The sequence below is a fragment of the Pseudomonas sp. GLN_2 genome (assembly GCF_043106005.1).
Classification (GTDB): domain Bacteria; phylum Pseudomonadota; class Gammaproteobacteria; order Pseudomonadales; family Pseudomonadaceae; genus Aquipseudomonas; species Aquipseudomonas alloputida.
Genome location: NZ_JBICMC010000014.1, coordinates 56,910 through 102,282, shown reverse-complemented (window position 1 = coordinate 102,282; position 45,373 = coordinate 56,910). Strand labels below are relative to the sequence as shown.

General features: G+C 64.6%; 37 protein-coding genes (1 of these 37 running past the window's edge). 18 read left to right on the top strand and 19 right to left on the bottom strand.

The window, feature by feature from the left end; translation table 11 throughout:
• Positions 1-120 precede the first annotated feature (120 nt).
• Together ACF8Q6_RS03975 and ACF8Q6_RS03970 are read right to left on the bottom strand one after the other, a co-directional pair.
• On the bottom strand, positions 121-1,428 hold the full coding sequence (locus tag ACF8Q6_RS03975; RefSeq protein ID WP_104962901.1) for a dicarboxylate/amino acid:cation symporter: 1,308 nt from the start codon (positions 1,426-1,428) through the stop codon (positions 121-123).
• 71 nt (positions 1,429-1,499) lie between these two features.
• Entirely contained in the window at positions 1,500-2,579 is a 1,080-nt protein-coding gene (locus ACF8Q6_RS03970; protein WP_003247270.1) for a 4-oxalomesaconate tautomerase, read from the bottom strand.
• 147 nt (positions 2,580-2,726) lie between these two features.
• Between ACF8Q6_RS03970 and ACF8Q6_RS03965 the strand changes: the two genes are divergently transcribed.
• Entirely contained in the window at positions 2,727-3,620 is an 894-nt protein-coding gene (locus ACF8Q6_RS03965; RefSeq protein ID WP_003247268.1) for a LysR family transcriptional regulator, read from the top strand.
• Positions 3,621-3,638: 18 nt separating this feature from the next.
• Here ACF8Q6_RS03965 and ACF8Q6_RS03960 read toward each other — a convergent pair whose 3' ends face one another.
• Entirely contained in the window at positions 3,639-3,935 is a 297-nt protein-coding gene (locus tag ACF8Q6_RS03960) for a DUF3144 domain-containing protein (protein ID WP_019752160.1), read from the bottom strand.
• 396 nt (positions 3,936-4,331) lie between these two features.
• Here ACF8Q6_RS03960 and mtlD point away from each other — a divergent pair, with 396 nt between their 5' ends.
• Positions 4,332-6,455 (top strand): bifunctional mannitol-1-phosphate dehydrogenase/phosphatase, encoded by a 2,124-nt coding sequence (gene mtlD / locus ACF8Q6_RS03955; RefSeq protein WP_392491460.1) that lies wholly within the window; start codon positions 4,332-4,334, stop codon positions 6,453-6,455.
• 79 nt (positions 6,456-6,534) lie between these two features.
• Here the strand turns inward: mtlD and ACF8Q6_RS03950 are convergent, their stop codons facing one another.
• Genes ACF8Q6_RS03950 through ACF8Q6_RS03930 form a run of 5 tightly spaced genes read right to left on the bottom strand, consistent with a single transcriptional unit; the run spans position 6,535 to position 12,375 of the window.
• Entirely contained in the window at positions 6,535-7,719 is a 1,185-nt protein-coding gene (locus ACF8Q6_RS03950; RefSeq protein ID WP_392491462.1) for an acetyl-CoA C-acyltransferase, read from the bottom strand.
• Complete coding sequence (locus ACF8Q6_RS03945) at positions 7,716-8,168, bottom strand: thioesterase family protein (RefSeq protein ID WP_003247263.1); 453 nt, start codon at positions 8,166-8,168, stop codon at positions 7,716-7,718. Before ACF8Q6_RS03945 ends, ACF8Q6_RS03950 begins: the two co-directional genes overlap by 4 nt.
• Complete coding sequence (locus tag ACF8Q6_RS03940; protein ID WP_012053216.1) at positions 8,168-9,331, bottom strand: iron-containing alcohol dehydrogenase; 1,164 nt, start codon at positions 9,329-9,331, stop codon at positions 8,168-8,170. The genes ACF8Q6_RS03945 and ACF8Q6_RS03940 overlap by 1 nt, the downstream gene beginning before the upstream one ends.
• Before the next feature lie 33 nt (positions 9,332-9,364).
• Positions 9,365-11,140: an acyl-CoA dehydrogenase C-terminal domain-containing protein gene (locus ACF8Q6_RS03935; RefSeq protein WP_392491465.1), complete on the bottom strand. Its 1,776-nt coding sequence runs from the start codon at positions 11,138-11,140 to the stop codon at positions 9,365-9,367.
• Positions 11,137-12,375: a 3-hydroxyacyl-CoA dehydrogenase gene (locus ACF8Q6_RS03930; RefSeq protein WP_012053217.1), complete on the bottom strand. Its 1,239-nt coding sequence runs from the start codon at positions 12,373-12,375 to the stop codon at positions 11,137-11,139. The genes ACF8Q6_RS03935 and ACF8Q6_RS03930 overlap by 4 nt, the downstream gene beginning before the upstream one ends.
• A gap of 84 nt (positions 12,376-12,459) precedes the next feature.
• Between ACF8Q6_RS03930 and ACF8Q6_RS03925 the strand changes: the two genes are divergently transcribed.
• Both ACF8Q6_RS03925 and ACF8Q6_RS03920 read left to right on the top strand, forming a co-directional pair.
• Positions 12,460-13,383, top strand: a complete 924-nt coding sequence (locus ACF8Q6_RS03925; RefSeq protein ID WP_019437992.1) for a LysR family transcriptional regulator — start codon at positions 12,460-12,462, stop codon at positions 13,381-13,383.
• A gap of 101 nt (positions 13,384-13,484) precedes the next feature.
• Positions 13,485-15,446: an alkyl/aryl-sulfatase gene (locus ACF8Q6_RS03920; protein WP_392491466.1), complete on the top strand. Its 1,962-nt coding sequence runs from the start codon at positions 13,485-13,487 to the stop codon at positions 15,444-15,446.
• Between the two features lie 28 nt (positions 15,447-15,474).
• Here the strand turns inward: ACF8Q6_RS03920 and ACF8Q6_RS03915 are convergent, their stop codons facing one another.
• The 4 genes from ACF8Q6_RS03915 to ACF8Q6_RS03900 are packed head-to-tail and all read right to left on the bottom strand — an operon-like array spanning position 15,475 to position 19,333.
• On the bottom strand, positions 15,475-15,768 hold the full coding sequence (locus tag ACF8Q6_RS03915) for a DUF202 domain-containing protein (RefSeq protein WP_003247257.1): 294 nt from the start codon (positions 15,766-15,768) through the stop codon (positions 15,475-15,477).
• Positions 15,761-16,147: a YidH family protein gene (locus ACF8Q6_RS03910; RefSeq protein ID WP_003247256.1), complete on the bottom strand. Its 387-nt coding sequence runs from the start codon at positions 16,145-16,147 to the stop codon at positions 15,761-15,763. The genes ACF8Q6_RS03915 and ACF8Q6_RS03910 overlap by 8 nt, the downstream gene beginning before the upstream one ends.
• The gene (locus tag ACF8Q6_RS03905; RefSeq protein ID WP_392491487.1) at positions 16,147-17,457 is read right to left on the bottom strand and encodes a DUF1329 domain-containing protein; all 1,311 of its coding nucleotides are present in this window, start codon (positions 17,455-17,457) and stop codon (positions 16,147-16,149) included. The genes ACF8Q6_RS03910 and ACF8Q6_RS03905 overlap by 1 nt, the downstream gene beginning before the upstream one ends.
• Before the next feature lie 22 nt (positions 17,458-17,479).
• Positions 17,480-19,333 carry a DUF1302 domain-containing protein gene (locus ACF8Q6_RS03900; protein ID WP_392491468.1) on the bottom strand — a complete coding sequence of 618 codons (1,854 nt, stop codon included), beginning with the start codon at positions 19,331-19,333 and terminating at the stop codon, positions 17,480-17,482.
• Between the two features lie 214 nt (positions 19,334-19,547).
• On the opposite strand from ACF8Q6_RS03900, the gene ACF8Q6_RS03895 reads away from it, so the two are divergent.
• The gene (locus tag ACF8Q6_RS03895; protein WP_392491469.1) at positions 19,548-20,492 is read left to right on the top strand and encodes a LysR family transcriptional regulator; all 945 of its coding nucleotides are present in this window, start codon (positions 19,548-19,550) and stop codon (positions 20,490-20,492) included.
• A gap of 12 nt (positions 20,493-20,504) precedes the next feature.
• Here ACF8Q6_RS03895 and ACF8Q6_RS03890 read toward each other — a convergent pair whose 3' ends face one another.
• From ACF8Q6_RS03890 to ACF8Q6_RS03880, 3 genes are all read right to left on the bottom strand, one after another.
• Complete coding sequence (locus ACF8Q6_RS03890) at positions 20,505-21,758, bottom strand: MFS transporter (RefSeq protein WP_014754005.1); 1,254 nt, start codon at positions 21,756-21,758, stop codon at positions 20,505-20,507.
• Between the two features lie 104 nt (positions 21,759-21,862).
• A complete protein-coding gene (locus ACF8Q6_RS03885) occupies positions 21,863-23,029 on the bottom strand; it encodes an acyl-CoA dehydrogenase family protein (RefSeq protein WP_392491470.1) in 1,167 nt (388 codons plus the stop codon).
• A 14-nt stretch (positions 23,030-23,043) separates the two neighbouring features.
• Positions 23,044-24,591 (bottom strand): AMP-binding protein, encoded by a 1,548-nt coding sequence (locus ACF8Q6_RS03880; protein WP_392491471.1) that lies wholly within the window; start codon positions 24,589-24,591, stop codon positions 23,044-23,046.
• A gap of 244 nt (positions 24,592-24,835) precedes the next feature.
• On the opposite strand from ACF8Q6_RS03880, the gene ACF8Q6_RS03875 reads away from it, so the two are divergent.
• The 4 genes from ACF8Q6_RS03875 (at position 24,836) to ACF8Q6_RS03860 (ending at position 29,203) form a co-directional block, all read left to right on the top strand.
• Complete coding sequence (locus tag ACF8Q6_RS03875; protein WP_392491472.1) at positions 24,836-25,618, top strand: aldolase; 783 nt, start codon at positions 24,836-24,838, stop codon at positions 25,616-25,618.
• Positions 25,619-25,662: 44 nt separating this feature from the next.
• Positions 25,663-26,550: a dihydrodipicolinate synthase family protein gene (locus ACF8Q6_RS03870; RefSeq protein WP_392491473.1), complete on the top strand. Its 888-nt coding sequence runs from the start codon at positions 25,663-25,665 to the stop codon at positions 26,548-26,550.
• Positions 26,551-26,711: 161 nt separating this feature from the next.
• Complete coding sequence (locus ACF8Q6_RS03865; RefSeq protein WP_392491475.1) at positions 26,712-27,926, top strand: benzoate/H(+) symporter BenE family transporter; 1,215 nt, start codon at positions 26,712-26,714, stop codon at positions 27,924-27,926.
• A 59-nt stretch (positions 27,927-27,985) separates the two neighbouring features.
• Positions 27,986-29,203, top strand: coding sequence for an MFS transporter (locus ACF8Q6_RS03860; protein ID WP_392491477.1), 1,218 nt, complete (start codon positions 27,986-27,988; stop codon positions 29,201-29,203).
• Between the two features lie 35 nt (positions 29,204-29,238).
• Here ACF8Q6_RS03860 and ACF8Q6_RS03855 read toward each other — a convergent pair whose 3' ends face one another.
• The gene (locus tag ACF8Q6_RS03855) at positions 29,239-30,549 is read right to left on the bottom strand and encodes a phospholipase effector Tle1 domain-containing protein (protein ID WP_392491478.1); all 1,311 of its coding nucleotides are present in this window, start codon (positions 30,547-30,549) and stop codon (positions 29,239-29,241) included.
• Positions 30,550-30,777: 228 nt separating this feature from the next.
• On the opposite strand from ACF8Q6_RS03855, the gene ACF8Q6_RS03850 reads away from it, so the two are divergent.
• From ACF8Q6_RS03850 to ACF8Q6_RS03825, 6 genes are read left to right on the top strand one after another with little or no spacing between them, the layout of a single operon-like run.
• Positions 30,778-31,737 carry a MoxR family ATPase gene (locus tag ACF8Q6_RS03850; RefSeq protein WP_003247242.1) on the top strand — a complete coding sequence of 320 codons (960 nt, stop codon included), beginning with the start codon at positions 30,778-30,780 and terminating at the stop codon, positions 31,735-31,737.
• Between the two features lie 4 nt (positions 31,738-31,741).
• Positions 31,742-32,686, top strand: a complete 945-nt coding sequence (locus ACF8Q6_RS03845; RefSeq protein ID WP_004577431.1) for a DUF58 domain-containing protein — start codon at positions 31,742-31,744, stop codon at positions 32,684-32,686.
• Positions 32,683-33,177 (top strand): DUF4381 domain-containing protein, encoded by a 495-nt coding sequence (locus ACF8Q6_RS03840; protein ID WP_010953039.1) that lies wholly within the window; start codon positions 32,683-32,685, stop codon positions 33,175-33,177. Before ACF8Q6_RS03845 ends, ACF8Q6_RS03840 begins: the two co-directional genes overlap by 4 nt.
• Positions 33,170-34,246 (top strand): vWA domain-containing protein, encoded by a 1,077-nt coding sequence (locus ACF8Q6_RS03835; protein WP_392491479.1) that lies wholly within the window; start codon positions 33,170-33,172, stop codon positions 34,244-34,246. Before ACF8Q6_RS03840 ends, ACF8Q6_RS03835 begins: the two co-directional genes overlap by 8 nt.
• Entirely contained in the window at positions 34,243-35,961 is a 1,719-nt protein-coding gene (locus tag ACF8Q6_RS03830) for a tetratricopeptide repeat protein (RefSeq protein WP_392491481.1), read from the top strand. Before ACF8Q6_RS03835 ends, ACF8Q6_RS03830 begins: the two co-directional genes overlap by 4 nt.
• The gene (locus ACF8Q6_RS03825; RefSeq protein ID WP_392491482.1) at positions 35,958-37,589 is read left to right on the top strand and encodes a BatD family protein; all 1,632 of its coding nucleotides are present in this window, start codon (positions 35,958-35,960) and stop codon (positions 37,587-37,589) included. The genes ACF8Q6_RS03830 and ACF8Q6_RS03825 overlap by 4 nt, the downstream gene beginning before the upstream one ends.
• 72 nt (positions 37,590-37,661) lie before the next feature.
• On the opposite strand, the gene ACF8Q6_RS03820 is transcribed toward ACF8Q6_RS03825, so the two are convergent.
• Complete coding sequence (locus ACF8Q6_RS03820) at positions 37,662-38,093, bottom strand: DUF2628 domain-containing protein (protein ID WP_392491483.1); 432 nt, start codon at positions 38,091-38,093, stop codon at positions 37,662-37,664.
• 489 nt (positions 38,094-38,582) lie between these two features.
• On the opposite strand from ACF8Q6_RS03820, the gene ACF8Q6_RS03815 reads away from it, so the two are divergent.
• From ACF8Q6_RS03815 to ACF8Q6_RS03805, 3 genes are read left to right on the top strand one after another with little or no spacing between them, the layout of a single operon-like run.
• On the top strand, positions 38,583-39,821 hold the full coding sequence (locus tag ACF8Q6_RS03815; protein WP_012053234.1) for an exonuclease SbcCD subunit D C-terminal domain-containing protein: 1,239 nt from the start codon (positions 38,583-38,585) through the stop codon (positions 39,819-39,821).
• Positions 39,818-43,462 carry an AAA family ATPase gene (locus tag ACF8Q6_RS03810; RefSeq protein WP_392491485.1) on the top strand — a complete coding sequence of 1,215 codons (3,645 nt, stop codon included), beginning with the start codon at positions 39,818-39,820 and terminating at the stop codon, positions 43,460-43,462. Before ACF8Q6_RS03815 ends, ACF8Q6_RS03810 begins: the two co-directional genes overlap by 4 nt.
• The gene (locus tag ACF8Q6_RS03805) at positions 43,459-44,052 is read left to right on the top strand and encodes a glutathione S-transferase (protein WP_392491486.1); all 594 of its coding nucleotides are present in this window, start codon (positions 43,459-43,461) and stop codon (positions 44,050-44,052) included. Before ACF8Q6_RS03810 ends, ACF8Q6_RS03805 begins: the two co-directional genes overlap by 4 nt.
• Positions 44,053-44,184: 132 nt before the next feature.
• On the opposite strand, the gene ACF8Q6_RS03800 is transcribed toward ACF8Q6_RS03805, so the two are convergent.
• Both ACF8Q6_RS03800 and ACF8Q6_RS03795 read right to left on the bottom strand, forming a co-directional pair.
• Entirely contained in the window at positions 44,185-44,361 is a 177-nt protein-coding gene (locus ACF8Q6_RS03800) for a hypothetical protein (RefSeq protein WP_003247232.1), read from the bottom strand.
• Between the two features lie 122 nt (positions 44,362-44,483).
• A protein-coding gene (locus ACF8Q6_RS03795) for a lactonase family protein (RefSeq protein WP_392498322.1) crosses the window boundary here: on the bottom strand, positions 44,484-45,373 show its 3' portion. Its footprint extends 241 nt past the window's final position; only the last 890 of its 1,131 coding nucleotides appear in the window; the start codon falls outside the window, past its right edge; it ends in the stop codon at positions 44,484-44,486.

Here is a 45,373-nt window from a genome sequence, read left to right as displayed (position 1 = left end):
GAGCATGGTTTGTTCTCTTGTTTTTATTGTCTATGTGGCCGCCTGCAGCGCAGACGGCCCCCTGACCCCCACCCGGCAACGCCTGGTGGGGGCCTGCAAAAAGCTTGAGGGTGTCGAGGCTCAGCCGTGGCGGTGTGGTTCGGCGACCCAGTCGGCCGTTTCAGCGACGGGGCTGACCACCGGCTCGCCGTTCAGGCGGCTGTGCAGCGTCTGGCGGTCACAGGCGTTTTCCGAAAGCGATACCACCACCGTCGCCACAGCGTTGCTGGCAAGACTCGTCAGCGCACGGGCTTCCGACATGAAGCGGTCGACCCCGATCAACAGGGCCAGGCCGGCCAGGGGAATGTCATGGATCACGGTAAGGGTCGAGGCCAAGGCCACGAAACCACTGCCGGTGACACCTGCCGCGCCCTTTGAGGACAGCAGCATGATCGCCAGCATGGTGACCACCTGGCCCAGGCTCAGGTCGATGTTGCAGGCCTGTGCGATGAAGACGGCTGCCAACGACAGATAAATCGCAGTACCGTCCAGGTTGAACGAGTAGCCAGTGGGCAGCACCAGGCCAACCACGCCTTTCTTGCACCCAAGCTTCTCGAGTTTCTCGAGCATGCGCGGCAGCACCGGCTCGGTGGAGGAAGTACCCAGCACGACGAGGAACTCTTCGCGGAAATAGCGCAGCAACTTCCACAGGCTGAAGCCATGGGCGCGGCAGATGCCACCGAGCACCACCAGCACGAAGAAGGCGCAGGCGATGTACAACGTCCCCACCAGCTTGGCCAGCGCGCCAAGGGACGTAATGCCGTACTGGCCCACGGTGAATGCCAGTGCGCCGAAAGCGCCGATCGGGGCAAAGCGCATCAGGTAGCCGAAGATGCGGAACACCATGGTCGAGGCCGACTCCAGCACGTCCAGTACCGGCTTGCCCTTTTCGCCCATCGACGAGAGGGCGAAACCGCTGAGTACGGCGATGAACAGCACCGGCAAGACCTCACCCTTGTTGAAGGCACCGATGAAGGTGTCCGGGATGATGTGCATGAAGAAGTCCACCACGCTCAGCTTGGCGGCCGACGCGGTGTACTGGCTCAGGCCCGCTGTGCTCAAGGTAGCAGGATCGATGTTCATGCCGGCACCTGGCTTGAACAGGTAAACCGCCGCCAGTCCGATCACCAGGCTGACCACCGTCAGGCCCAGGAACAGCAGCAGGGTCTTGCTCATCAAGCGCCCCAGGGAACGCTTGTCGGTCATGCCGGCGATGCCGGTGACGATGGTGCAGAACACCACCGGCGCGATCATCATCTTGATCAGCTTGATGAACGCATCACCCAGCGGCTTGAGGGCCACGGCCTGTTGCGCCCAGAAGTGTCCGACCACCACGCCCAGCAGGACGGCGCAGAGAATCTGGAAATACAGCGATTTGGCGAGTCTCATGGCATCACCCATTGTTGAAATTGTGCGGATGCGCTTGTTACGAATGTGCAGGTCTGAATCGGTGCCTGGAGCTACCCGGCCAACCTGCGGAATGTAGGGGCGTAGACGAACCCTGAGAAGAGCCGCCGGGCGGTTCGCACCACCGAAGCCTGGATCGTCTGGCCCTCGGCACCGCTGCGCGTCAGCGCAACATCGATGCCACCACTTGGGTGCTCCAGGCGGACCTCGGCCAGTTGCTGCGCGCCTTCGCCCAACAGGTCGGCAATCACGGTGCCAGGGCTGACGCAGGCAGTCGCCAGCCCCACCGCTCCCGTGATCGCCAAGGCACGATGGCAGTTGTGCGGCATGAAATAGCGAACCTGCAGCGTGCCGTCGTAGCGCGGCTTGGACACCAGCACTGGCTTGGGGATGACCATGCCACTGACATCGCCCAGGCCCATGGCCTTTCCGGCCTTCAGCCGCAACGCTTCCAGGCGTTCGAGCAGCGCGCTGTTGGCGTCCAGCTGAGCCGGGGTTTCCGAGCCGCTGACCCCCAGCTGGCTGGCCTCTACCACCATCATCGGCATGGCCATGTCGATGCAGGTCACCGGCACGCCATCAATCACGTCCTGGGCCTTGCCCGTGGGGAACAGCTTGCCGGTCTTGCTGCCGACCGCATCGAGGAAGGTCAGATGCACCGGGGCGGCAGTGCCCGGTACCCCATCGATCGCCGTGCGGCCTTCGTAGCGCACGATACCGCCGGGCGTTTCGACCAGCGAATTGACGAAGGTGCCGGTGTTGAGGTTGCGAATGCGCACCAAGGTCTTGCCTTCCTGGCCTTTTACCAACCCCTGTTCGATGGCGAACGGCCCAACCGCACACAGCATGTTGCCGCAGTTGGGGGCCGTATCGACCCGGCGCTGTGCGACCATCACCTGCACGAACAGGTAGTCGACGTCGGCGTCGGCATGCAATGACGGGCTGATGATCGCCACCTTGCTGGTCTGCGGGCTGCCGCCACCGATGCCGTCGATTTCCAGCTCATGGCCAGAGCCCATCAGGTTGATCAGCAATTCGTCGCGCTCGACCACATTGGCAGGCAGGTCCCAGGCGTGGAAGAACGGCCCTTTGGAGGTACCGCCGCGCATGAGTACGCAAGGAATTCGTTGCATGATTTCGCACTCTTGTTGATCAATGGACATCATTGATGCTGTGAGCAAAAGAGTGACAGGGATGGATAAATCAATCCAATGCAAATATCGTAGCTATTATTGCGATTCAGACATAAATAAAGCGCCAGGCCAGTCGAAGGTTTTCTTATGGAATATGAGCTGCAAGACATCAGATCTTTCGTGAAAATCGCCGAACTTGGCAGTTTTCATGAGGCCGCCGAAGCGCTTCACCTGTCCCAGCCGGCCCTGAGCCGGCGGATCAAGAAGCTGGAGGAAGGCCTGGGCACCTCCCTACTGGAACGCACCACTCGCCGGGTCAGCCTGACCAGCGTGGGCCGCGACTTCCTGCCCAAGGCCAGGCGCCTGCTGGATGATTTTGAAGACTCGATCCTCAGCATCCGCGAACTGGCCGAGCGCCAGACCGGTCAGGTTACCCTCGCCTGCATCCCTACCGCCGCGTTCTACTTCCTGCCGTCGGTGATCCGCGATTACAACGAGCAATACCCGAAAATCCGCATTCGCCTGCTGGACCTTAGCGCCAACGACGGGCTCGAAGCCGTGCTGCGCGGCGAGGCCGACTTCGGCATCAACATGATGAGCGGCCAGCACCCGGACATCGAGTTTGTCTCGCTGGTGCAGGAGCACTTTGTACTGGCCTGCCGGCGTGACCACCCACTGGCGAACCGCGCCTCCGTTACCTGGACAGAGCTGGCTGATTACCGCCTGATCGGCGTCGGCCGCCTGAGTGGCAACCGCATGCTGCTGGACCATGCGTTGTCCGGGCTCAACCTGCGGCCCAAGTGGTTCTACGAAGTGCAACACCTGTCCACGTCGCTGGGCATGGTCGAGGCCGGGCTGGGCGTGTCCGCCATGCCCAGCCTGGCCATGCCCAATGCCGACCACCCCACGCTGGTGAGCGTGCCGTTGATCGAGCCGCAAGTCACCCGCACGCTAGGGCTGGTGTACCGGCGCGGCGCATCGCTGTCGCCGGCTGCGGAAAAATTCGTTTCGATCCTGCTGCAGAAATGGCCAAATCGCTGAAGGAAGCCGCGCGCGGCCTTAGTCGTTCTTACCCAGCATGTACCGGTCAAAATGCTCGATATGCTCATCGAGGTTGTCCTCGAGCATCATCCGGTACTGATCACAGAAGTACTTCAGAATCTCTTCCCGTGCCGCGCCCAGCTCCGCGCCGCTCTTGAAGCCGCGGGCGCTCATCCAGGCGCTGAAGCGCGCGGCACCGAAGGTCAGCGAGGCGCTTACCTTGCCCAGGTCTTCGAACTTTTCGATCTGCTGGTTCGCCAGTTCGATGTGCGCATCGGCGCGATCGTAAAAGGCCTGGTCGGTAGCTTGGGTCATTGGGGTTCACCTTGTTGCGCAATGCGAGCGGGAGGCCAAGCCTTGCATGTCGCGGCGCATACGTGCAAGGCTGAAAAAGGATCACCCATGACGAAAAGGAAGCAAAGCACCTCATGCTTGGAATCACACGTATCCATCGCTATTTGCGCCCACTGCCTGCAAAACCGACTGCAGCCAGTGGGCGTGACCTCAAGGCCAAACGCGCCACCCGCCTCACCTCAACGGTTGCCAACCTCCTCTGCACGCCCCGCTCCGCCCCGCCTTACCTCTGCGTCACTCCTGAGCGTCCCCCTGTCGAACGTGTGCCCCCGACCTGACTGCCTCCTCTGCAGCTCACACACCGTTCTCGCCTGTTGCAGGCGGGATGCCTGACGCAACGACAAGGGGCAACAGCCAATGCTTTTCTTTCACGGTAAACAGATTTTCAGCGCCATCTTCGATATGGATGGCACCCTCTTCGACACCGAGCGCCTGCGCTTCAGGACACTCAAGCAAGCGTCTCTGGAAATCTTCGGCAAAGCGCTGAGCGAGCACACCCTGATTGGCTCGCTGGGCCTGAGCGCAAAGAAGGCCGAGGCCCTCGCCAAGGCGCATAACGGCGAAGACTTCCCGTACGCACAAATCCGCCAACGCGCGGATGAACTTGAACTGGAGTATGTGCGCAATCACGGCGTACCGATCAAGGCCGGCCTGCTGGAGGTACTGGAGCGCCTGCGCAAATCAGGCCTGACCATGGCGGTGGCCACCTCCAGCCGCCGTGCCATCGCCGAGGAATACCTGATCAACGCCAACGTGCTGAAGTACTTCGACATCACCGTTTGTGGCGATGAAGTCAGCCAAGGCAAACCCCACCCCGAGATTTTCCTGAAAGCCGCCCGCGCGCTCAATTGCGAGCCAGGCCAGTGCTTCATGGTCGAGGACTCGGAAAACGGCATGCTGTCAGCGATGCGCGCCGAAGGGCAGGCGATCCTGATCGAGGACATCAAGCCGCCTGCGCCCGAAATCAAGGCGGGCGCGCTCAAAGCCTACCGCAGCATGCATGAATTTCTCGCCGACCTGAGCGCGTGCGTACCCGACCTGGGCATGCCTGCATTGAGCGAGCCGTTCCCGGCCTCGATGAACCAGTTCAGCGTGGGCATTCATGGTTTCGGCGCCATCGGCGGCGGTTACCTGACACAGGTATTTTCCCATTGGGACGGCTACACCCGACCGCGTGAAATCATTGCCGCAACCCGCTCGCGCATGCTGCGCGAAAGCGTCAGCGCCTTCGGCCGCTACAGCGTGCGCTACGGTGCCACATCGTTCGACCAGACCATCGACAACGTGCGCATGATCGACATGGACGATGACGACGCGGTCATCAGCATGTACACCACTGCCGAAATCATCGGCCTGAGCCTGCCCGAGCAGGCCATCAGAAGCCAGGCCAGGGTGATCGCCCAAGGCCTGCTGCAACGCTTCGAGCGCCGAGGCCGCGAGCTGACCCTGCTGATCGTGCTGAACAAGGTTGGCGGTGCGGCGTTCGTGCAGCGTCATGTGCAAGCCGAGCTGGCGTTACTGTGCCCGCCTGCGATCAGCGAGCAGGTTATGCAAAAGACCCATTTCGCCGAAACGGTGGTCAGCCGCATCGTGTCCAAACTGGGCAATGACGCACTGGTGAGGCAACTGCGCATCAAGTCGCAGATGTTCCAGAACAGCCTGGAAGACGAGCCCGCAAGCACCTGCAAACCTTCAGCGCCGCTACCGGAGTACGAACGGCTGATCGGCCACTTCAGGCCCTTTGCACAGCCCAGCAGCGCCATGAGCCAGCTGCATCTGGTGCTGTTCAACAGTGAAGCCGACATGCCGCTTTACGCGGAGCGCGGCAGCGATCTGCTCGAACGCCTGCGCCAGGTGAAGACAGTGCCAGACATTGCCCAGATCCAGATCATCAAGAACCGCCTGTGGAACGGCCCGCACGCCATCGTGGCCTGGTACGCCAGCCTGCTGGGCCATGCCTGGGTCGGCCAGGGCATGGGTGATGCGCGGGTGAGTGAGTTGGCCGAGCGCCTGATTCGCCAGGAGGTCGCGCCCGCACTGGTGGCCGAATACCCACAGATGGCCGAGGTGGTCAGCCGCTTTGCCGAGGCATTCCTCGAGCGCTGCCAAACCTCGTTCAAAGACCCCTGCGCCCGGGTAGGCCGCGACCCCTTGCGCAAGCTGCAACGCAACGAACGCATCCTCAGCAGCATCGACCTTGCCCGCAAGCACGGTATTGCAACCCCGGCCCTGGCGTTTGGCGCCGGGCTCGCCATTCACCACGCCCTGAACTGCAGCAACAGCAAGGACCTGGAAAGCCAGGCAATCAGGCAGGTTTACCTGGATAACCAGGAAAGCGTCGAAGCCGTGCTCACCCATGCCAACAAACCGTTCCCCGGGTTGTGCCCCGTCAAGGACGCTGAACTGATCGCTGCCATCCGTGAAGGCTTCCGCCAATTGCCACAGCCGGCTTCGCGTCACGCGGTTGCTGTAGGCTCATAACCAGCCCTGGCCGGGACACCGTGGGCGCGGGTTGCGCCTGCGTCCCGGTCAGCGCCATGGGCTGGCCTTGGAGACCGGCCTAAAGCACTTCGAACAGGCCTGCTGCGCCCATGCCGCCGCCCACACACATCGTCACGACCACGTACTTCACCTTACGTCGCTTGCCCTCCAGCAAGGCATGGCCGACCATCCGCGCGCCGCTCATGCCGTAGGGGTGGCCGATAGCAATGGCGCCGCCATTGACGTTCAGTTTCGCCGGGTCGATCTGCAACTGCTGGGCGCAATACAGCACCTGGCAGGCAAACGCCTCGTTCAGCTCCCATAGCCCGATATCGTCTACCGTCAGGCCCTGCTGGCGCAGTAGCTTGGGCACCGCCAATACCGGGCCGATGCCCATTTCCTCGGGGGCAAGGCCAGCCACGGCGATACCGCGGTAAAGCCCCAGGGCTGCGATGCCCGAGCGCGCCGCCAGCGCGCCCTCCATCAGCACGCAGGCACTGGCGCCATCGGACAACTGACTGGCATTGCCGGCCGTGACACAACCGCCTTCGACCACGGGCTTGAGCCCCTGTAGATCGGCCAGGATCGTCGCCGGTCGGTTCCCTTCGTCCTGGATCAGGCGCACCTCTTCATGGCTGACAACACCTGTCAGCTTGTCCACCACCTTCTTGCGTGCGGTGACCGGCACGATTTCAGCGGCGAACAACCCTGCCGCCTGCGCCGCCGCCGTGCGCTGCTGAGACTGCAGGGCGTAGACATCCTGAGCTTCGCGGCTTATGCCATAACGCCGGGCCACCCGTTCGGCCGTTTGCAACATCGGCATGTAGGCGTGCTCGCTCATGCGCAGCACTGCGGGGTCGTAAGCCTCACTGGCCAGCTGGTTGTGCACCTGCTGCACCAGGCTGATCTGCTCCTGGCCTGCGCCAATGGTCACTTGCATGCCATCAACCATGATCTGCTTCGCCGCCGTGGCAATGGCCATAAGGCCTGAAGCGCACTGGCGGTCGACGGTCTGACCGCTGACCGTTTGGGGCAGGCCGGCGGCCAGCGCCGACAGCCGACCCGGGTTGATCGCGGCAGTGCCGCTCTGCATGGCAGTCCCCAGCACCAGGTCATCGACCTGCGCCGGTTCGATACCGGCACGCTCTACCGCGGCGCGGATAGCGACAGCCGTCATGCTGGGGGTTTTCAGGTCGTTGAAGGCGCCACGCATGGCTTTGCCGATAGGGGTGCGAGCAGTGGCGACGATCACGGCGTCTTTCATGATGGCTGTTCCTCAGGGGATAGGGGCTGCAGTTCGCTCAACACGCGCCGCAGGCAGTCAGGTACCGGCACCGGGCGCCGCCCTTCGCGGTCGACGAATACATGGACGAAGCGGCCGGTGGCGCAGGCCAACGGCTGACCGGCAAGGAACACAGCCAACTGATAGTGCACCGAGGTGTTGCCCAACCGGCCCACCACTAGGCCCACTTCGATGTCATGCGGGAAGGCCACCGGCGCCTGGTAGTCGCAGGCGGAGCTGACCACCAGCGCGATCACCCTCCCCTGGTCGATATCCAACCCGCCCTCCCGCACCAGCAGGCGGTTTACGGCGCTGTCGAAAAAGCTGTAATAGACCACATTGTTCACGTGGCCATAGACATCGTTGTCGTGCCACCGGGTGGTTATAGGCGTGAAGTGCCGATAGTGTTCACGTTGCCGGAGGTCGCTCATCAGTAGGCTGCCTCATAGATGGCCAGCGCATCGGCCTGGGTGACTTCACGCGGGTTATTGACCAAAAGGCGCTGCTGTTGCATCGCGTCTTCGGCCAGCTGGCCAAGCCGATGACGCGGTACATCGGCGTCGCGCAGGCGGTCCGGTAACCCGCAGCGGCGACCTAGCGCGGCCAGCTCGGCCACGAATTGTTCTGCCTGCTGGCGCTGATCGCCGGGCTGCAAACGGGCCCCCAGCAGCGGCACGGCCAGTTCGGCGTAGTCCACTGCCGCCACCGGCAGGTTGAAGCGCAGCACATGCGGCAACACCAGCGCGTTGGCCAGGCCATGGGGAACATGAAAGTGCCCACCCAGCGGATAGGCCAGGGCATGCACCGCCGCCACCGGTGCATTGGCAAAGGCCTGGCCGGCCAGGCAAGCCCCCAGCAGCATGGCCTGGCGGGCCTGCAGGTTGCCGCCGTTGTGCACAGCCTGGTCAAGGTTATCCGCCAGCAGCCGCAGCGCCTCACGGGCCAGCAGGCTGGACAGCGGGTTACGTTTGAGGCGGCTGGTATAGGCTTCGATGGCATGCACCATGGCGTCGATACCGGTAGCAGCCGTCACCGCCGATGGCAGGCCGAGGGTACAGACGGCGTCGAGCACTGCCAGGTCTGGCAACAGCAGCGGCGAAACAATGCCCATCTTGGTGGTGGCACCGGTGGTGACGATGGCGATCGGCGTCACCTCCGAACCGGTACCTGCCGTGGTGGGCACCTGGATCAACGGCAGCCGGCGGCCCTTGGCCCTGTCGATGCCGTACAACTCGGCGATGGGCTGCGAACAGTCGCGGTGGGCCAGCAGCGCAACCAGCTTGGCCACATCCATCGAGCTGCCGCCGCCGAACCCCACCACCAGGTCGGCGCCGATATGCCGGGCGCGCTGGGCGGCCGCCAGCACGCATGCCTCGCTAGGGTCGGCCGTAACCTCACTGAAGATCGCCACACCGACCTTGGCTGCCGTGAACCCCGGCAGCAGGTCATCAAGCATGCCAAGGCGGGCGATACCCGGGTCACTGACAATCAAAACACGCTTGGCACCGCGCTCACGGCACAGACCTGCAAGGCGCTGCACCGCGCCGGGTTCGCAGAGGATCTGCGCAGTGGTGGCAAAGCTGAAAGGCTGCATCGCACTCTCCTTGTTCGTGTGGTTTGCCGTGCGCTAGAACGCGAAATCGCTCGCCGGTAGCGCCATCAGGCAGTCCGCGCCACCCAGCAGGGCCTCGCGGTGAGCAGTGGCGCGGGGCAGGAGCCGCCGCCAGTAGAACGTCGCGGCGTCAAGCTTGGCCCTGTAGAAGGCTGTTTCCGCGCTGCCGGCGGCAAGCGTCGCTTCAGCGCACACCGCCGCTTGCAACCACATCGCCGCCAACAGCACGTAGGCCGAGTAGGCAAGAAAATCAACCGACACTGCCCCTGACTCCTGGGGGTCGCGTTGACAGGCCTCGACCACATGGGCGGCCAGGACGCGCCATTCCTCCAGACGTTGCCCCACGGCCGTCGCCATGGCCTGCAGGCCGTCGCGCGCATTGGCAGCCCTGACGTGCAGCGCCATTTCGTCGATCAGCAGATTGAGCTCGGCCCCGCCGTCCCCCAGGACCTTGCGGCGTATCAGGTCGAGGGCCTGTATGCCGTTGGTGCCTTCATAAAGCTGGGTGATGCGGCTATCGCGCATCAACTGCTCCATCCCCCACTCGCGGATGTAGCCGTGACCGCCGTACACCTGCACCCCAAGACTGGCGACTTCCTGACCGACGTCGGTGAAGAACGCCTTGACGATAGGGATCAGCAACGCCGCCCGCCGAGCTGCGGCCTGGCGCGCCGGTGCACTTTTCGCAGCATGCTCCAGGTCCAGTTGCCGAGCGGTGTAGATGCCCAGCATGCGACAGCCCTCGGTAAGGGTCTTCTGGGTCAGCAGCATGCGCCGCACGTCTGGATGGACGATGATCGGATCGGCAGGCTTTTCCGCTGCCACCGGCCCGGCAAGCGAGCGCGACTGCAGACGCTCCCGGGCATAGGCCAGCCCTCCCTGAAAAGCGGCCTCGGCAATACCAAGCCCCTGCAGGCCGACCTGGAAGCGGGCATCGTTCATCATGGTGAACATGCAGGCCAGGCCCTGGTTGGCCTCCCCCACCAGCCAGCCCTGGGCACCGTCGAAGTTCATCACGCAGGTCGATGCCCCCTTGATGCCCATCTTGTGCTCCAGCGCCCCGCAGCCCAGCGCATTGCGCTCGCCACCGGGCAACAGCTTGGGCACCAGGAACAGGCTGATGCCCCTGACACCGGCCGGCGCATCAGGCAGGCGCGCGAGTACCAGATGAACGATGTTGTCAGTCAGGTCCTGCTCGCCACCACTGATGAATATCTTGCTGCCGGTAATGCGATAGCTGTCGTCCGCTTCCGGCTGGGCGCGGGTACGCAGCAACGCCAGGTCGGTGCCGGCCTGCGGCTCGGTCAGGCACATGGTGCCGGCCCACTCGCCACTGACCATCCGGCTCAGGTAGGCCTGCTTGAGTGGCTCGCTGCCATGGCGATGCAACGCCAGGACCGCGCCCTCGGTCAGGCCGGAGTAGATGCGGAACGACAACGACGCTGCCATCAGCATTTCATGGAAGCTGGCCGATGCCATCTGCGGCAAACCCTGGCCACCGTAGGCCTGCGGCCCGGTCATACTGGCCCAGCCATGTTCGACGTATTGCCGATAGGCGTCCCGCATACCGTCCGGGGTGGTGACCTCGCCGCCCACCCACTGGCAGCCCTGTTCGTCACTGTTGCGATTGAGTGGTGCGATGATTTGGCCAGTGAAGCGTGCGGCCTCCTCAAGGATGCCGTCGAGGGTGTCGCGGTCCAGTTCGATACCGAGTTGCTGGCAATGTCCGCTCAGGTCGAACAGTTCATGCAGCACGAAACGCATGTCGCGAAGGGGCGCCTGGTAGTTCATGCCTGAACCTCCCCACGCGGTTCGAAACGCTTGCCACCGGCCACGAGTGAATAGAGCAGCCCTGCCGGGCGCCAATGCTCGCCAAGCACGCCCTGCAGGTATTCCAGCCGGGCCAGGATAAACGGCGCCCCCTGCTCGTCAGCCCAGCGCATGGGCCCGCCAGTGGCAGCCGGGAAGCCATAGCCGTGGAGCCAGACCCGGTCGATGTCGCTGCTGCTGGCGGCGATACCTTCCTGAAGAACCTTCGCCCCTTCGTTGACCAGTGCCAGCAGGCACCGTTCGAGGATTTCCTCGGCACTGATGCCCCGACGTCGGTAGCCAAGGTTCTGGGACACCTGCAGCACCAACGCGTCGACCTGCGGGTCATGCTCGGCCTGCCGGCTGCCGGGGGCATAGCGGTAATAGCCCTGCCCGGTCTTCTGCCCAAGGCGGCCGAGCTCGCACAGCGCATTATCGACCTGCACCAGCGGGTCGTGCATGCCTTGCCCGGCCAACTGCCGGGCGCGCCACTCCAGGTCGATGCCCACCACGTCGTACATGCGGAACGGCCCCATGGCGAAGCCGAACTGCTGCAGTACCGCATCCACCTGATGTGGCAACGCCCCTTCAAGCAGCAACTTGCGCGCTTCGCCCACATAGCTGCGCAACATGCGATTGCCAATGAAACCAGGGCAGTTGCCTGCCACTATCGCCACCTTGCCCATGCGCTCGCCCAGCGCTTTGGCGGCATCGAGCACCTTCTGATCGGTGTGCGTCCCACGCACGATTTCGAGCAGCTTCATGACATGCGCAGGGCTGAAGAAATGCAGCCCCAGGACCTGGGACGGCCGCTGGGTGACGGCGGCAATCGCGTCGATGTCCAGCGCCGAGGTGTTGCTGGCCAGGATCGCACGTGGCTTGAGGTGTGCATCCAGTGCACGGAAGATTTCCTGCTTGAGCGCCAGGTTTTCATACACCGCTTCAATCACCAGGTCGGCCTCCGCCAACGCCGGATAGCCGTCCACTGCCTGCACACGCGCCAGGCAAGCGTCGGCCTGGGCCGGGGTGATGCGCTGCTTGTCCACCTGCTGGGCCCAGGCCTGGCTGACCATGCCCAGCCCGGCTTCGAGCGCTGCCGCGTTGCAGTCCAGCCACAGCACCGACAGCCCGGCGTTGGCCAGGCTGATGACGATGCCGCGGCCCATGGTGCCTGCACCTATCACAGCCACCTGATTGATCGGGAAGGGAGTATTCACGCGCAACGCTCCTGCTTTCTTGTAGGTATGAGGACTGTGATCACCCTAAGCAGGCCGAAGGTATTTTTGAAATTTCCATTTCGTATGCCATATATTTTCAGCATGAATATTTCGAACTTCGACCTGAACCTGCTGCGCGTCTTCGACATGTTGCTGCGTGAACAGAACGTATCGCGGGCAGCCGAGCGTCTGGCCCTCACCCAGCCGACCGTGAGCAATGCCCTGGCGCGCCTGCGTGACCAGCTGGGCGACCCGCTGCTGGTCCGCGTGGGCCGGCGCATGCGCCCGACACCACGGGCCTTGGCACTGGAGGGGCCAATACGTGCGGCGTTACAGCAGATCGAGCAGACGTTGGGCACCGGCGATGGCTTCGAGCCTCAGCGCAGCCATCGCCAGTTGCGCATCGCCCTCACCGATTTCGTCGAACAGCTGTGCATGCCGCCACTCCTGGCGCGGCTGGAGCTGCTGGCACCCAACGTGCGTATCGACGTGGTGCACCTGGCCCCCAACCTGCCGGCCGAGGCGCTGGACCGGGGCGACCTCGACCTGGTACTGGGCCGTTTCGACGAGGTGCCGGCGCGCTTCACCCGCCACCCCTGGCGCCGTGAAACCCTGCAGATCGCGCTGCGCCAGCAGCACCCGCACCTGGTGCCGGGCCAGGCACTGGACCTCGACGCGTTCCTGGGTTTGCGGCACATCTGGGTGCACGGCGGCCAGACCCGGGGCATGGTCGACCAGTGGCTGGCCGAGCAAGGCCTGACCCGGCAAATCGCCTATACCACGCCCAACTACCTGCAGGCCGCCCATCTGGCCGCAGCCACCGACATGTGTGTGGTGCTGCCGCGGCAACTGGCCCAGCAGTTCGCGCATCTGCTGCCTTTGGCGGTGCACGAACTGCCTTTTGCCCTGGAGCCTTTCGAACTGGAACTGGTACACCTGAGCCACCGTCAGCACGACCCCGCCCTGGCCTGGCTGGTCGAACAGATCCTCACGCTGCCCCCCGCCTGAAGCCATCAGGAAACGCGATAGCGGCCATGCCGCTCTGGTATTGGCTGGTGCGCAAGCCCCTCCCCTAGAGTGTTCTGCCCCAAGAACAACAAGGACATTCCATGCGCTTTTCATTGTCGATGCTGGCGCTTGCCCTGCTGGCCCCCCTTCCGAGCCTGGCCGCAACAGCGGCCAAGGATGCCACCCCGGCCACCCAGGCCAGCAACCAGCAGTGGCTGCAACGGTTGCCTTTCGAGGATCGCGTCGATTACGAAACCGCCCGGCGTGGGCTGGTCGAGCGGTTCGACGGGCCAGTCGCGACAGCCGATGGCAAGACCGTGTGGAACCTGGCCCAGTATGCATTTCTGGAACCGGCGCAATCCCCTGCCACGGTAAACCCGAGCTTGTGGCGCATCGCTCAGTTGAACAACATCGCCGGACTGTTCAAGGTCACCGAGGGCATCTACCAGCTTCGCGGCCTGGACCTGGCCAACATGACCATCGTCGAGGGGAAGGACGGGCTGATTGTGCTTGACCCGCTGCTTGCCGTGGAGACCGCCAAGGCGGGCCTCGAACTGTACTTCAAGCACCGCCCGCGCAAGCCGGTGACCACGGTGATCTACACCCACCCGCACGTCGACCATTTCGGCGGCGCTCGCGGCGTGATCAACGAGGCGGACGTCAAGGCTGGCAAAGTCCAGGTCATCGCGCCCGAGGGGTTCTTCGAACATGCCATCGGCGAAAACGTGCTGGCCGGACCGGCCATGAAACGCCGCGCCCAGTACATGTACGGCGCCCCCCTGCCCCGTGGGCCGCGAGGCCAGGTGGATGCCGGACTGGGCAAGGGCGTGCCGGCCAATGCCACCGTCAGCCTCATCGCGCCGACGCTCGAAATCAGCCAACCGCTGCAACGCATGACCCTCAGCGGCGTGGAGGTGGAGTTCCAGCTGACCCCGGGCACCGAGGCGCCGGCGGAAATGAATATTTATTTCCCGGCGCTCAGGGCACTGTGCATGGCCGAGAACGCCACCCATGTGCAGCACAACGTACTGACGCTGCGCGGGGCACTGGTGCGCGATCCGAAAGTGTGGGCCCATTACCTGGACCAATCGCTGGTGCGCTATGGCGACCAGGCCGAGGTGGTGTTCGCCCAGCATCACTGGCCCACTTGGGGCGGTGCGGCCATCCGCGACTACCTGGCCGACCAGCGCGATATGTATGCCTTCATCGACAGCCAGACCTTGCGCCTGATCAATCAGGGCCAGACGCCCATGGAAATTGCCCAGACCTTGGCCAGCCTGCCGCCGCGCCTGGCAAGCAAATGGTACAGCCGCGACTACTACGGCTCGCTCAGCCATAACGTCAGGGCCGTCTATCAACGCTATATGGGGTTCTACGACGGCAACCCGGCCAACCTCGACCCATTGCCACCGCAAGCGGCCGGCAAGCGTTACGTGGCGGCGATGGGAGGTGCCGATCAGGTGCTGACCCAGGCCCGCCAGGCCTTCGCCGAGGGCGACTATCGCTGGGTGGCGCAATTGGTCAACCACCTGGTATTCGCCGAGCCAGACAACACCGAGGCCCGCGAACTGCAGGCCGACGCGCTGGAGCAACTGGGTTACCAGAGTGAGAACGCCACCTGGCGCAATGCCTACCTCAGTGGCGCGCAGGAATTGCGCTCAGGCGTTGCCACCGGTGCGGGTAGCGGCGGCAACGCCGATGACATGGTGCGGGCCCTGACACCCAGCCTGTTTTTCGACTACCTGGGCGTGCGGGTGAATGCCTACAAGGCTGCCGATAGCGACCTGACCATCAACTGGCGGTTTTCCGACCTGGACGAAGACTACGCGCTCACCCTGCGCAACGGCGTCCTCACCCACCGCGACCTGGCGCGCCACGCCAAGGCCGATGTAGAGGTGACCATGCGCAAGCAGACGCTGGACAGCATTGCCTTGAAGCAGACAGGCTTTCTCAAGGAAGCCACAGCAGGGGCAATCGACATCAAAGGCGAGCGGGTAAAGTTCCTGCAATTCATGGGCGGGCTGGAAGAGGCTGATTCACGCTTCAATCTCGTCACGCCCTGAGCGGCAGCGGGCGGCGCCGGCACTGCGCTCAGCCGCCCTTCGCCAACCGGCACAAGCCTGCCAATGCCATGAGCCACACCACGCTACCCAGTGCCAGCACTTCCCACGGCGCAGGCTGGCCGCGTTCGGCCTGCAACATCGCCAGGCCCCGCTCGTAACGTCGCCCCTGGCGGGTCAGCAGCGCCAGCGCGGCCACGCCCGCCAATGCCAGCACGTACACATCGCCCTGACGACAGGCCAACCCCGCCACCGCCATCAGCGCCAGCACAGTGCGCCGCCAGGCCAACTCGGTGCGTTCTGCCTGCAGGCCCGGATCACCCATGCCAGCGTGGCCACAGGACGAGACCTGCCAGCAGTACAGCGACCAGGCAGCCCAGTGCCAACAAGGGCACCAGTGCCGGCAACGGCAATGGACGTCGATGACGCAATGCCCGCTCTACCCGCAGCCAGCGCAGGCAGGCGCCCGCGCTCAGCAATGCGCTCAGCAGCATCAGGCCAGCGACCAGCCACAGCCGCAGGGGTGTCTCGAGGACGTGGCCGGCGAAGGTTTCAATGGCGATAGCGCCACCCAGCAGCGCCAGCGCGGTGCGAATCCAGGCCAGGAAAGTACGTTCGTTGGCCAGGGTGAAGCGCGGATCAGGCGCTTCACCCTGGCCCAACAGCCGCCGCGACCAGTCAGGCCGTGGTTCAGGCACGCCCATCAGCGCACACCAAAGCTGCGCAGGGCGCCGGGCGAGAAGTACGAAAGGCTGGTGCGCACATTGAAGGCAAAGGGCCGACGCTGCTCGTTGATCAAGCCCGATGCATGGTAGCGGCCACTCTTGAGGTCGTAGGTAACCTCCATGGCGTTGACTGCCACCTGGCCGCCGGGGTGAAAGAAACCATGGGCCTGTGAGGTGCGCCACAGCTCGCCACGCGCGTCGTAGCTGTCTGTTTCGAGAATGGCCCAGGTGTCTTCATCCAGGTAGAACCGGCGCTTGGCGTAGATATGCTGCGCCCCGGGCTTCAACGTCGCCTCCACGACCCATACCCGGTGCAGTTCGTAGCGGGTTGGTGCCGGGTCGATGTGACCTGGCTTGATCAGGTCCGCATAGCGCACCTCAGGCGATGCCAAGCGGTAGCTGTTGTAGGGCACGTGCAGCGTCTGCTTGCCCAGCAGCTTCCAGTCGTACCGGTCTGGCGCGCCATTGAACATGTCGCGGCTGTCGGCGGTCCGCAGGCCGGCGGTGCCTGGGCCGGTGGTGTCATAGGCGATGTTCGGCGCCCGCCGTACCCGGCGCTGGCTGGCACTGTACACCCAGGACAAGCGCGGCTCGGCGACCTGGTCCAGTGTCTCATGCACCACCATCGCATCGCCGGCAAGCCGCGAGGGCGCCGTCATGCGGTAGGTGAAGTAATAAAGTACATTGCCCGCCCCCAGGCTGGCCAAGCCTTCAGGCCGGGCCACTTCCTGACGCGCGCTCATCAGCACGAAGCGGCCATTCTTCAGCGGCGTGACGCTGTCGGAGCTCAGGCTGTAGCTCTCGTTGCGATGCCGGGTCAGGTGGTTCCAGATCACCTCCAGGCCGTTGGTTGGCCGCGGAAAGGCGATGACGCCAGTGAAACCTCGCACACCGTTGCCCTGGTCATCCAGCTGCGCCTGCTCGGCGTTGCGGGCGGCCGATGCCGCGACCGCGTCGGGTACCGCAACACTGCGGTGGGTGGGATACACCGGCAAGCTGAGGCTGGCTGGGAAGCGTTTGAGCAAGGCCACCTGGCCGTCGGTAAGCTGACCTCGGTACTGCCGGTAGTTGGCGGCAGTGATCCGGTACAGAGCCTGCTCATCGGCAAACGGATCCAGCGGCGTGCCGTTGTCGCCCAGGCGTTGCTGGGCCGTACTCAACCCACCTTGCCAGGCCGGGATGCGCCCGTCGGGGCTGGCAGCACGCTCAGCTCCCACCGGGGTCAGGTTGTCGGGCAGGCCGGCTGCCGCCAGCGCGCCGCTCGCCCAGAACAGGCCGATCATCACCATGCGCATTTTCATTGTCATGCCCTCAGAAAGTGACGCCCAGGCTCAGCGAGATGAAGTCCCGGTCGCCGCGGGTGCCATAGTCGCCGTCGATAAAGTCGGTGTACGACACACTCAGGCTGTAGGTGCTGGCGAGCGTCGCATCCAACCCGACACTGATGGCCCTGGAGCCTTCGCTGAACGCCGACCCCTCCACCGGGCCGGTGCCGTGCACGTCATGTGCCCAGGACAGGTTCGGCCGCAGGTCGAAGCCGGCAATCACGTTGGGGTAGGCCCAGGTGGCGCGCAGCCGGTAGCCCCAGGAAAACGGGGTCATGAAGCCTTCGTCGTTGCAATGCTCAGGGGTTTTGGAAATGGCCACGCACACGCTGTTGTCCGCCAGTTCGCCGCTGTTGAACGTGCCCGAGCGCCCGTAACGGGGGCCATAGGCGCCCTCCAGACCGCCGACATAGGTGGCGCCCGCCTCGCCTATCAACAGCAACTGGTTGGCCCCCATCACCTGGCTGAAAGCGTGAACAGCGGTTACCTGCAACTGGGTCATCTCTTTACGGCGGTAGCCGTCGAACAGCGTACTGGCGCTGTCTGGCCGCAGGCCGTCGCCGAGCAAGGGCGAGCGGCCATCGACGTTCAACAACGACTGGATGATGTCGGTACCGTTGAGCTGCATGGGCATGTTCGGCCGGTAGCTCAGCTCCCCCTGCAGCGCCGTGCCGGTGCGCAGGGTAGTGGAGAACGAAAGGCCGTAGAGGCGAATGTCCTCGGGGTATTGCACCCGGTACTGCGAGGTGCCCAGGCGTAGCGCGCCGACCAGCGACTGGCCTGCGCTGGAACCCAGAAAAGCGGCACAGTCTGCAAGCCCGATAGCGAGGTTGGCGCACAACTGCGGGGCGAAACGGCGGTTGTCGAAATACGGGCTGCTGACCGTACCCAGGTAAGGCGTGCGGCTGTGGTAGTTCGCCGCGTAAGCACCAAACTCGGTGTCCAGCGCCGCCACGTACCAGCGCAGCGAAACGCCCCACTGCCCGCTGTTGCGGGCATCCTGGTCGCTGCCGCGAGGTATGCGCACGCCTTCGCTGGTGAGGTTCACACCGAACGGCGCAAGCCCGGTCACGGCTGTGGGGTTGCCGAGCAATTTGGCGCCCACGTCCAGGCCATCACACCCATCGGGCAAAAAGTCGTTGTTCGAAAAGAACGTGCCGCAGTTGTCGAGCTGGGTCTGTTCCCAGTCCAGCTGATAGAAACCGTCGACCGACAGCGCTTCGGTGAGGTTCTGGGTGAAGTAGAACAGATTCACCGGCACCAGCGCGTCCTTCACTTCCGAGCCGGGGCGGCGCAAGGCCGCCAGGTTGAAGGGGTTGATGACGTTCAGTCCGCCCTGGATGAAGGTGCTCTCACCCCAGTTGACCACCTGCTTGCCCAGCCTGAGCGAACCCGGCTGGCCGTCGATGTCGTACAGGTAGTAACCGAAGGCATCGAGCAGCTGGCTACCTGCGGTCTTGGCCGAGCGCTTGCGGTTGTTGTCCTCGACCTGCTTGAAGCGCTGATCGTGATCACGCAGGGCCGTGTCGTACCAGTAGCTACCGCGAAGGAACACCCCCAGGTTATCGTGCTTGAGCTCCAGGTCATGGGTGCCTTTGAACACCGCTGAAAACACATCGCCAGAGGCAAAGTTCAGGCGGCCGTCATCGCTGTTGGCGCTGTTGTGCAGGGCCGGGTCAGGGTTGGCAGTCGCAATGCTGGTACCAAAGGAAAGCGCCGAGTCGAATTGCCCCTCAAGTTCACCCCAGTGAAACTGAGCGGCACAGGCAGACGCAGAAAAAAGTACTGATGAGGCAAGTACCGACAACGGTCCCGAGCGACCGAAAATACGAGATGCCATCACTCTTAACCTCTTATTGTGTTTATTAGAGAGTGAATTGCGAGTTAATGCTTAAGTACGGCGCAAAGGCCTGCAGGCAAGGGCTTGGGTAATTATTCGAACGTTTCTGTTATCCTCGTTTTGCTGCTTACCGATACTAAGTAGGCCACCGGGGCTGAACAAATAGCGTCTCCCGATGGTTGCCATATCACTTCGGCATAGCCTGAGAACCACAATGACTTTGAAACAGCTGCGTTATTTGATCGCCATTGTCGAAGCCGGCAGTTTTTCCAATGCCGCACGCCAGGCGTTCATCGCCCAACCGGCCTTGAGCCGACAGATAGGCCTGCTGGAGAGCGAACTGGAAATGCAACTGCTGGCGCGCCAGCATGACGGCATCGAACTGACCGATGCCGGGCGGCAGTTGTACGAAGTGGCCCGATCGGTCGTGCAGCAACTCGATTCGGTGAAGGATGAGCTGAAGTCCAGCCGCGGCAACCCCAAGGGGCACGTGGCCATCTCGATTCCCGCCACGGCCTCGGCACTGTTGTTGCCGGCCATCATTACCCAGGCCCAGGCACGCTTCCCGGGGATCAAGCTCACCGTATGGGATGGCCTGAGCCGCGAAGGTGGTCAGGCGATCGAGCTGGGCAAGGTGGATTTCGGCGTGGTGCCCAACGCCGAAGAACTTGTCCATGTGGTCGCCGAGCCCGTGTTTTCCGAAGACCTGTACTGGGTCGGCCTGCCTGGGCACGGTCCTGACGAGTCGCCCATCACCTTGGCTGAAGCCGCAGCGAGCCGCCTGGTAATGCCACCCCGTAGCCTGCACTTGCGCAGGCGCATCGAGCAGGCTGCCATGGAGACCGGTGTGACACTGGACTCCAGCTACGAACAGCAGTCTGCCCCCGGTATCACCAGCCTGGTCCGTGCTGGCCTGGCGGCCACCATCAGCAACTGGCCACCGCTGCTGGATTTGGCCGCGCCTGCCAGCGCGCGGCTGATAGTGGAGCCGCGCATCACCCGCACCATCGCCTTGGCCCACTCGCAGCACAAGCCGCTGTCGTTCGCCGCCGCCTGCATGCGCGACCTGGTGCGCGCACTGCTGGTGGATGCGGTGCGCAGCGAGCGCTGGAAAGGTACCTTGATCGAGCGCGAGGACCTGGCGGAGCAGAGCCTCTGAGCGCTGTGCACATCACGCTTGGGCAGGCGCAGCCGTGCCCACCTGCACCAGACGTTGCCGGGTTTTCTGCGGGTCCATCCAGGCCAGCCCGATCAGCCCGGCAATCACCAGCACCGCGCCGCACACCAGAAAACCCTGGCCAAACCCTGCCGTGTGCCCGGCCCCGGCGCCCTGCACCAGCAAACCGGTGACCACCGGTGCCGACAGCCCGGCCAACGAGGCGATACCGTTGCCGATCGCCAGAATGCCGCCGCGCTGCCCGCTGGGCGTGAACTCCGCCAGCATGGCAGGCCCCACGGAGTACATCACCAGCGCCAGCCCGCCGCTGAAGGTGAGGCTGACGATCCGCTCGACGTTGCTCAGACCGGGCAGAAACAACGCCGCTGACAGCAGCCCGCTGGCGATCAGGCACACTGAAACGAACGCACCGCGCGACCAGCGTGTGGCAACCCCGGCACGCATCATTCGCTGTGACAGCCAGGCCATGAACAGGCTCAACGGCGTGGTAACCACCACGAACAGAACGAACACCTGGCCGGTCATGATCGGGTCGATCCCCAGCCCGGTTTCCAGGTAGCTCGGTACCCAGGTCAGGGTCAACGCCAGGGACCAGTTGGCGGCGAAGTGGCACAAGTAGTTGCCCAGTACCGTGCGGTCACCGAGCAGCCGACGATAGGGAACAGGGGCCTGCCCTTCTTCACGCTGGCCCGGGCGAATGCGGTCGAGGTTGCCCTCGCTGCCCAGCCACCACCACAGCACACACCACACCGCCCCGATCACCGCCAGCACGATGAAGTTCATGCGCCAGCCGTAGTGCACACTGATCCATGGGATCATGGCACCCGCTACCAATAGCCCCAGCGCACTGCCGGTATGCAACAGCGCCACGGGAAGGTTGCGACGGTCGTTGGGGAACCACTTGTACAAGGCATGTGTAGCCACCGGTGAGGCCGGTCCCTCGCCAATACCCAGCAGCACCCGGCAGGCGACGATCGCCCACAGCGAGCTGACGAACAACATGGGCAACTGGATAAGCGCCCAGAACGCGCCCATCCCCAGCAGCAGGGTGCGGGTTGGCCGGCGATTGGCCATGAAGCCGCCTATCACCGCCGAGATGGCGAAGAACCAGTGCAGTGCGCCCCCTACCAGGCCGAACTCGGCAGGAGACAAGCCCAGTTCCCTGGACATCGGCACCGCCACCAGGCCAATGACCACCTTGTCCAGGAAGTTCACCAGCATCAACAGCGCCAGCAGTACCGCAATCATCCAGGCCGTGCCTGCACGTGCGGGGGTGTCAGTATGAGTCATGATGATCTCTCGTTATTGTTCTTGTCTGGAGAACCCGGCCGCCAGGGGCCGGGCATACCGCGTCATTGCTCAGGCATGAGCACGCCCTTGGCGATGGTGTTGCGCTGGATCTCGCTGGTTCCCGTGAGAATGCGCATCATACGTGTCGCACGGAATATCCACTCCACCGGGTTGCCACGCAGCAGCCCGGCACCGCCGTGTATCTGCACGGCGCGATCGGCGATGCGGAAGGCCGTCTCCGAAACGAACAGCTTGCACATCGGGGCCTGGGTGCGGATATTGCCGCCGGCGTCATTCACCGCTGCCGTGGTGTAGACCATGCTGCGTGCAGCATGCAGCTCGGTGGCCATGTCGGCGATCATGTGGTTGATCGACTGGAACATGGCGATAGGCTGGCCGAACTGCTTGCGCGTGCGGGCATAGTCGATCGAGAGGTTCAGTGCCAGGCCGGCCAGCCCCAGCAAGGTGGGGCAATGCAGCAGGCGGTTGAGGGTGATGCGCCCCATCGCCAACTTGAAGCCCTGCCCTTGCTCACCAATGCGGTTGGCCGCCGGCACCCGTACGTCCTCAAGAATGATGTCGCCATGCGCACCACCGCCGGACATGACCGAATAATCGCTTTCAACCCTTACCCCCGGTGCGCTCAGGTCGACGAAGAACGCCGAAATCCCCTGGGCACCGCGCCCGGGATCCGTCACCGCGAGCAGCACGGCGATGTCGGCATAGGGCGCCCCTGAAATGTAGCGCTTGGCGCCATTGAGCACATAGTGTTCACCTTCCCGCCGTGCGGAGGTCTTGATCGCCGTTGCATCAGAGCCGGCTTCGCTTTCAGTCAGGGCGAAGCACACGGCCTTTTCGGCACGGCACACCGGCTGCAGGAACGCCTCGATCTGGGTCGGGCTCGCCACCTTGAACAGATGGCCGATACGGGGCGGTCCGGAAAGCTCACCGAGAATGTGCGGCGCCAGCATCGAGCCGGTGAGCACCGTGGCTTCCTTGACCGCACATAGGTCTGACACGCTCAACCCGGCGCCACCTATCGCCTCGGGCAGCATGATGTTGTAGAAGCCCTGCTCGCACGAGCGCTGCCATACCTGCTGCAGCACCGCCCGCGGGTGCGGCTCTGCCCAACTGAGACCGGCTTGCTGTTCCAGGGGCAGGATTTCGTTGCGAACGAAGCCACTGATGGCCTCGATGATCTGCTGGGCCTTTTCGCTTGGCTGATACATGGTCGTTCCTCGTGTCAGATACGGCGTTCGCTGTTTTGCCAGTAGGCGTCACGGATCAACCGGCGCACCACCTTGCCGTTGGGGTTTTTCGGCAGCTCGCTGACGAAGTCCACGGCACGTGGTTTCTTGAAACCGGCCAGGACCTGGGCGCAATGTTCGATGACGTCCTGCTCCTGCAGGGCCATGCCCGGCTTGAGCACGATCACCGCCCGCACCGCTTCGCCCCACTGCTCGTCGGGCACCCCCACCACCGCCGCCTCGAACACCTGCGGCATGCTGTAGAGCACCTGCTCGACCTCGCTGGGGTAAATGTTGAAGCCACCGGAAATGATCATTTCTTTCTTGCGGTCGACGATGAACACATACCCCTGCTCATCCACCGTGGCCAGGTCGCCAGTCAGGTAGTAGCCGTCGCGCATCACCTCGGCGGTGAGGTGGGGGGCGCGCCAGTAGCCCTGCATGATGTCCGGGCCCTTGACTACGATTTCGCCCACCTCTCCCGGCTGGACGTCCTGGAAATGGTCGTTCACCACGCGCAGGTCGGTTTCGAAGTAGCAACGCCCGCACGAGGCCAGGCGCCGGTAGTCGCCGCCCTCGCACAGATGGTCCTGTTCGGTCAGGACGGTTACCAGCGAGCAGGTCTCGCCAGCACCGTAACCCTGGGCCAGGATCGGCCCGAATACCTCGATGGCCCGTTTCACCAGCGCTGGTGCCATCGGCGCGGCACCGTACATGACCAGGCGCAAGCTGCTCAGGTCGTAGCGCTCGACATCAGGGAAGTTGACCAGGCGATTGATCATGGCAGGCACCAGGAACAAGCGGGTCACGCCTTCGCGCTGAATGGTCTCGAGCAACAGCTGGTCATCGTAGCGCTCCAGCAGCAGGTTGCAGGCACCGACCGCCAGCAGCGGCATCAGCTGCATGCCGCTGGCATGGGTGATAGGGCCGACGTGAGCCATGACGTCGCCCGGGGCGGCGCGACGGGTCGGGCTGGCGAGGCTCTTGCGGATTAGCGCCTTGCGGTTGCCCACGCTGAGCATCGCAGCCTTGAGCACACCAGAGCTGCCAGAGGTGTAATGCAAAACGGCAAGGGCATCGTCAGGCAGGTCGCAGCTGATTGGCTGGCTACTGCCTTGTGCCAGCAGCGCGGCATAGGTGATGTCACCGCCCCGCTCACCCAAGGTCACGATCAAGCGTAATGAAGGTACCTCCTGCCTGCGGTCCAGCAACGCCTGGGCGAGTTGCGCATCGGCGATCAGCGCGACACTGCAGGCGTCGTTGAGCACCTGAATGACTTCATCCGGTGCCAGACGCGCATTGACCGGTACCTTGACCAGGCCGGCCTTGTAGAAAGCCACCTCTGCTTCCACCAGTTCGGCGCGGTTTGGCGCCAGGATGGCGACATGCTCGCCCGTGGCGATGCCCTGTGCCAGCAAGGCCGAGGCCAGCTGGTTGGCCCGCTGTTCGAGCTGAGCGAAGGTCAGCCGGGTGTGGCGGTCGATTACCGCCAGACGTTCAGGCCAGTATCTGGCACTTCGACTGGATAGGGTTCCAAGGTTCACGTTGTTGTTCTCGTCGACGGTTAAGACCCGATCGATGCTAAACAGCGTGAAGCCGGGGCAAGTAATACCAGTTGCGTATGCACGCCATAGCAGATTGCGCTGGCACTGTTGTGTTGACGCCCTGAGGCAAGGATGACACATTGCTTGCATATGACACCTTGTGTCATCATGATCAACACCGTGTCCTGGCGTCGCCTCCGCGCCGATCAGCCATCCCTAGTCTCCACCCCTGCAGGTACCGCTCATGACGACCACCATGCACACCCCCAAGGACCAGCTTGTCAAACACGCCCAGCAACAGATGCTGACGGCGCTGACCGACAACACGTACACCGTGCGACAAAAGCTCGCCCTCACCTGCCGGATCCTGTTCGACGGCGGCCACGACTCTGGCCTGGCCGGGCAGATCACTGCGCGCGCGCAGGAACCTGGCACCTACTACACCCAACAACTGGGGCTTGGCTTCGACGAAATCGCTGCCTCCAACCTGCTGGTGGTGGACGAAGACCTGACGGTGCTGCAAGGCCGTGGCATGGCCAACCCGGCCAACCGCTTCCACAGCTGGCTGTACCGCGCCCGTCCCGACGTCAACTGCATCATCCACACCCACCCGCTGCACAGCGCCGCCTTGTCGATGCTGGAAGTTCCGCTGGCCATCTCGCACATGGACCTGTGCCCACTGTTCGACGACTGTGCATTCCTCGAGGAATGGCCCGGTGTGCCGGTGGGCAACGAAGAAGGCGAAATCATCGCGAACGCGATTGGCGACAAGCGCGCAATCCTGCTTTCCCATCATGGCCTGCTGATCGCTGGGCGTTCGATCGAGGAAGCCTGCGTGCTCGCCCTGCTGTTCGAGCGCGCAGCAAAGATGCAACTGCTGGCCATGGGCGCCGGTGACATCCGCCCGATCCCCGAAGCACTGGGCAAAGAAGCCCACGACTGGATTTCCACCCCCAAACGTCACGGTGCTGCCTTCAGCTACTACGCGCGCCGTGCCTTGCGTGCCCATGGCGACTGCCTGGGCTGATCGAAGCTGTACTCTTTCCTCAACAACGGCAAAGGTGCCTGGTCATGTCTACACCTGTAATTCGCGGCGTTATCGGCTACACCATCACTCCCTTCACGGCAGACGGCACACTCGACCTGGATGCCTTGGGCACGTCCATCGATAGCCTGATCGCAGACGGCGTGCACGCCATCGCGCCGCTGGGCAGCACCGGCGAAGGGGCTTACCTGTCCGATAGCGAATGGGAAACCGTGGTGCGCTTCAGCCAGGCACGCATTGCCGGGCGCGTACCCAGCGTGGTCAGCGTCTCCGACCTGACCACCGCCCGCACCGTGCAGCGTGCCCGCCTGGCACAGGCCTGCGGTGCTACGGCGGTGATGGTGCTGCCCATCTCTTACTGGAAGCTCACCGAAGCCGAAGTGGTCGCCCACTACAAGGCGGTCGGCGCCGCCATCGACATTCCGATCATGCTCTACAACAACCCAGGCACCAGCGGCACCGACCTGTCGGTGGAGCTGATCCTGCGTATCCTCGGCGAGGTGCCCAATGTGACCATGGTCAAGGAAAGCACCGGTGACATCCAGCGCATGCACCGCCTGTTCACGGCTACGGATGGACAGGTGGCGTTCTACAACGGTTGCAACCCGCTGACCCTGGAAGCCTTGGTGGCCGGCGCCACGGGCTGGTGTACCGCCGCGCCCAACCTGATCCCGGCACTCAACCTGGCGCTGTGGGACGCCGTACAACAAGGCGATCTGGCTGAAGCCCGTGCGCTGTTCTACCGCCAGTACGAGCTGCTGGAGTACATCACCCGCCGTGGCCTGCCGACCACCATCAAGGCCGGCCTGAAAATGCTCGGCCAGGATGTCGGCGCCCCACGCCTGCCCCTCCAGCCGCTGGATGCGCAAGGCAGTAATCACCTGAAAAGCTTGCTGGTGGCGCTGGCCAACTGACGCCCAAACCTGCCCGGCAGCCTGTCGCTGACGGGCAGTCTGTTTCTCCAGGAGCAGCTTTGCGCGGCGAAGGGCCAATGACGCCAACAGATACTGTTGCAGCCGGATTACTCATTCGCAGCACAACGCTGCTCCTCATCTGACCATTACCCGAGGCAACCATGGACGCGCCTGCTCAAAGCTCTGCAACCCCGCTCAGGCTGACAGACATCCTTCACCCGGTGATCGCCGGTATCGTTTCGGTGATCGTCTACTACGGCGGCACGTTCATCCTGGTGTTCCAGGCGGCCAAAGTGGCCGGGCTGAGCCCGGAGCTGACGTCGTCGTGGGTCTGGGCGGTGTCGATCGGCGTCGGCCTCAGCGGCCTGGCACTGTCCTGGTACAGCCGGGAGCCGGTCATCACAGCCTGGTCCACGCCAGCCGCCGCGTTCCTGGTCACCGCCCTGGCCAGCGTGCCCTACAGCGAGGCCATAGGTGCCTACCTGCTGTCGGCCGCCGGCTTCGTGGTGCTGGGGCTGAGCGGGTGCTTCGAGCGCCTGGTGCGCGTCGTGCCCGGCGGCATTGCCGCCGGCCTGCTGGCCGGCATCCTGCTGCAGTTTGGCATCGGTGCCTTTGCCAGCCTGTCGGTCGACCCCACCCTCGCCGGGCTGCTGATTGCAGCCTATGTGGCCTTCAAACGCTTCACCGCCCGTTACGCCGTGGTCGCCATACTGCTGCTGGGCCTGGGGTACCTGTTGCTGCAGGGGCAAGTGGGCCTGACCACGTTGCGGCTGGAATTCGCCTCACCGGTTTTCACCGCGCCCACCTTCTCCCTCAACGCGGCCCTCAGCGTGGCCCTGCCCTTGTTCCTGATCACCCTCACCGGCCAGTACATGCCCGGCATGCTGGTGCTGCGCAACGATGGTTTCAAGACCAGCGCCAACCCGATTGTCGCCGTCACCGGCATCGGCTCGTTGCTGATGGCGCCCTTCGGTTCACACGCGTTCAACATCGCTGCCATCACCGCGGCCATCTGCACCGGCAAGGAAGCCCATGAAAACCCGGACAAGCGCTGGGTGGCGGGCATCGCTGCCGGTGTCTGCTACATCCTCGTCGGGGTGTTCGGGGTCACGCTGGCGAGTGTCTTCATGGCCCTGCCGGGCACCTTTATCACCACCCTGGCGGGCCTTGCCCTGCTGGGCACCATCGGCGCCAGCCTGGCCAGCGCCCTGGCCGATGCCCGTTCACGCGAGTCAGCACTGATCACCTTCCTGGCGGCGGCGGCCAACATCAGCCTGTTGGGCATTGGCGGGGCTTTCTGGGGCCTGGTCATTGGTCTGCTGGCCCATGTTGTCCTGAACGGTCGCTTGCCCGGATTGCGCGGCGCCTCCCGCTAAACGAGCTTTCCACCACCTTGCCGTGCGCCAGGGGCGCACGCTGTTCAACAGGTATCGACATGCCCCACGCTGGCCCCAAGCTGCTGACCCAAATTGCTGCCGTGCACTTCGTCAGCCACGTGCACATCATGCTGATCCCGGCGCTACTGCCCGTGCTGCCCGGCCTGCTGGGCGTGGGCTTCGTAGAGCTGGGCGTAGCCCTGGCGGTGTTCAACATCGTCTCCGCGCTGGTACAGGCCCCGCTGGGTTACGCCGTCGACCACTATGGCGCACGTAAAGTGCTCAAGGCTGGGCTCTTGCTGGGCAGCCTCAGTTTCGTGCTGCTGGCGGCCAGCCCCGGGTATGCGGTATTGCTGGTGGCGATGGCCATGGCGGGCCTGGCCAATGGTGTGTACCACCCGGCCGACTATGCGCTGCTGGCCAACGGCATCGAGCCCGCACGCCTGGGGCGGTCGTTCTCTATTCATACCTTTGCCGGTTTCCTCGGTTCAGCCGTTACCCCAGCCGTATTTCTCGGCATCGCCGCGGCGCTCGGCACGCGGGCAGCCCTGGCGGCGGGCGCGTTATTCGGGGTAGCCGCGCTACTGCTGATATCGATACCAGGCAGTGGCGTTTACCGGGTCGCCAGGCCTGCCAACAAACACGACACAGGCCCGGCCGCAGCAACAGGCCGCGTACGTTTGTTCACCCCCATGATCGGCGTGCTGACGGTGCTGTTCATCCTGCTCAACCTGAGCACCAGTGCCATCGAGAAGTTCTCCGTAGCCGCCCTGGTCCAGGGCCAAGGCCTGACACTGGCCTGGGCCAACGCCGCGCTCACCGCTTTCCTGCTGAGCAGCGCAGCCGGCGTGCTGTGTGGAGGCGCTTTGGCCGACCGTACCCGGCGCCATGGCCTGGTGGCGGCACTGGCCTTCGCGCTGGCGGCTGCGTTGACTGCACTGGTGGCGCTGGGGCTGCTGCAGGGTTGGGCATTGGTGGTCCTACTGGGTGCCATCGGCTTGCTCACCGGGGTCATCGCCCCATCACGGGACATGCTGGTCAAGGCGGCGGCGCCACCCGGGGCCGAGGGCAAAACCTTCGGCCTGGTGTCGACCGGGTTCAACGTCGGCGGTGCCATCGGGCCGGTGGCGTTCGGCTGGATGCTCGATCAGCGCCTGCCCAACGGGATTTTCATCGCATCGGTGGTGTTCATGTTACTGACGGTGCTGCTGACCCTGGCACAGGAGACGTATTCGGCCAGAAGGCGCGCGACTGAACAGCTGGCGCGCGCCCTGTAGGCCCGATGCAGCATTGCCAGGCCAGGATCAGTCATTCATTGCGTCGGGTTGGCATGCGCCACTCGACCGCCTGCCCCCGGCCGATTGACGAACAGCACATCCAGCACACTGTTGCGCAAGCCCTTCAGTGCATTCCAGTTCGCTGATGCATGCACGTATCTGTCGCGCAACAGCCGCTGTTCTTCCTCGCTCAACCCCACCTGGCCAGTTTCCCCCAAGGCAAAGGCATGCAGTTTTCGGCTGATGCCCGACAACTCATCCGGCAGCCGATGCTCAGCCTGCGCCCCCAACGGCGCAAACGGCACACCCGCGCGCACCGCCAACGTCCGCATCACGCTCAAGTACACCCGGGACAAGTGCCCCGCCACTTGCCGCTCCCGGTACACCGCCGCATAGACCTGCTTTTGCGCCTCGTCCCGATGCCCACCGGCAATCGGCTCCTCCCAGGTCATCACGCGCGGCCTGGGTTCGCCCACGTCGGCAAACGTCGAAGCCAGCAAGGCACTCACCTTGGCATGGACGCGGCACTGCTCGACACGCATGCCTGCGGGCACCCGCTGGGACTGAGGTTTACACAGCAGCACCTGCTCCAGGGTGGTTTCCGGGTAACCACCTCCAATGTTCGAGTGCACACCCGGCAGCACGATATCGTGGCCACTGCGCACCAGCGGGAAGTTATGCCGCCGCTCGTCCTCGGCCACCAGTTGCACCACGTGCCGGGCAATACCCGCACCCAGGCCCAGGCGCAGGCCACCGTGGCGGCCGTCTGCCGGGTCAAAGTCGCCCCGTAACGGCGCGATGATCGCCGCCACGGTGTCGAACAGGCCGATAAAGTTGATCGATGTTTCGCACGCCACCGACAACAGCCCGCCCGCGCCCTCGTGCAGCAGGTTGGCCAGATGCCGCACCGCCGCCGCACCGCGGCTGAAACCGAAAAGATCGAACTCGACCCCTTCCAGCGTTGCCTGCGGATGCGCCCGGCGCCACGCCTGCAGTTGCTCGGCCATCGCCTGCAACGCCTCGGCTACCCGCGCCTCGGCCCCCGTGCGCCCATGCCCGGTGGCCGAGGCGTAGACATGGTCGGCTTCACCCGCCAGCGTGCCCACGCCTTCCACATAGTGCTTCAAGAACGCCTGCGGCCCGTCGGCATGGGCCGCATCAGTCGGATACAAAGCATGCAACAGGGCCACATTGCTCAAGGCGTTGCCATAGCTGCCGCCCTTTTCGCCCTGCTCACCCATCGTCATGGCATTGTGCTGGTTGTTACCGGTGCCATCGAAGAACACGCCAAAACGCAAGGTGATCGGCGTAAGGTTTGGCGTGCTGGCGCTGGTCATTTTCATCATCGTGCCTCCTGCTTGTCCGAAAAGCACAAGCAGGCGCCAGCACGCCGTCACGGAACATCAGGCAATGGCCAGCCATACGTGGGACATTTCTTTGCCCGCAGGCCCGGCTGCAACGATAAATTTACCCGCCGACATTGGTCGCCGCCCCCCCGGATAGATTAAAGTATCCCCCCTTGCCAAGGCAGCTGCCTCACGCCGCCTCAGGCCCCCTACCAGGAACCGTCGCCGATGGAACACCGTGAAGCGCTGATCGCGCTGCGCACTTTTCTTTCTACCCAGATCCTAGGCCAGGAGAAACTGGTCGAACGGCTGTTGATCGTGCTGCTGGCCGACGGCCACATGCTGGTCGAAGGGGCACCGGGCCTGGCCAAAACCAAAGCCATCAAAGAACTCGCAGAAGGCATCGAAGCGCAGTTCCATCGCATCCAGTTCACCCCCGACCTGCTCCCGGCCGACATCACCGGCACGGAGATTTACCGCCCGGAAACCGGCAGCTTCGTGTTCCAGCAGGGGCCTATCTTCCATAACCTGGTGCTGGCCGACGAAATCAACCGCGCACCGGCCAAGGTGCAATCGGCGCTGCTCGAAGCCATGGCCGAGCGCCAGGTCAGCGTGGGCCGCAGCACCTACGACCTGTCGCCGCTGTTTCTGGTCATGGCCACGCAGAACCCGATCGAGCAGGAAGGCACCTACCCGCTGCCCGAAGCCCAGCTCGACCGCTTCCTGATGCATGTAAAAATCGGCTTCCCCGACGCCGCCGTAGAGCGGCGCATCCTGGCGCAGGCCCGGGGTGAAGCCCTGGGCGGCGAGACCAAGCCTGAGCGCCGGGTCAGCCAACAGGCCATCTTCGCCGCGCGCAAGGAAATCCTTGGCCTGTACATGGCCGACGCAGTGGAGGAATACCTGGTGCAGCTGGTCATGGCCACCCGCACCCCGGCCAAGTTCGACACCGAGCTGGCCGACTGGATCGCCTACGGCGCCAGCCCGCGTGGTTCCATCTCGCTGGACCGCTGCGCGCGTGCCCACGCCTGGCTGGCCGGGCGCGACTTCGTCAGCCCCGAAGACATCCAGGCCGTGCTGTTCGACGTACTGCGCCACCGCATCATCCTCTCGTTCGAGGCCGAGGCGGCAGGGATCGACCAGGACCGCGTGGTCCAGCGCATCCTCGACGTCGTCGCCGTTGCCTGAACCCATGCCCACTGCGCAGCTGGCCGAACATGGCATCCGCATTGGCCTTGCCGAGCTGATCGACATGCGCCACCGCGTGCGCGAAATCCAGCTGTTTTCCAAGCCCGGCCAGCGCAGCCCGCTGGTCGGCCTGCACCATTCCAGGCTGCGCGGGCGCGGCGTGGACTTCGACCAGGTGCGCGTTTACCAGGCCGGCGATGATGTGCGCAACATCGACTGGCGTGTCACTGCGCGTACCCAGGAGCCGCACACCAAGCTGTTCCACGAAGAACGCGAGCGGCCGATCTTCATCCTCGTCGAACAAAGCCAACGGCTTTTCTTCGGCTCAGGGCTGATGTTCAAGTCCGTGCTGGCGGCCCAGGCTGCGGCGCTGTTCGGCTGGGCAGCGCTGGGCCACAACGACCGCATCGGCGGCTTGGTGTTCGGCGACAACGAACACCACGAGATCAAGCCCCGACGCAGCAAACAGAGCCTGCTGCAACTGCTCAACCGCTTGGCAAAGGTCAACCAGTCACTGCACACCGAAGCCATACCCGGGGCCGACAGCCTCGGCCTGGCCCTGCGCCGCGCCCGCGAAGTGCTGCGCCCCGGCAGCCTGGCCATCGTGATCTGCGATGAGCGCTCGCTCAGCGCCCAGGTGGAACAGCACCTGGCCATGCTCTCACGGCATTGCGACCTGCTGTTGCTGCCGGTATCCGACCCGCTCGACCACGCGTTGCCCGCCGCCGGCCTGCTGCGCTTCGCCCAGCGCAGCGCCCAGCTGGAGCTCGACACCCTCGACGCCAACCTGCGCCAGGCCTACCGCCAGCAGGCCGAGGCCCGCATCGAGCGCTGGGAGCTGATGGCGCAAAAGCTGAGGGTGGTCCTGATGCCACTGAGCACGCAAAGCGAAATGATCGAGCAACTGCGCGAGTACCTGAACGCCCAGCGGCCACGGAGCGCGTCATGAACCCGCTCGACCAGTTGCACCCACTGATCGCCCCGGCACCTGTCAGCCTGTGGCCACCCGCACCGGGTTGGTGGCTGCTGCTGGCCGTCCTGCCACTCCTGGGCTGGGGCCTGTGGCGGCTGCGCCGCTGGCGCCCGGGCAAACGCCGCATCGTGCGCGCCGAACAACCCCTGGACCCGGTGCGCCTGGAGGCCTTGGCCGAGCTGGCCCGCCTGCCACGCCCGTATGACGGCGCCCCGGCCGGCGCCTGGCTGCAACAGATCAACGCCCTGCTCAAGCGCCTGTGCCGCAACCACTACCCAGGCGCCAACAGCCACACCCTCAACGGCCGCGAGTGGCTGGCCTTTCTGGATAACCGCTGCCCGGCCGCCGGCCTGACCCGCTGGATGGTACTGGTAGAAGGCGCCTATAAACCCGAGTGCAAGCTCGACGACAAGGCCATCGCCGGGCTCAGCCAAGCCGTCGAAATCTGGATCCGCAAGCATGTTTGAACTGGCCTGGCCGTGGGTCTTCGCCCTGTTGCCGCTGCCATGGCTGGCGCGCCTGCTGCTGCCCGCTGCCGACAGTGGTGAACCGGTGCTCAAGGTGGGTTTCCTCAACGAGCTGGAAGGCCTGGCCGGGCGCCGCGCACGGCTCAACCTGCCCACCTGGCGCCAGCAGGCACCGTTCGTCGTCATCTGGCTGTTGCTGCTGTGCGCCGCCGCTCGCCCGCAATGGCTGGGCGAACCGGTGCCGATCGCCGCCAGCGGCCGCGACCTGCTGGTGGCGGTGGACGTGTCCGGGTCGATGGACTTCCCCGACATGCAGTGGAAGAACGAGGACATCAGCCGCCTCGACCTGGTCAAGGCGCTGATGGGCGACTTCCTGCAAGACCGTGAAGGCGACCGTGTGGGCCTGATCCTGTTCGGCAGCCAGGCCTACCTGCAGGCGCCGCTCACCTTTGACCGGCGCACCGTGCGCACCTTCCTCATCGAGGCGCAGATCGGCATCGCAGGCAAGAACACCGCCATCGGCGACGCCATTGGCCTGGCGGTCAAACGGCTGCGCGAACGCCCGGCACAAAGCCGGGTGCTGGTGCTGATCACGGACGGTGCCAACAACGGCGGGCAGATTCACCCGCTGACAGCCGCCCGCCTGGCGGCCCAGGAAGGCGTGCGCATCTACACCATCGGTATCGGCGCCAACCCCGAAGCCAGTGGCACACCAGGCCTGCTCGGCCTCAACCCGAGCCTGGACCTGGACGAAGCCGCGCTCAAGGAAATTGCCGACATCACCCACGGCGCCTACTTCCGCGCCCATGACGGCGCCGAACTGGACGCTATCGGCGATACCCTCGACCAACTGGAGCCCGTGGCCCAGCAACCGACCCAGGCGCGCACAGCCCAGGCCCTGTACGCCTGGCCCCTGGCGCTGGCGCTGCTGCTCAGCGTGCTGCTGGTGGTAGCCGTGCAGTGGCCTGACAACCTGTTGCAGCGCCTGCTGCGCAAGCCGCGCTTCCTGCAGCCGCACCCGGAATGGCGCCAGCGCTTGAAGCGCCTGCGTTTAAGGAGGCGGCGATGATCGACTTGTGGCCCCAATGGCTGCGCCCGCTCTGGCTGCTGGCGGTTCCCGTGCTCGGCTGGCTGCTGTACAAGCTGTGGCACCGGCGCAAGCGTGCCGGGCGCTGGCAGATGATTCTGCCGCCCGCCTTCCATGGTGTACTGCTGGGTGGCGGCAGCGGCAGCACCAGCAAACTGCCGTGGGTGGCGCTGGGCCTCGCCTGGTTACTGGTGATCCTGGCGCTGCTCGGGCCCAGCTGGCAGCGACTGGAAGAAAGCCGTCAGCGCCCGGCCGACCCCCTGGTGATCCTGCTCGAACTGACCCCGCAAATGCTCGCCGAGGACAGCCCGCCCAACCGCCTGGAACAGGCCCGGCGCAAGATCCTCGACCTGCTTGAACACCGCCGCGACAGCCAGACGGCGCTGGTGGTGTATGCCGGCTCCGCGCACACCCTGGTGCCGCTGTCTGACGACCTGGCCACCACCCGCAACTTGCTCGAGGCCATCGACCCGTCGATCATGCCAAAACCCGGCCAGCGTGCCGACCTGGCCGTGCAAAAAGGCCTGGCGCTGCTGGCCCAGAGCGGCCTCGGCCAAGGCCGCCTGCTGCTGGTAGGCTCGGCACTCAGCGCCGCCGAGCGCCAGGGCATCACCCAGGCCCTCGGCCGCCAAGGCCCAAGCCTGCTGATGCTGGGCATCGGCAGCCGCGAAGGCGCCCCGGTGCGCCAGGCCAATGGCGAATACCTTAAAGACGACCAAGGCGGCATCCTCTTGCCTCGCCTAGACAGTGCCAGCCTGAAGGGTTTTATCAGCGGCACGGGCGGGCGCTACCGGCACGCCCGCATCGACGACCTCGACCTGCGTGGCCTGGGCCTGTTCGACAACCCGCGGAGCGGGCGCAATGACGGCCAGACCCTGCAACTGGACAGCTGGGCCGACCAAGGTTACTGGCTGCTGATTCCGTTGTTGCTGCTGGCCGCCTGCGCTGGCCGGCGCGGCTGGCTGTTCTGCCTGCCGCTGCTGCTGGCCTTGCCGCAGCCTAGCCAGGCTTTCGAGTTCAACGACCTGTGGCTGCGCCCCGACCAGCAAGGCCAGAGGCTGCTGGAGCAAAACCGCCCGGCCAGCGCTGCGCGTCACTTCCAGAACCCGCAATGGCGCGGCATGGCCCTGTACCAGGCCGGCGACTATGCCGGTGCCGCCGAGGCATTTTCCCAAGGCGACACTGCAGCAGCCCACTACAATCGAGGCAATGCCCTGGCCCACAGTGGCGAGCTGGACGCCGCCCTGGATGCCTACGAGCAAGCCCTGGAGCGCCAGCCCGACCTGCAGGCCGCGCTGGACAACCAGGCGCTGGTGCAGCAACTGCTGCAGCAACGTGAAGCCAAGGCCGAGGAACAACCGCCCGGCAGCGATGCCCAAGACACGCCCGGCAGCGAAACCGAAGGCAACAGCAGCTCGGCCAGCAGCCCGGCCCAAGGCACACCCGGCGACGACCAACAGGCCAGCCCCGAACAACCCGGCGAAAGCAGCAGCAACAGCCAGGCCGCACCCGGCAACCAGGCCGGGGGCGACGACAGTGTCATCCAGCCGCCACAGCGCCCGGTGTCGACCAGCCTCGACGGCGAACAGCGCCAAGCCCTGGAGCAATGGCTGCGGGAAATCCCCGACAACCCGGCAGAGCTGCTGCGACGCAAATTCTGGTATGAACAGCAATTGCATCAGGAAAAATCACGATGAGTCGCTTCGGCGTCTTTCTCCTCACCCTGCTCTGGGCCGTGCTGGCCCAGGCCGAGCCGCTGCTGCAGGCCAGCGTCGACCGCACCCGCCTGGAAGCGGGCGAAAGCCTGGAACTGACCCTGGAAAGCCAGGACGTCACTCAGTTCGGTAAGCCCGACCTGCGCGCCCTGGAAGGTGACTTCGAAGTCCGCGGTACGCGCCAGTTGAATAGCCTGCACACCCTGGACGGCGAAACCCGCGCCAGCACCCGCTGGATCATCACCCTGCTGCCACGGCGCAGCGGTAGCCTGCGCATCCCCGAGCTGCGGCTGGGCCAGTCACACAGCCAGGCCATCGAATTGCAAGTGCTGCAGGCCGTTGCCAGCCGCCAGGACAACGCTCAGGTCTTCATCGAAGCGACCCTCGACAGCCATGACGTCTATGTCCAGGCCCAAGCCGTGCTGACCCTGCGCATCTACCACTCGGTAGCACTGTACGACGACAGCAGCCTCAGCCCCCTGCAACTGGAGAACGCCAAGGTCGAGCCGTTGGGCGAGTCGCGCACGTATGAAAAGGAAATCAACGGCGTGCGTCACGGTGTGATCGAAACCCGCTATGCGGTGTATGCCCAGCAAAGCGGCACCCTCGACATCCCGCCACTGACGTTCACCGCCACGGCAGCCGCCAGCAGCGACGAAGCAGCACAGGCCAATGGCACGGCCCGCGTCGGCCACCAGGTTCAGGTCAGCTCGCTGCCCTTGCGCCTTACGGTACGGCCGATTCCGGCAGCCTGGCCGGCTGGCTTGCCGTGGTTGCCTGCCAGCAGCCTGACCCTGGAAGAGCACTGGAGCCCCGACCCCAGCAGCCAGCAGGTACAGATTGGCGACTCGCTGACGCGCAACATCACCTTGCGTGCCGAAGGCTTGTCCAGCACCCAACTGCCGCCGCTGCCGGCCACAGAAATCATCGGCCTGCGCCGCTACCCTGACCAGCCGCTGCTGCGCAACGAAATCAGCGAACGGGGCATGACCGCCAACCGCGAAGAGCGCGAGGCCCTGGTGCCGACCCACAGCGGCACGCTGGCCTTGCCGGCGCTGGAAGTGGCCTGGTGGAACACCCGCGAAGACCACCTGGAGCACAGCAGCCTGCCGGCGCGCACGCTGAACGTGCAGGACAACCCGGCACTGAGCGCCGACACCCCGGTGGGCGACAACAGCAGCGCCAGCACCCTGCTGTGGCCCTGGCAGCTGTCCACACTGGTGTTCGCCCTGACCACCGTGCTGGGCTTTGCCCTGTGGTGGCGCGCCCGTTCGCGGCCAGCGGTGCTGCGCACGGCACAGAACGGGCCAAGCCCACGCACCTTGCTGGACGACATCAAGCGCGCATGCCAGGCCAACGACCCCCAGGCTACGCGCCAGGCACTGGATGCCTGGGCCCGGCAGCAACCCGAAACCCTGGCCGAGATGGCGGCGCGCTTCGTGCCGTTGTCGGATGCGCTGGATGGGTTGAACGGGGCGTTGTACAGCGAGAGCGGGCAGTATTGGCAGGGGGAGGATTTGTGGCGGGCGATTGGTACCATTCCGCCAGCTGAGCAGGTGTTGCTGCCGGCGGGCGAGAACGGCAGCTTGCCGCCGCTCTATCCCAAGTGATGCGCAGTGGCTGCTTGCGAATTTTCAGCTCATGGCCGCCCCTGACAATACTTGCCGAATGTACCAGCCGAGTCAGATGAACCGCTGCCCCTCGAACGGGTTCCAGCTCTGCTGCCCTTTGGCCTGCTTCAGGTAATAGGCCCGGTTGGTCAGGAAGCTGTACAGAAACGCAAACCCCATGCTGATACCGTTATCCAGAGGACGCGGGGTTTCGCTGCCCGTCGCCACCTCATAGACGCTCAGCAGCAGCCCGATGCCGATGATGATGGCCAGCATGACCAGGTTCTTCTTCCACAGCCCCAGCACGAACCAATAGATCGGGCCGAAGAAAAAGGCTATGAAATTGTTGTTGATCAGCAACTTCTTCCCGAATGGCAAGGCGCGGAATGCGGCTTTGTATGACTCGGAGGTGGGGGCGCCGTACTGATCGAAGAAGGCGAAACGCTCCCGCCATTTTGGCTTGAGGTTATCCGGGGAAGATTGGGTCTGAGGGATGCCTTCCATTGGTGACTCCTGTGATTGTCGTCCGTGGGTTTCGAATAGCCGTGATCATGGCCGTTTCGGAGGGTAGATCAGCCTACTTTTGAGGGCAAGCTTGATCCCTGGTACAAAGCGAGAGCCAGCTCACAGAACGTTCAAGGCGGAAGTGGCCGAGCGTGTGCTCGCTGCTTTGCCGCGACACGTCTTGTGGGGCAAACCGAGATGCGCGACACCCTGCTATCAATGTCAGCTTTTCATGGAACCAACGTGGCAACCCGCGTCAACGCCTGGAGTCGCAGGACGCTACCGCGATAAGCCAATGCCATCCATGAACAAGGGGTTTGATGCGCGGGCTTGCCTGCAGGACAACCAGCACCGTACGCCGATGAGATCAAGCGCTGAACTTTCGGGCCGCACAGCGGCCCCGTGCTTGGGTTACCATACCGCCCTTGCGCAACACCCATCACCCAAGCCAAGCCCTCGCTTGCTCGACTCGACACCAACAGGTCATCCATGCGTCTGTTTCATACCTCCGACTGGCACCTGGGCCAAAGCCTGCACGGCCAGGAACGCGACTTCGAACACGCCTGCTTCCTCGACTGGCTGCTCGGCCAGCTGCGCCTGCGCCAGCCGGATGCGCTGCTGATTGCGGGCGACATCTTCGACACCGTCAACCCGCCCGTCAAAGCCCAGGAACGCCTCTACGACTTCATCGTCCAGGCCCATGAGCAACAGCCCAAGCTGGACATCGTGATGATCGCCGGCAATCACGACTCCGGTTCGCGCATCGAGCTGCCCGCAGCACTCATGCGCCGCCTGCGCACCCATGCCCTGGGCCGTGTGCACTGGCTGGACGAGGGCCAGCTGGATGCCGAGCGCCTGCTGATCCCTCTGACCAACGGCCGGGGCAAGGTCGCTGCCTGGTGCCTTGCCCTGCCGTTCCTGCGCCCGGCCGAAGTGACCGGCCCGCAGCTGGGTGACGACTACCTGCAAGGCATCACCCAGGTGCATCAGCAACTGATCGCCGCCGCCCTGAAGAAACGCAAGAAAGACCAGGCGCTGATCGCCATCAGCCACGCGCACATGGCCGGTGGCGCGGTGTCGGAAGACTCCGAACGCAGCCTGATCATCGGCAACGCCGAGGCGCTGCCGGCCAAGCTGTTCGACAAGGCTATCAGCTACGTCGCCCTGGGCCATCTGCACAAACCGCAGAAGGTCAACCGCGAAGAACGTATCCGCTACAGCGGCTCGCCAATCCCGCTGTCGTTCGCCGAAATCAACTACCCGCACCAGGTCCTGGAAGTGGAGCTGGACGGCAACGGCCTGGTCAGCGTCGAGCCACGCCCCGTACCACGCGCCGTGGCCCTGCAACGGGTGGGCCCGGCACCGCTGGGCGAGCTGTTGCAGCAACTGGCCGACCTGCCCGTGATCGACCTGCTTGAAGACCCCAACCGCCAGCCCTGGCTGGAGGTGCGGGTGATGCTCGACGAGCCGCAACCCGACCTGCGCCAGCAGATCGAAACCGCGCTTGAAGGCAAGGCGGTACGGTTGATCCGCATCAGCGCCGAGTACGCCGGCCGCAACAACGCCGAAGACGATGACCTGGCCTTTGTCGAACTGGCCCAGATGACCCCGCAAGACCTGTTCAGCCGCGCCTGGGAGCAAGCCTACGGCAACCCCGCCGACGAGCAGGCGCTGGCCGACTTCGCCCTGCTGTTGCAGGACGTGCAGCAGGAAGAGGAACAGCCATGAAGATTCTCGCCATCCGCCTGAAGAACCTGGCATCGCTGGCCGGCCCGATCGACATCGATTTCACCGCAGAACCCTTGGCCAGCGCTGGCCTGTTCGCCATCACCGGGCCTACCGGTGCCGGCAAGAGCACCCTGCTTGACGCCCTGTGCCTGGCGCTGTTCGGCACCGTGCCACGCCTCAATGCCATTGGCCGTGAGGCCAAGGTGCCGGACGCCGACGGCGACATCCCCACCTCCGACCCGCGCAACCTGCTGCGCCGTGGCACCGGCAGCGGTTTTGCCGAGGTCGATTTCGTCGGCATCGACGGCCGCCGCTACCGCGCCCGCTGGGAAGCCAACCGCGCCCGCGACAAGGCCAACGGCAAACTGCAACACAGCCGTCAGAGCTTCTACGACCTCGACAGCGAGCAAGTGCTCGGCAGTGGCAAGAACGAATACAAGCAACTGGTCGAAGCCCGCCTGGGCCTGAACTTCGAGCAGTTCACCCGTGCGGTGATGCTGGCCCAGAGCGAGTTCGGCGCGTTCCTCAAGGCCGACGACAAAGACCGCAGCGAGTTGCTGGAAAAGCTCACCAACACCGCGATCTACACCCGCCTGGGCCAGCGTGCCTTCAGCAAGGCGCGCGAAGCCGGCGAGGCACACAACGCCCTGAAAGAGCGCGCCAGCCATCTGCTGCCGATGGCTGCCGAGGCCCGTGCCGAGCTCGACCAGCGCCTGGAGCAGGCGCAGCAGCAGTTCAAGGCCGACCAGGCCGGCGAGCGGCAGCTGGAGCAGCAACGCAACTGGCTGAATGAGCAACGCCAGCTACAGGCCCAACACACCGAAGCCAGCACCACGCTGCAGGCCGCCGAACTGGACTGGCAACAGCTGGCCGAACCACGCCTGGACCTGGCACGCCTGGAGCGCCTGGCCCCAGAGCGTCACCAGTTCCACCGCCGACAGGCCCTGAGCGCACAGCTGGCGCCAGTGGCCGCGAAAATGGCCGAACAGCAACAGCAGCAAGCCGAACTGCAGGTGCGCACCCGCGAACTCGAACAGGCGCTTGACACTGCGCGCCAAGCGCTTGCCGACCGCCAGGCCGAGCACGGCGAGAACGCGCCGCGCCTGCGCCAGGCCTTTGCCGCTCAGGATACGCTGGCACGCCTGGACCAGGAGCTGGCCGCCCAGCGCAGCATCAGCCAGCAGGCGCAACAGCAGGTCGCTGACGGCCAGCAGCAACTGCAGCAGCTGGAAGACAACCAGCAGCGCAGCGTGCAACAACTGGCGCTGATCGACACCGCGCTTGCCGACAGCCAGCACCTGGCGGGCCTGGCCAATGCCTGGCACGCCTACCTGCCGCAACTGAAGCAGGTGATGCTGATCGGTGGCCGGCTGACCAAGGGCCGAGAAGAGCTACCCGGCCTGCAGGCCCAGGCCAGCCAGGCCAATGCGCGCTTGCAGGCCGAGCGCGACGCCTACGACCTGTTGTTCCGTGAAGCCAAGGCCGAACCCCAGGCCCTGGCCGAGCAGATCGACCTGCTCGGCGGCATGTTGCAGGACAACCGCAAACAGCAGCGCGCCGTAGAGGAAATGTCACGCCTGCACGGCCGTGAACAGGAGCTGCGCCAGCAGCTGGATGCCCTGCGCGAACGGCAGCAGCAGGCCATGCTGCAACGCCAGCAACTGATTACCGAAGGCACCGCCGCCAAGGCCGGGCTGGAGGCCGCCGAACAGGCGTTGACGCTCACCCGTCAACTGCTGGAACGCCAACGCCTGGCACGCAACACCAGCGTCGAAGAACTGCGTAACCAACTGCGTGACGGCGAACCCTGCCCGGTCTGTGGCAGCGCCGAACACCCCTTCCATCAGCCAGAAGCGCTGCTGCAGAGCCTGGGCCGCCATGACCAGGCCGAAGAGCACGCCGCCCAGAAGCAGGTCGAGACGCTCAACAGCAAGCTGGTGGAGCTGCGTACCCAGCTGGGTGTGGTCAATGCCCAGCTCAAGGACTTCCAGCAACAGCAGCAGCAACTGGGCGAACAGTTGCAACCGCTGGTGGCTCAGGTACAGGCACACAGCCTGTGGCCAGCCCTCGCCCCGCAGGACGACAAGGCCCGTAACACCTGGCTCGACAGCCAGCTGCGTCGCCTGGATGAAGAAATCAGCCAGGACGAGAAACGCCAGAGCGCCCTGCTGGCCCTGCAAAAAGACGCCGCCCGCCTGAACCAGCAATTGCAGGCGGCCCACGACGCCCAGCAACAGGCCCAACGCCATCTGGAGCAACAGCACCAGGCCCTGGCCAACGACGAACAGCTGTTGCAGCAAGGCCTGAACGACCTGGCCGGCGTACTGCCAGAGGAAGCGCTCAAGGCCCTCAACGACGACCCGGCCAATGCCTTCCTCGCCCTCGACCAGCAGATTGCCCAGCGCCTGCAGCAACTGGAACAGCGCAAGGACGAACAGGAAGAACAGCAAGCCCGACAAGCCCAGCTGGACAAACTGCGTGACCAACAGCAGGCGCGCATGGAAGGCCTGCAGCAGTTGCAGCAAAAACTGGCCGCCCTCGACGAGCAACGCCAGCAAGCCCTGGCCTCACTCGGCGAGCTGCTAGGCGAACATGCCAGTGCCGAAGCCTGGCAGCAGCATATGGAAGCCACGCTGGAACAAGCCCGCGCCCTCGATGCCGACACCACCCAGCGCCTGCAAGATCTGCGCACCCAAGGCGTGCAACTGGCCAGCGAGCTCAAGGCCAATACCCAGCAACAACAGGCACTGGATGCCGAATGCCAACAGTTGCAGGCCCAGATCGCCCAGTGGCGCAGCGAGCATCCGGAACTGGACGATGCCGGCCTCGATCGCCTGCTGGCCATGGATGACGCGCAAGTCAATGAATTGCGCCAGCGTTTGCAAGGCGCGGAAAAAGCCATCGAGCAGGGCCGCGTGCTGCTGCAGGAACGTGAGCAGCGCCTGCAACAACACGCCGCACAAATGACCGTGGACACCTCGGCCGAAGCCCTGGAACACGCCCTGACCGAGCTGCGCGGGCGGCTGGTCAACCATGAGCAGCAGTGCGCCGAACTGCGCGCGCAGCAGGCCGACGATCAGCGCCGCCAGCAGGCCCACCAGGCGCTGGCGGCAGAAATCGAACAGGCCCACCAGCAGTGGCAACGCTGGGCCCGCCTCAATGCCCTGATCGGTTCGGCCTCCGGTGATGTGTTCCGCAAGATCGCCCAAGGCTACAACCTTGACCTGCTGCTGCACCACGCCAACGCCCAGCTACGTCAGCTGGCCCGTCGCTACCGCCTCAAGCGCGGCGGCAGCGCCCTTGGCCTGCTGGTGCTGGACACCGAGATGGGCGACGAACTGCGTTCGGTGCACTCGTTGTCGGGCGGGGAAACCTTCCTGGTGTCGCTGGCCCTGGCGCTGGGCCTGGCGTCGATGGCGTCCAGCACCTTGCGTATCGAGTCGCTGTTCATCGACGAAGGCTTCGGCAGCCTCGACCCCGAGTCGCTGCAACTGGCAATGGACGCCCTCGACGGCTTGCAAGCCCAGGGCCGCAAAGTGGCGGTGATTTCCCACGTACAGGAAATGCACGAGCGCATCCCGGTGCAGATCCAGGTGCGGCGCCAGGGTAATGGCCTCAGTGACGTGGAGGTGTGCGGGTGATCCTCTACTCGTTCCGCCGCTGCCCATGGGCCATGCGTGCGCGCCTGGCCCTGCGCTATGCCGGCTGCGAGGTGGAAATTTGCGAGGTGGCGATGAAGAACAAGCCGGCAGAGCTGCTGGCCTTGTCGCCCAAGGGCACGGTACCGGTGCTGGATACCGGTGCCGAGGTACTGGAAGAGAGCCTGGACATCATGCGCTGGGCGCTGACGCAAAACGACCCGCAGGATTGGCGGCTACAGGCCAACCCTGCGGCTGCGCAGCAGGCTGAAAGGCTGATTGCGCGCAATGACACCACGTTCAAGGCGCACGTGAACCTGTATAAGTATGCCGAACGTTACCCGGAGCATTCCCGCGAGCATTACCGCCAGCAGGCCGAGGCCTGGCTGGCGGAGCTCGAAGGCTTGCTGGTGGGGCGGGCTTACCTGCTGGCCAACCACCCGAGCATGGCCGATGCCGCGTTGCTGCCCCTGATGCGCCAGTTTGCCGGGGTCGAACCGCAGTGGTTCGCCGAGGCGGCTTATCCGCGTGTGCGGAGCTGGCTGGAGGGGTGGCTGGCTTCGGAGCTGTTCAAGGCAATCATGGTCCGCTGATTAAACATCGGGCTGCACATGGGTCCGTGTGGGAGCGGGCATGCCCGCGAAGCAGGCACCGCGGTGGATGGCACCGGCTCTGCCGGTGTTCGCGGGCATGCCCGCTCCCACAAGGACCTCACACAAGCCAGATCAGTGGTGGTGCTTGCCACTCAGGGCCGCATGGAAATTGGCGCTCTGGCGCAGGTACTGCTCGGTGTAGCTGTGGGTGGCAGAAGCCTTGCTGCTGTCGGCATGGGCATGCGCTGGCAGGACGACCGATGCGGAAATGGCGGATGCGGCAATAACCGGGAAGAGATTGAAGTTCATCTGGGCTGACCTCGACGGCGGTGGTTTGACGGTGGCCCTTTTGGGCCTTGGGTCAAACTTACGCCGCCGAGGCCGCACGCAAAAATTCATTGCGGCAGTACCGATTATCACGCTGATCGATATCACTCGATGAACTTGAGGTCCGAGGGTGCATCCTGCTTCAGCGTCTGCACCGTTTCCAGCAGCTTGCCACTGCGCGGATCGCGACGTATCACCACGATCTGGTTGCTCTTCTGGTTGGCCACCAGCAGGAAGTTGTCACTCGGGTCCAGGGCAAACTCCCGAGGGTGATCACCTTCTGCCGAGCGACGCTGCAGGAACGTCAACTGGCCGTCCTGCTTGCCTACGCTGAACGCCACAATTTCATTGGCCGTGCCACGGTTGCTCACGTACAGGAAGCGCCCGTCCGCCGACAGGTGCAAGCCACCTGCTGCCTTCGCTGCGGCCTCCTGACGCTCGGTCAGGGGTAAGCGCTGGCGTTCAACCAGGTTGCCGTCCTGCACATCGAACATCACCACCTCGGCGTTCATTTCCAGGGTGAGGTAGGCGTGCCGGCCCTTGGCGTCGAACAGCAAGTGACGCGGACCGCTGCCCGGCGGCAAGGCCACGGACGCAGGTATCGCCGCTGTCAGCGGGTGGTCCGCACTGGCACCGTCGTAGCGGTAGATGAACACCTTGTCGGCACCCAGGTCGCTGGCATACAGGTGCTGGCCATCCGGCGACAGCACCAGCGAATGCACGTGAGCACCGGCCTGGCGTTCAGGGTTGACCCCGCTCGCCCTATGCCGGGCCTGTTGCACCACGGGCTTGAGCTTGCCGTCCTTGGCCACCGGGATCACCACCAGGCTGCCACCGGGGTCGGGGTTGACTGCGTAGTTGGCCACGAACAGGTAGCGCTGGTCACGGCTGAGGCTGGCGTGGGTGGGCTCGTCGCCCTGGGTGACCACTTGGTTGAGCGGCTTGATTTCGCCTTTGCTGCTGATGCTGAAACTGCTGGCATGGCCCTGCGGGG

Excerpts from the sequence above, each read along its gene's own strand:
- ACF8Q6_RS03885 (WP_392491470.1), bottom strand. The coding sequence starts at position 23,029 with ATGTATCAGCCAAGCGAAAAGGCCCAGCAGATCATCGAGGCCATCAGT.
- ACF8Q6_RS03825 (WP_392491482.1), top strand. The coding sequence starts at position 35,958 with ATGAGTCGCTTCGGCGTCTTTCTCCTCACCCTGCTCTGGGCCGTGCTG.
- ACF8Q6_RS03920 (WP_392491466.1), top strand. The coding sequence starts at position 13,485 with ATGCGCTTTTCATTGTCGATGCTGGCGCTTGCCCTGCTGGCCCCCCTT.
- ACF8Q6_RS03965 (WP_003247268.1), top strand. The coding sequence starts at position 2,727 with ATGGAATATGAGCTGCAAGACATCAGATCTTTCGTGAAAATCGCCGAA.
- ACF8Q6_RS03800 (WP_003247232.1), bottom strand. The coding sequence starts at position 44,361 with ATGAACTTCAATCTCTTCCCGGTTATTGCCGCATCCGCCATTTCCGCA.
- ACF8Q6_RS03970 (WP_003247270.1), bottom strand. The coding sequence starts at position 2,579 with ATGCAACGAATTCCTTGCGTACTCATGCGCGGCGGTACCTCCAAAGGG.
- ACF8Q6_RS03900 (WP_392491468.1), bottom strand. The coding sequence starts at position 19,333 with ATGGCATCTCGTATTTTCGGTCGCTCGGGACCGTTGTCGGTACTTGCC.
- ACF8Q6_RS03815 (WP_012053234.1), top strand. The coding sequence starts at position 38,583 with ATGCGTCTGTTTCATACCTCCGACTGGCACCTGGGCCAAAGCCTGCAC.
- ACF8Q6_RS03915 (WP_003247257.1), bottom strand. The coding sequence starts at position 15,768 with ATGGGTGATCCGGGCCTGCAGGCAGAACGCACCGAGTTGGCCTGGCGG.
- ACF8Q6_RS03895 (WP_392491469.1), top strand. The coding sequence starts at position 19,548 with ATGACTTTGAAACAGCTGCGTTATTTGATCGCCATTGTCGAAGCCGGC.
- ACF8Q6_RS03925 (WP_019437992.1), top strand. The coding sequence starts at position 12,460 with ATGCCATATATTTTCAGCATGAATATTTCGAACTTCGACCTGAACCTG.
- ACF8Q6_RS03905 (WP_392491487.1), bottom strand. The coding sequence starts at position 17,457 with ATGGTGATGATCGGCCTGTTCTGGGCGAGCGGCGCGCTGGCGGCAGCC.
- ACF8Q6_RS03855 (WP_392491478.1), bottom strand. The coding sequence starts at position 30,549 with ATGATGAAAATGACCAGCGCCAGCACGCCAAACCTTACGCCGATCACC.
- mtlD (WP_392491460.1), top strand. The coding sequence starts at position 4,332 with ATGCTTTTCTTTCACGGTAAACAGATTTTCAGCGCCATCTTCGATATG.
- ACF8Q6_RS03850 (WP_003247242.1), top strand. The coding sequence starts at position 30,778 with ATGGAACACCGTGAAGCGCTGATCGCGCTGCGCACTTTTCTTTCTACC.
- ACF8Q6_RS03810 (WP_392491485.1), top strand. The coding sequence starts at position 39,818 with ATGAAGATTCTCGCCATCCGCCTGAAGAACCTGGCATCGCTGGCCGGC.
- ACF8Q6_RS03830 (WP_392491481.1), top strand. The coding sequence starts at position 34,243 with ATGATCGACTTGTGGCCCCAATGGCTGCGCCCGCTCTGGCTGCTGGCG.
- ACF8Q6_RS03865 (WP_392491475.1), top strand. The coding sequence starts at position 26,712 with ATGGACGCGCCTGCTCAAAGCTCTGCAACCCCGCTCAGGCTGACAGAC.
- ACF8Q6_RS03820 (WP_392491483.1), bottom strand. The coding sequence starts at position 38,093 with ATGGAAGGCATCCCTCAGACCCAATCTTCCCCGGATAACCTCAAGCCA.
- ACF8Q6_RS03960 (WP_019752160.1), bottom strand. The coding sequence starts at position 3,935 with ATGACCCAAGCTACCGACCAGGCCTTTTACGATCGCGCCGATGCGCAC.
- ACF8Q6_RS03875 (WP_392491472.1), top strand. The coding sequence starts at position 24,836 with ATGACGACCACCATGCACACCCCCAAGGACCAGCTTGTCAAACACGCC.
- ACF8Q6_RS03840 (WP_010953039.1), top strand. The coding sequence starts at position 32,683 with ATGAACCCGCTCGACCAGTTGCACCCACTGATCGCCCCGGCACCTGTC.
- ACF8Q6_RS03945 (WP_003247263.1), bottom strand. The coding sequence starts at position 8,168 with ATGAGCGACCTCCGGCAACGTGAACACTATCGGCACTTCACGCCTATA.
- ACF8Q6_RS03975 (WP_104962901.1), bottom strand. The coding sequence starts at position 1,428 with ATGAGACTCGCCAAATCGCTGTATTTCCAGATTCTCTGCGCCGTCCTG.
- ACF8Q6_RS03890 (WP_014754005.1), bottom strand. The coding sequence starts at position 21,758 with ATGATTGCGGTACTGCTGGCGCTGTTGATGCTGGTGAACTTCCTGGAC.
- ACF8Q6_RS03935 (WP_392491465.1), bottom strand. The coding sequence starts at position 11,140 with ATGAACTACCAGGCGCCCCTTCGCGACATGCGTTTCGTGCTGCATGAA.
- ACF8Q6_RS03835 (WP_392491479.1), top strand. The coding sequence starts at position 33,170 with ATGTTTGAACTGGCCTGGCCGTGGGTCTTCGCCCTGTTGCCGCTGCCA.
- ACF8Q6_RS03940 (WP_012053216.1), bottom strand. The coding sequence starts at position 9,331 with ATGCAGCCTTTCAGCTTTGCCACCACTGCGCAGATCCTCTGCGAACCC.
- ACF8Q6_RS03870 (WP_392491473.1), top strand. The coding sequence starts at position 25,663 with ATGTCTACACCTGTAATTCGCGGCGTTATCGGCTACACCATCACTCCC.
- ACF8Q6_RS03845 (WP_004577431.1), top strand. The coding sequence starts at position 31,742 with ATGCCCACTGCGCAGCTGGCCGAACATGGCATCCGCATTGGCCTTGCC.
- ACF8Q6_RS03860 (WP_392491477.1), top strand. The coding sequence starts at position 27,986 with ATGCCCCACGCTGGCCCCAAGCTGCTGACCCAAATTGCTGCCGTGCAC.
- ACF8Q6_RS03910 (WP_003247256.1), bottom strand. The coding sequence starts at position 16,147 with ATGGGCGTGCCTGAACCACGGCCTGACTGGTCGCGGCGGCTGTTGGGC.
- ACF8Q6_RS03950 (WP_392491462.1), bottom strand. The coding sequence starts at position 7,719 with ATGAAAGACGCCGTGATCGTCGCCACTGCTCGCACCCCTATCGGCAAA.